Origin of the sequence: Brachybacterium ginsengisoli (assembly GCF_002407065.1) — a bacterium.
GTDB classification, from domain to species: domain Bacteria; phylum Actinomycetota; class Actinomycetes; order Actinomycetales; family Dermabacteraceae; genus Brachybacterium; species Brachybacterium ginsengisoli.
In genome coordinates, this window is sequence record NZ_CP023564.1 from 2,165,600 (window position 1) to 2,222,268 (window position 56,669).

Here is a 56,669-nt window from a genome sequence, read left to right on the forward strand (position 1 = left end):
TTGCCGCGCTGGTGCTGCGCCGTTCCGACCCGGGCGCGCTCTTCCGGCGCTGGGCCGAGCGGTCACGACGTCAGGTCGACGCGGCGACGCTGAGTCGGCTGCTGTCCCTGACCGCAGGTCGCGACTTCGTGCCCGACATCTTCAGCGTCCTGCCGGGCGGCGACCAGCCGGGCATCGCCGATGCGCGAGCTCATCTGCAGGGGCTGTCGGATGAGCTGCTGGCACGTGATCTCCTCCGCCTCGACCGAGCGCATCACGGCACGGACGACTGGATCCGAGCCCTGAGGGATGATCACGACCGTGCGCGGGAGGAGATCGCCGACGTCATCACCGACTTCTGGAGCGGGGCGATCGCCCCGCACTGGTCGGCCTTCCGGAGACTGGCACGGACTGATGTCGCACGCCACGCGATCGCTGCCGCCGAAGGAGGGCAGGGCGCAATGCTCGACGACCTGCATCCGGGCGTGACCTGGACCGGAGCGTCGCTCGACATCGCGGGGGCCTGCGACACGAGCTTCGGGCCCACTCCGGCGGAGGACGGCGTCGTCCTGACCCCATCGGCTTTCGCATGGCCCCACGTGCATGTCATGTCGAACGCACCGTTCCAACCCGCCATCGCCTACGGAGTGCGGGGCTTCGCGACTCTGTGGGGCGATCCGACCGAGGGGGCTCTCTCCCCCGCCGTGGAGCGGCTGCTCGGCGCGGGCCGAGCCAGAGTGGCCGCCGCGATCTCGACGCCGGCGACGACGACGGAGCTCGCTCATGCGCTCGGCGTCGCGCCGGCGACGGTGAGCGAGCATCTGAGCACGCTGACGGACGCCCGGCTGGGCGTCGCGCAGCGCGAAGGACGCTCGGTCGTCTACTCGTTGACCGATCTCGGACGCGAGGTGCTCTTCCCGGAGGCGTCCTGATCGCTGGATTCGGCGGTGGCCGAATCCGAGCTCGGTGCGGCCCGCCCGCCGAGACTGGGGCTCCACCCGAGGAGGCCCCATGTCCACGCGTTCCCATCAGCTCCGTCTCGCCCGCAGGCCCCATGGGCCGTCCGTGCCGCAGGACTTCGAGATCGTCGAGGTCCCGCTGGCCGCTCCCGGCGAGGGCGAGGTGGTCGTGGAGAACCTCTGGGTCTCCGTCGACCCCTACCATCGCCAGGTGTTCGACACCGTCGCCCTCGGCGCGCCGCTGGAGGGGCGAGCCCTGGGCCGTGTGCTCGACTCGCGGGATCCCGGGATCCACGTCGGCGACGTGGTCCTCCACCGCGACGGGCTGCGGACGCACGCGGTCACCGCCAAGGCACGGGTCATCCGCCCGGAGGCGGGGGTTCCGCTCGAGGCTCACCTCGGGATCCTGGGAGGCACCGGGCTGAGCGCCTGGGTCGGTCTCACGACGATCGGTGGCCTCGAAGCGGGCGAGTCGGTGCTGATCACCGCCGCTGGCGGCGGGGTGGGAACCGCCGCAGGGCACATCGCCAGAGCGCTGGGCGCCTCGACGATCATCGGAGTCACCGGCAGCCGCGCCAAGGCGGAACGGCTCCTCAGCGGCCCCTTCGACGAGGTGATCGTCTACCGCGACACCGTGCTGGCGGACGAGCTCGCCGGCCGCGACGTCCAGCTCGCCCTGGACGGTGTCGGCGGAGACCAGCTGGAGGCCGTCATCGGCGCGATGGCCGTGGGAGGGCGCATCTCCTGGGTCGGCGGCATCTCCGGCTACACCGTCTCCACTCCTCCGATCGCACCCCGGAACCTGTTCGACCTGGTGCACCGGGAGATCTCGCTGCACGGCTTCCTGGTCCGCCATCACCTGGACGAACGGGAGCGATACGAGGCGTTCATGACGCCGCTCGTCGCCGACAGGACCGTCCCCGTGGAGCAGACAGTCGTCGACGGCCTCGAAGCGGCGCCCTCAGCGCTGAGCGGGCTGCTCAGCGGTGCCAACTACGGCAAGCACCTCGTGCGCCTCGCCGAGTAGCGCAGAGCAGGCGACTCGATCCCCGGCGGCGAGGCCGCCATCCGCCGCCGAAGGATCATCCTCATCGGGAACGAAGGCCGGCGCGCGCCATCAGGCCGAAGCCTGACGGGGCGCGCCGAAGAGGTGGGAGCGTGTCAGCAGCTCGCTCGCCTCATGCCCGAGCAGATCTGCTCAGGCGGCGACCAGCGACCGCAGCACGTACTGCAGGATGCCGCCGTTGCGGAAGTACTCCGCCTCGCCGGGGGTGTCGATGCGGACGACCGCGTCGAAGGACACCTCGGTGCCGTCCTCCTTGGTCGCCACGACCGCGACGGTCTTCGGCGTGGTGCCCTCGTTGAGCGCCGTCACGCCGGTCACGGAGAAGGTCTCCGTGCCGTCCAGGCCCAGGGACTCGGCGTTCTGGCCCTCGGGGTACTGCAGCGGCAGCACGCCCATGCCGATCAGGTTCGAGCGGTGGATGCGCTCGAAGCTCTCGGCGATGACGACCTGGACGCCGAGGAGCTTGGTGCCCTTGGCGGCCCAGTCACGGGAGGACCCGGTGCCGTACTCCTTGCCGGCGAGGACCACCAGCGGGATGTCCTGCTCGGCGTAGGCCTGCGCGGCGTCGTAGATGAACTCCTGCTCACCGGTCAGGAAGTTCTTCGTGTACCCGCCCTCGACGCCGTCGAGCAGCTGGTTCTTGATCCGGATGTTCGCGAAGGTGCCGCGGATCATGATCTCGTGGTTGCCGCGGCGCGAGCCGTAGGAGTTGAAGTCCTTGCGCGAGACCCCGTTCTCCTGCAGGTAGCGACCGGCCGGGGAGTCCAGCTTGATCGCACCGGCGGGCGAGATGTGGTCGGTCGTGGTCGAGTCGCCGACCTTGACCAGCACGCGGGCGCCGGCGATGTCGCCGACCGGCTCCGGGGTCAGGCCCATGCCCTCGAAGTACGGGGGCTTGCGCACGTAGGTGGACTCGTCCTCCCACTCGAAGGTCGCGCCCTCGGGGGTCTCCAGGCTCCGCCAGCGCTCATCGCCGGTGAAGACGTCCTTGTAGTCCTCGGTGAACATCTCCTGGGAGATGGACTCCGCGATGACCTTCTCGACCTCGGTGGGGTTCGGCCAGATGTCGCGCAGGTAGACGTCGTTGCCGTCCTCGTCCTGCCCGAGGGCGTCGTTCTCGAAGTCGAAGTCCATGGTGCCCGCGAGCGCGTAGGCGATGACCAGCGGCGGGGAGGCCAGGTAGTTCATCTTGACGTCGGGGTTGATGCGGCCCTCGAAGTTGCGGTTGCCCGAGAGCACCGCGGTGACGGCGAGGTCCTTCTCCGCGATCGCGTCGGAGATCTCCGAGTCCAGCGGGCCGGAGTTGCCGATGCAGGTGGTGCAGCCGTAGCCGACCAGGTGGAAGCCGAGCGACTCCAGAGCCGGCCAGAGGCCCGCCTTGGTGTAGTAGTTCGTGACGACCTGCGAGCCGGGGGCCATGGAGGTCTTCACCCACGGCTTGGCGACGAGGCCCTTGTCCACCGCGTTCTGCGCGAGCAGACCGGCGGCCATCATCACCGACGGGTTCGAGGTGTTGGTGCAGGAGGTGATCGAGGCGATCGAGACGATGCCGTGGTCGATCGAGAAGTCCTTGCCTGCGACCTGGATCGGGTTCGAGGCGCGGCCCACGACATGCTGATGCACGGGCTCGGCGCCGCCGGACTCGTTGTCGGAGTCGGGGGTGGAGGGGTCCGACGCCGGGAACGAGCCGTCCCCGTTGCCGGGGACCTGCTCGCCGGTGGCGTAGGAGGGCAGCACCTCGCGGAAGGACTCCTTGGCCTCGGAGAGCACGATGCGGTCCTGGGGACGCTTCGGGCCGGCGATCGAGGGCACCACGGTGGAGAGGTCCAGCTCGAGGTACTCCGAGTACGCGGCCTCCTTGGACGGGTCGTGCCACAGGCCCTGGCGCTTGGCGTAGGACTCCACGAGGGCGAGCTGCTCCTCGGAGCGGCCGGTGAGGCGCATGTAGTCCACGGTCACCTCGTCGATCGGGAAGATCGCGCAGGTGGAGCCGAACTCGGGGCTCATGTTGCCGATGGTGGCGCGGTTCGCGAGCGGCACCTGGGTGACGCCCTCGCCGTAGAACTCGACGAACTTGCCGACCACGCCATGCGCACGGAGCATCTCGGTGATGGTGAGCACGACGTCGGTCGCGGTGGCCGCCGGCGGGATCTCGCCGGTGAGCTTGAAGCCGACCACGCGCGGGATGAGCATGGAGACCGGCTGGCCGAGCATCGCGGCCTCGGCCTCGATGCCGCCCACGCCCCAGCCCAGCACGCCCAGGCCGTTGACCATGGTGGTGTGCGAGTCGGTGCCGACGCAGGAGTCCGGGTATGCACGCAGCGCGCCATCGACCTCGCGGGTCATGACGGTGCGGGCCAGGTACTCGATGTTGACCTGGTGGACGATGCCGGTGCCCGGGGGGACGACCTTGAAGTCGTCGAAGGCGGTCTGGCCCCAGCGCAGGAACTGGTAGCGCTCGCGGTTGCGCTCGTACTCGAGCTCCATGTTCTTCTCGAGCGCGTCGAGGCGGCCGGCCACGTCGATCATCACCGAGTGGTCGATGACCATCTCGGCGGGGGCCAACGGGTTGATCTTCTCAGGATCGCCGCCGAGCTCCTGCATGGCCTCGCGCATGGTGGCGAGGTCGACCACGCAGGGCACGCCGGTGAAGTCCTGCATGATCACGCGGCCCGGGGTGAACTGGATCTCGACCGACGGATCGGCCGCGGGATCCCACTGCGCCAGGGCGCGCACGTGGTCGGCGGTGATGTTCGCACCGTCCTCGGTGCGCAGCAGGTTCTCCAGCAGGACCTTGAGGCTGTAGGGAAGCTTGTCGGCGCCCTCCACGGCGTCGAGCGCGTAGATCTCGTAGTCGGTCCCGCCGACGGAGAGATCCTGTTTCGCGGCGAATGAGTCGACAGTGCTCATCAGGCGAACTCCTTTGGTGTTGAGGTGACCCCTCCATCGTAGGCGCGTCCACCGCAGTCAGCAGGCGAACGCCCACCGCGCGACGGAAGTGGTCCGCACCGGTGGTCGGGAGGGTCGGTCGGGAGATCCCGACAGGTATCTTGAAGTCAAGATAAATAGTACCACGCGAGGCGCACGGATCCTGACAGGCTGTCAGGTGCCGGGCGGCGCGTCGCCGACGCGGTTGCCGACCAGAGGTCGGCCACCGACCGTCGGCAACCTCCGATCGGTGGCGATCAGCCCTCCGCGCGCTCCAGCACCGCGACGGACTCGATGTGGTGGGTATGGGGGAAGAGGTCGAAGGCCCGCAGGTCCACGACCTTCCATCCCTTCTTCTCGATCACGGCGAGGTCGCGGGCGAGGGTCGAGGGCTCGCAGGAGACGTACACGATCCGCTGGCGCACGGCCTTCGCCAGGAGCCCCATCAGCTCGGCGCCGGCGCCGCTGCGCGGCGGATCGAGCACGACGACGTCCACGCCGCCGCGCCGGGCCCGGACCCAGTCGGTCACATCCGCCGTCGCGGTGGAGACCTGCCCGAGGTCCTCCAGGTTCTCGGCGGCGAGGTGCGAGGCACGACGGTTGCCCTCGACGGAGACCACGGAGCCGTCACGGCCCACCTGCACCGCGGCCACGGCGGAGAACAGCCCCACCCCGCCGTAGAGATCCCAGGCGCTGCCGCCTCGGGGCGCGCGCAGGGTCGTCTCCACGACCTCGGTCAGCAGCTCGGCGGCGCGGCGGTGCGACTGCCAGAAGCCGGTCGCCCCGACCACGAACATCCGCTCCCCGACCCGCTCGTGCACGGTCCCTTCGCCCCGCAGGGCGACCAGCTCGCGCGCCGTGCGCACGGCGACATCCGCATCGCCCCAGGACTCGGGGATCTCCACGGAGTCAGGATCCAGATCGCGACCGATCAGCACCACCGAGGCGGGGCCGGCCGACGGGGCGACGGCGTCGATCGCCTCGGTGCCCTCCGGAGCGGTCCACTCCCCCAGGCGGAGGTCGCGGATGCTCTGGGCGGACAGCGGGTCCTCGCCCACCGGGCGCACCGCATGGGAGCGCCAGCCTCGCATGCCCACGTTCCCCTCCGCATCGACGGCGTAGCGGACCCGGGTGCGCCAGTGCAGACCTTCGGCGTCGTGGGGCGCGGGCTCGACCTGCACCTGCTCGATGGGGAAGCTGCTCACCCCGGCGCGGCGGAGGAGCTCCTGCATCACCTCGCTGGCGATCCGGCGCTGCGCGGGCAGGGCGATGTGCGCCCACTCCGCGCCGCCGACGCCGTCGACCCCGGCCTGCTCCCAGACCGACGGCACACGGTCCACGCCGGCCTCGAGCACGTCGAGCGCCTCGGCGCGCCAGAAGCGCGCCTCGGCCTTCTCCTGCGGGTCCTCGAGCAGCCGGGCGGTGACGGTCTCGCCGGGGGCGGCGCCGCGGACGAACACGACCCTCCCCTCATGACGGGCCACGAAGGTGCCGCCGGCGGCCGGCGGGCCGACGGTCAGGGTGAGGAGGCGATCGCCGAGGGCGGTCTCGCTCGGCACGCGTTCGGCATCCGTGCTCATCGGACACTCTCTTCCCGCCCGGGTCGGGGGTGACCCGGACCGTGGCTTCTCGTAGGGACGGCGGCGACAGGCGGCAGAGATCTGCTCACGAGGGCCGTCCCTCTCATTGTCTCATTCCGTGGACCATCCGCGGGCACGCGCTGCGCGCTCCGCGGGCGGAGGTCGTGGTCGTGCTCAGCCCCGCTCCCTCCGCGCGAGCAGACCGCGGTGCATCATCCAGACCAGATAGACGATGACCGCGAAGGCCGGGAGGCCCATGGCGATCTTCGCGGCGCCCAGCGCGGCGACCTGCCCTGTCAGGAGCAGCGGGAGCTGGACGGCGAGCTTGGCGGCGTAGAGGCCGACGAACAGCAGCGTGGCCCGCGTGTACACACGCCGGGCGTCGCGGTCCGAGGCCCAGTCCTTCACCCGCGGATCCAGCAGGCCCACCATCAGTCCCACCAGCGGGCGGCGCACCAGCAGCGAGACCAGCAGCACCACCAGGGAGACGGCATTGGTGACGATGCCGGGCCAGTAGAAGTCCGACCCCTCCCCCGAGCGGATCGCGAGCACCGCGCCGAGAGCCGCGCCGAAGAGTCCGCCGAGCACCGTGCTGACGCTCTGGCGCTGCACGATGCGCGCGATGAGGAGCACCACCACAACGGCCGTCGCGGCCACTGCGGCGACCATCACGGAGCGGGTGGTGACGAAGAGCACGACGAAGAGCAGAGTGGGTAGCACCGATTCGAGGATGCCGCGCGGCCCGCCGATCGCGTCGGCGACCGAGAACTCCTCCTCCTGGAGGACGGCACCGAGACCGCCGCGCCGGTTCCGGTCGTCGGTCGGGGCGTGCTGCGAGGCTCCGGGCGCGGCGGCGTCCGGGACGTCGGTGGCGTCCGGGACGTCGGCGGCGTCCTGCCCAGGGGTCGGATCCTCCGGGGCGGGGCTCATCCGATCTCGGTGATCTCGGGCCCGCGGGCCAGCGGGTCGAGCGGACCGGACCGGATCTGATCGAGCCCGGGTCGCTCACCGGGGAGGTGCAGCGGGATCAGCTCCTGCGGGGCCATCGCCCCGGTGCCGCGCACCACGACCAGTCGCGAGATGAGCGTCTCGAAGCTCTTCGACTGCTCGGGGTCGCTCAGCGCCTTGCCGGTCAGGATCGCCCGCAGGAACCAGCGCCGCCCGTCGATCCCGATGAACCGCGCCGGCCGATATCCGGTGCGGCCGTCGGCGCGCTTCACGGGCAGACGGGTGATCAGCTCGGTGCCGAACACGCCGGGACGCGTCTCCGCGGTGCCGCCCTGGGAGACGACGGAGTCGCGCAGGGAGCGCCGCACGTCCTCCCACAGCCCCCGGGTCTTCGGCGCCGCGAACGCCTGGACCTGGAGCGAGGAGCCGCCCAGCACGAGGTTCGCACCGGTGACCGCGCTGCTGCGCTGGTCGATCTCCATCCGCAGCTCCAGGCCGTCGATGGTGGGGACCTGGAGCCCGCCGAGATCGATGCGATCCTCCTCCGGCGCATCCGCCTCGTCGAAGGGGCCGTCCTCGAGGTGCTCCCCTCGGGGCGCCTCCTCCTCGACGTCCGGCTCGTCGTCCGACTCGGTCACGTCCTCGTCGGCACCGTCCTCATCGGTCGCGTCCTGCGTCTCCTCGACCTCCTGGTCGAGGAGCCCGTCGGAGTCCGCCGTGGCGTCGTCGTGCTCGTCGGTGGTCGAGGCTGCGTCCGCCTGCTCGGCGTCGCGCTGCTTCCTGCGGGAGAACAGTCCCATGGTCATCCCTCCGTGGTCTCGTGGGCACCGGTCGGGGCGTCGCCCGAGCCGAATCCGCCGCTGGAGCCGAAGCCTCCGGCTGCTCGCGCGGTCTCGTCCAGGGTGTCCACCTCGACGAGCTGCGGGGCGAGGAAAGGCACCACCACGAGCTGGGCGATGCGGTCCCCGACATGCAGGGCGAAGGGCTCCGACAGGTCGGTGTTGTGCAGGGCGACCTTGATCGGCCCCCGGTAGCCGGCATCCACGATACCGGGACCGTTGAGCACGGTGACCCCGTGGCGGGCGGCGAGGCCCGACCGCGGGCACACCATCCCCACCGTCCCCGGAGGGAGCGCGAGGGCGAGACCGGTGTCCACCAGCGCCCGGCCGCCGGCCGGGATCACGACGTCCTCGGCACTGGCGAGATCCAGGCCGGCGTCGTCGGGGTGGGCGCGATGCGGCGTGGGCACGGCGTCGCTGCGGAGGACCCGGAGCGTGGGAGCGTCGGGAGCGGAGGTCGCCGCCTCGCCCTCCGGCAGGGTGTCAGTGTGATCGACAGGCATGGCCCCAGAGTATGCCGCGCCGGGCGGTGCGGATCCAGGCGCCTCGGAGACGGCGGCCGCAGCACCGGCCGCGCCGACCCCCAGGCGGTGCGTGAGACGATGAGGGCATGTCCGCAGCAGCCGATCACACCGCAGACCACGCCGCCCAGGGCGCCTCCGCCGGAGCCGCCCCGAGCACTCCGCTCTTCCACGAGCGCCTGCTCCCCGGGCCGGGCGCCTGGATCGTGGCGGTGGTGGTGGGCGCCGCCCTCGGCCTGATCCTCGTGCCGCTGAACCTGGCGGCCGCGATCATCGTCGCGGCGGTCGCGATCATCGTGCTGCTCGTCGTGCTCGTGCAGTACTCGCCCGTGATCGAGGTCTCGGACGGACGCTTCCGGCTCTCCCGCGCACAGATCGAGGTGGAGCTGCTGGGAGAGCCCGTGGCCCTCGCCGGCGAGGAGTGGGCGCTGACCATCGGGCAGGACTTCGAGCCCCTGGCCCACCACTGCGTGCGCGGCTGGACGCGCACCGGTCTGCGGGTCGAGGTGCTGGATCCGGAGGATCCCACCACGGCCTGGGTCGCCTCGACCCGCCGTCCGGAGGATCTCGCCCTCGCCCTGCGCACCGCGAAGGCGCTGCAGCAGCGCGGGGACCAGGACCTCGCGGACTGACCGCAGGGTCGACGGGACGCGGGCTCGACGGAACCCCGGCTCGGCCGTACGCCGGCGCAGCACGACCCCTTGCACGCAGCACGACCCCCTTGCACAGAGCAGCAGCGGCACCGCACCCCCACCGGGTGCGATGCCGCTGCTGTCGTCCTGCCTCGTGCGCTCTGCTCGCGGGATCAGGCCGCCGCGCACTCCTTGCAGATGATGAGGGTGCCCTCGACGTGGTCGATCTGGCTGCGGTGCTTGACGAGGAAGCAGCTGGCGCAGGTGAACTCGTCCGCCTGTCGGGGCAGGACCCGGACCGACAGCTCCTCGCCGGAGAGATCCGCACCCGGGAGCTCGTAGGAGTCCGCGGCCTCGGCCTCGTCCTCGTCCACGGTCGGGGTGGCGGCCTCGTTCCGCCGACCCTTCAGCTCCTCGATGGAGTCGTCGTTCGAGTCGTCGTCGTTCTTGCGCGGGGCGTCGTAATCAGTGGCCATCTACGGTCCGTTCCTGGTTGTCGTCGGATGATCCGACCGGGGTTCTGGGGCATATCCGCGCCGGGGGCGACTCGCGGGCCGCATCACGGCGGCCCCGGTGTCAACGCTGAATGCGGCGGCATTATTGCAGAGGAGACTGCGACCTACAACAAAGCCTCCGCAATGGACGGCAACACGCGGACTTGACCGAGCCGAGGACCCGACGAAGCACAGCCGCGCACGATATGGTCACTGCCTAGACTTCTGCACGCAGGCGGCTACTGCACGCAGGCGACCAGGCTCCGACGGAGAGGACGACGATGCGCGAGCTCGAACTCGACGGGATCCATGATGACGGGGAACATGTGCTCCTGGTCGACTCCGATGGCGAGCGGTACACGCTGCGCATCGACAAGGCCCTGCGCGCCGCCGTGCGCTCGGACCGCCCGGCCCTGAACATGATCCAGGCGGCCGACGCCGCTCCCCTGCGACCGCGCGAGATCCAGGCGATGCTCCGCTCCGGCCGCAGCGCCGAGGACATCGCGGAGGCCTCCGACATCCCGCTCGAGCACGTGCGTCGCTACGAGGGCCCGGTGCTCGCCGAGCGCGAGTGGACCGCCCAGCGCGCCCGCACCTTCCCCGTCGGCCGAGGCGGCCCGTCCCTGCTCGACGTCGTCTCCGAGCGGCTCGCCGCGCGCGAGGCCACGGGGGACACCGCCTGGGACGCCTGGCGCCGCCAGGACGGCACCTGGACGCTGGAGATGACCTTCTCCGCCGGCGGCCGCACGCGCCAGGCGCACTGGGTCGCGGATCTCGACAACCGCTCCGTCTCCCCGGTGGACGACGAGGCCCGTTGGATCAGCGACGAGGACGCCCCGTCCGAGCCGACCCGCGGCCGCGGGCGCCTGCAGGCCGTGAGGAGCTCGGTCTACGACCTCGAGGCCGACGGCTCGCTGGAGGGCTCGCCGAGCACGTCGACGCGTGCCCGCACCTGGCCTCCGCGACGCCCCTCGGCCGACCAGCACCCCTCGATGATCGAGGACGAGGACCTCGAGGCCCTCAACGCCCGCCGGGGCCTGCGCTCCGTGCCGCGCCCGGAGGACTCCGCCACGGTCTGGTCCGGTCTCGAGGACGCGGAGGACGTTCCGGACGGCTCGATCCCCGCGGAGGAGGGCGACGCGTTCGTCGCCGGGCTCGACGAGCTCGATGAACTCGACGGAACGGATCCCGCCGCGGACCAGGTCGAGGGTGCGCCGGAGGGTTCCGGTCCAGACCTCGAGGCCGAGCTCGAGCACGCCGTCGGGGACGACGACCCCGGAGACGGCCTGTTCGAGGATCTCTACACGGCGACCGACGGCTCCGACTCCTCCGAGGATGCGAGCCTCGACAGCGATGCCTCCGACGAGCAGGTGCTCGACGCCGAGGACGAGGACTCCCCGGAGAGCGGCACCTCCGAGGGCGCGGCTTCCGAGCAGGCGCCGATCCAGTACCAGGACACGGTCGACCTGACCCCGCTCCCCGGCTTCGACGAGCCGTCCTCCGCACCGGAGGACGCCGCGGAGCAGGGCGAGCCCGAGCAGCCGAAGCCGACCAAGAAGTCGCGTCAGCGCAGCAAGCGCGCCTCGATGCCCAGCTGGGACGAGATCGTCTTCGGCTCGAAGCACGACTGACCCGCCGCACTCCTGGCGCCCGCCGCACGACGGAGCCCCGCCGCTCGCAGAGACTGCTGAGCGACGGGGCTCTCGTGCACCGGCGCGCCGGAGCGGCTCAGGTCTCGAGGCGCAGCAGCGGGATCCAGGCCTCGGCCGAGGTGAGGGATCCGTGGACCCCGACCATGTGACGCGCGGTCTCGGGGCGGCGGGAGAAATCATCGACGCTCCAGCGGCCGCGGGCGAGGACGAGCACGTCCGGGACTCGCGGTGCGACGCGTTCGGAGAACTCGGTGCCGACGGGCCCCAGCAGCCCCGCGGCGAGGATCTGCGGCCGGCGCAGCACCAGAGCGCGCTCGCCGAGCAGGTCGGTGAGCCCCTCGGCGAGCTCCTCGTCGGCCCCCTCCCCCGGCACGGTGTGCAGCGAGAGGGCTCGCGCCTCGCCGGCGACCTCCTCGACCCGCCGCAGCAGCGACGGATGCTCGGCCAGGTCGATCGTGTGCTCCGGGGAGGTGTCGACCATCCCGTGATCGGCCGTGACGTGGATCCGGGTGCCCCGAGGGAGCCGTCGCTGCAGCGTGCCCAGCAGGGCATCGACCTCGGCGAGCGCCGTCCGCCACTCCTCGGAGTCCACGCCGTGGCGATGCCCGGCGTGATCGACGTCGTCGACGTGGAGGTGGACCAGCCCGTCCGACCCGGCGCGATGGAGCGCGGTGCGGACCGCCTCCACCCGGTCGCCTCGGCCGTGCCCCAGGAATTCCCAGCCCCGGAAGGCGACCCCGCTGAGATGGGATCCCGCGTGCTTCGCGGGAGCCACCTGCACCGCCCGTCGGGTCCCGGTCTCCACGGGGGTGGGCAGCGGCATCCACTCGCGGGGGTCGGTGCCCGGAGCACCGGTGAGCTGGTTGAGGCTGTGCCCGGTGCGCGGATCGCGGGTGAGGTAGCCCAGCACGCCGTGCTCGAGCGGGGCCCTGCCCGTGTGCAGGGACACCATGGCGCTGGAGGTGGTGGCGGGCGTGACGGTGCGCACCCGCGCGACCTGGGACTCGAGCCGCCGCAGCGTGGGTGTCAGGGAGCGGTGCTCGGCCAGGAGGTCGGCACCGACCCCGTCCAGCAGCACCACCAGGTCGCGGCCCGGCTCGGGGTCCTGGAGCAGCGGCGGGATCACGTCCAGCAGAGCCGGGCGGGCTCCGTCGGCGAAGGGCGGGGGAAGCAGGTCCTCGGGCCAGTCGATCGGAGCGGCCGAGGCGTCGGCCCCGGCGCTCCGCGGCGGTCCGACGGGCGGGACGGGCGCGGTCATCGGCGGGGTCCGGCCGGACGGGCGGAGCGCACCGCTCACTCCCCCGCGGCGTCGATCGCGTCGACCAGGCGGTCGTGGAAGGCGAGCGCGGCATCGACGGCGCCGGCGCCGTCGGCCAGGGCCGAGACCCGCAGCGCGAGATCAGAGGGGGCGATGGTGCCGGTGTAGCCGTGGTCGAGCTGGCAGTTCGGGTCCTCGCACAGCGCCCGCTCGAGGTCCAGGCGCCGGCTCCCGTCCCAGCTCACTCCGAGGGTGACCTCCGCCTCGGTGCCGGGGCTGCCCTTCCCGTCGGTGTCGAAGACCTGGGAGAGGCCGGTGGAGGTGATCCGGCGCAGGCGGATCCTCTCTGTGGTGGAGACCACCTGGCTGGGGTTGAGCGCATCGGCGGGGTCGTCGTCGAGATGGGTGACCAGCAGGTGGGTGGCGGTCAGGACGACGACGGTCAGGTGGCGGCGCACCTCGGGGCCGTCGAAGGTGGTCTCGGGGCGCACCAGGTGGGCGACGGGACGCTCGGTGCGCAGGAGGCGCTCGAGGCTCTGGGCGGCCGTCTGCGGGAAGTAGCCGGCGGTCTCGAGATCCTCGAGGAGGTCAGCGGGAAGAGCGGTGGTCATTCCCGCAGTCTCCCATGTCCGTCGGCTCCGGGAGGTGGTCCTCAGGCGCCGGGCGGTCCGGAGAGTGTGCGGCGCGCGCTGTCCGTGCGGTTCGGGGCGGGAGCCAGCTGCGCCCGCGCGGACACCACGGTGAGGCCGTGCTGCGAGACCAGGACCGGATACAGCTCGAGAAAGGCGAGCTCGGGGACGTCCTCCGCGAGCAGCCCGATGCGGACCACCAGGTCGGCGAGCGCCTCCCGGTCCGCGGGAGGCAGCCCACGGGTCCCGCGCAGCTTGACGGCGGAGGCCGGTGCGTCGACCAGCTGTGCCGCGCCGCTCTCGCTGAAGGGCGGGATCGCATAGGCGATGTCGTCCAGGAGATCGGTGGCGTCGCCGGCGACCGAGAGGGAGACCACCGGGCCCAGCGACGGGTCCTCGACGCTGCGCACCACCATCGGCACCCCGGTCGGGGCCATGGCCTGGACCTCGAGAGGCGCGCTCGAGAAGGCCAGATCCCGGCGCATCGCCTCCACGGCGTGGCGCAGCTGCACCGCGTCGGGGATCTCCAGCCGCACGCCTCCGAGGTCGGCACGGTGGCGGAGCACCGGATCGGTGCTCTTCAGCGCGACCGGGTACCCGATCTGCGCGGCACGGGCGAGGGCGTCCTCGACGTCCGTGATCTGCTGCGAGGGGAGCAGGTCGATCCCATAGGCGGCCAGCAGCGCACGGGTGTCGTCGGTGCCCAGGGCGCCGTCCGCCGCGCCCACCCCTGCTCGCCAGCGCTCCACGACCGACAGGGCGGTGGCGCGGTCCACGTCCTCCCGATGGGCGGGCGCCTCGTCGTCGACCTGCGGGCGCAGCGCGGCGGCGAGCATCCCCGCCGCGGCACGGGCCACCGCGAAGGGGGTCGCATGCACCGGGGGCAGGGAGCCGTCGGCGCGCACCGCCTGGTGGACCACGTCGAAGCGCTCCGTCGAGGAGACCAGGCACACCAGCAGCACCACCTCGGAGTTGCGGGCCACGATCGCCATCTGCCGCAGCACCTCGACGGCGTCCCCGCTCAGCGGGTCGAGGATCCCGGCGATCACCAGGTCCACGTTCCCGGGGGCGGCCATCGAGGTGAAGGCGCGCTGGATGAGCCGCACATCCGGGGACAGCGGGACGCTGTGGTTGTCCGCCACCACCTCGAGCCCGGCCTGGTCGGCCGCGCCGCGGAGGCTGGCCCCCAGCGCCGCCGTGTTCGAGAGCAGGCCCACCCGGCGACCCAGAGGGATGCCCTGGCGACCGAGGGCGTCGACCACGTCCAGCAGGTGGTCCACACCCCGGGTCTGCACCACCCCGGCGGACTCGAGCACCTGGTCCAGCGCGCGGCGCGGGAGCGTCGAGGTGCGCACGTCGTGCCCGGGCGGCCGATGGGACTCGCTGCCCGGGGGCCGCAGCACCACCAGCGGCGTCGAACGGGTGAGCCGACGGGCGATGCGGGTGAACTTGCGCGGGTTGCCCATGGACTCCAGGGCGAGGCCGATGACCCCGACCTCGTCGTCGTCCTCCCAGTGCTGGAGGGTGTCGTTGAGGGAGACGTCGGCCCGGTTGCCGACCCCCACGAACTCCCGCAGACCGATGCCGCGGGCGTCGGTGCCGGCCAGCAGCATCGCCGAGAGCGCGCTGGACTGACCGGCCAGGGCGGCGTTGCCGGGGCGCGGCATCCGCGGGGAGAGGGAGAGGCTGATCGGGTCCTCGCCCGTGCGCAGGAAGCCGAGCGAGCCGGGGCCCAGCAGCCGCATGCCGTGCAGGCGGACCCGCGCCACGAGCTCGCGCTGCAGGGTGCGGCCCTCGTCGCTGTCCGAGAACCCCTCGGCGGGGATCACCACGCTGCGCACGCCGATCTCGGCGCACTCCTCGATGGCGTCCAGGCACGCCTCGGGGCGCAGCGCGATGACGGCCAGGTCCACGGTGCCGGGGACGTCCGCCACCCGCGCCCAGGTGCGGTGCCCGCGCAGCTCGAGCGCCTCGCGCGACACGAGGTGCACGGTGCCGGAGTAGCCGGAGTCCTCCAGGGCGGTGAGGAACCGGCCACCGGCGGAGTCCTCCCGGGAGGAGACCCCGATCAGCAGCACGGAGCGGGGATCGAGCAGGCGCGCCATCGACCGGGACTCGGCGCGGTGCTCCCGCTCCGCCATCACGGCGAGCGAGCGCGCGGTCGGGTCGATGCGGAAGGAGACCATCACGACGCCGTCGTCCAGCCGACGGGCCACGTCGAAGCCGGTCTCGGTGAAGACCTTGATCATCTTCGCGTTCTGCGGCAGCACCTCGGCGGTGAACTCGTTGATGTCGCGCTCGCGGGCGGCGGCGACGAGATGCTCGAGCAGGACGGAGGCCAGGCCCGTGCCCTGCCGCGAGTCGGAGACGTTGAACGCCACCTCCGCGGTGTGCGGGGAGACCCGGTCGTAGCGGCCCACCGCGATGATGTCCTCCCCCACCAGCACGATGAAGGCGACCCGGTCCACGTGGTCCACGCGGGTGAAGCGGGCGAGGTCCCGCGGGGAGATCTTCGGCATCGGAGCGAAGAAGCGCAGGTACCGCGACTGCTCGGACTGTCGCTGATGGAAGTCCTGGAGCGCGTCGGCATCCGTGGGTCGGATCGGGCGCAGGTGGGCGGCCGAGCCGTCGCGCAGCGCGATGTCCGCCTCCCAGTGCGCCGGGTAGGCGAGCTCGGCCTCGTCGCCGCCCCGGGTGCGGCGGCGCAGGGAGCGCAATCCATCTCGTCTGTCCGCCATGGCCAGATCCTAGCGTCGACGTCATGGAGTTGACGGGATTCACGTCCCGCCCCGACCCCGGGATCCCGGGATCGTGGCCGGTCATGCGCCATGATGTCCCTTATGGCCCGATCACGCAGCACCACCCCGCCCTCCGGCGACGAGGCCGTCGAGGAGACCATCGTCGACATCGACGTCACCAGTGAGATGGAGTCGTCGTTCCTGGAGTACGCGTACTCCGTGATCTACTCCCGGGCGCTCCCGGACGCCCGCGACGGGCTCAAGCCCGTCCAGCGGCGCATCCTCTACATGATGGCCGAGATGGGTCTGCGTCCCGAGAAGGGCCACGTGAAGAGCCAGCGTGTGGTCGGCGAGGTGATGGGCAAGCTCCACCCCCACGGCGACACCGCGATCTATGACGCCCTGGTGCGCATGGCGCAGAGCTTCAACATGCGCCTGCCGCTGGTGGACGGGCACGGCAACTTCGGCTCGCTGGACAACGGCCCGGCGGCGCCCCGATACACCGAGGCGCGCCTGGCCAAGGCCGCCCTGCTCATGACGGACTCGCTGGACGAGGACGTCGTGGACATGATCCCGAACTACGACAACCAGCTCCTGCAGCCGGAGGTGCTCCCGGCGCAGTACCCGAACCTCCTGGTCAACGGAGCCTCGGGGATCGCTGTGGGCATGGCGACGAACATGGCGCCCCACAACCTGGTCGAGACGATCGCCGCCGCCCGGCATCTGATCGCCCACCCGGAGGCCGAGCTCGAGGAGCTGATGCGCTTCGTGCCCGGCCCGGACCTGCCCACCGGTGGCCGGATCGTGGGCCTCGAGGGCATCCGCGACGCCTACCGCACCGGTCGCGGCTCCTTCAAGATGCGGGCCACCACCCGCATCGAGAACGTCACCTCGCGCCGCAAGGGCATCGTCGTCACCGAGCTGCCGTACCAGGTGGGTCCGGAGCGCCTCGCAGAGAAGCTGCGCGATGCCGTGCAGGCCAAGCGGGTCCAGGGCGTCACCGACTACCAGGACCTCACCGATCGCCACCACGGCCTGCGCCTGGTGCTGACGGTCAAGTCCGGCTTCGACCCGGAGGCCGTGCTCCAGCAGCTGTACAAGTACACGCCGCTCGAGGAGTCCTTCGGCATCAACAACGTGGCCCTGGTCGACGGCCAGCCGCGCACCCTGGGCCTGAAGCAGATGCTCGAGGTCTTCGTCGACCACCGCCTGAAGGTGGTGCGCCGCCGCACCGAGCACCGCCTCAGCCGTCGCAAGGCCCGCCTGCACCTGGTGGAGGGCCTCCTGCTGGCGATCCTGGACATCGACGAGGTCATCCAGATCGTGCGCCAGAGCGATGACGCCGAGACCGCCCGCACCCGCCTGATGACCGTCTTCGACCTCTCCGAGCTCCAGGCCGAGTACATCCTCGAGCTGCGCCTGCGCCGCCTGACGAAGTTCTCGCAGATCGACCTCGAGGCCGAGCGCGACGATCTGCGCCGCGAGATCGATCGCCTCGAGGAGATCCTGGGCTCCGAGAGCGTCCTGCGCGCCCTGGTCTCCGACGAGCTGGCCACGGTGGCCGCCGAGCACGGCGACTCGCGCCGCACGGTGCTCCTGGAGGCCTCGGAGAAGCCTGCCGTGACCGCCGGGGCGTCCCTCGAGGTCGCCGACGAGCCCTGCGGCGTGCTGCTCACGGGCACCGGGCTGATCGCCCGCGTCGCCGGCGAGGAGCCGCTGCAGCGCGAGGGGCAGCGCAGCTCGCACGACGTCATCGTCTCGGCCGTCCGCTCCAGCACCCGGTCGATGATCGGTGTCGTCACCGATCAGGGCCGGGTGCTGCGGCTGTCCGTCGTGGATCTGCCCTCGCTCGCCCCGACGGCCGGCGCCCCGTCGCTCGCCGGCGGCACCCGGATCACCGACCTCCTCGACCTCGAGCGGGAGGAGCGGGCGCTGGGCCTGATCCGCGTCGCCGAGGCGGATCTCGAGCGGGGCGGGGCCATCGCGCTGGGGACCCGGCAGGGCGTGGTCAAGCGCGTCCAGCTGGACTTCCCGCGCGCCGACGGCTTCGAGATCATCTCCCTCAAGGACGGAGACGCGGTGGTGGGCGTCGTCGATCTCGAGGAGGACGAGGACCTCGACCTGGTCTTCGTCACCTCGGACGCTCAGCTGCTCCACTTCCCCTCCTCGGGTGTGCGCCCGCAGGGCCGTGGAGCCGGAGGCGTCGCGGGCATCAAGCTCGCCGACGGCGCCTCGGTCCTCTCCTTCGGGGTGGTCGACGTGACGGCGCCGGCCGACGTGGTCACCGTCGCGGGAAGCTCCGCGACCCTCCCGCTGCTGCAGACGGGCTCGCTGAAGGTCACCTCCCTCACCGAGTTCCCCGCGAAGGGCCGTGCGACCGCCGGGATGCGCTGCCATCGGTTCCTGCGCGGCGAGGACTCGCTGATCGGCGCCTGGGTGGTGCCCCATCCGGCGCGCGCCTCCTCCGAGGCGGGTCAGCCGATCGATCTGCCCGAGCCCACCGGGCGCCGCGACGGCTCGGGCACGCCGGTGGCCGTGCCGATCGCCGCCGTCGGCTGATCCGTGCCCGGCGCACCGTCCCCGGAGGATCCGGCCACGCCGCGACCGGGCATCCCCCGGTCCCACTGGTCGCGGCGCGTCTCCCATGCCTCCCGGACGGAGTCCCGCCATGTCGGCGTGGGGGTCGGCGGCGCCCTCGTGGGTCTGGTCGTCGGCCTCCTCGCCCTGGACGGGACGGCTCCGCTCGCAGGTACCGGGTCGATCGGGCAGGTCGCCGCGGTCACGGTGCTCGGCTGCTCGGCGGTGACCGCGGCGCTCACCCTCTCGACCCTCACCCGGCGCTCCATGCCCTGGTTCGGCGGGCACCGCTGGTGGCGGCGCTCGATCGACGTGATCGGCCTGTCGCTCGTGTACGGGATCCTGGGCCTGTTCCTCACCGGCGCTCTCTTCGGCGTGTTCCAGCAGGCCTTCCGGGGCGTCGCGCTGGATCACCTCGCGGGCACCTTCTGGGTGGCGCTCGCGGGCGGCGCCGCCGCCTACATCACCTCCGCGGCGGCCACCGCCCTCACCGGCCGCTCGCTGGCGACGCTGCTGGCGGTCTTCGTCACGGTGGGCGTGCTCGCGAGCGCCCTGAACGCCGAGGACCCCTACTGGTGGGAGCGGTACTTCTCCGAGCTGGGCGAGGGCGAGGACCTCTCGGGCCTCACCTTCAACCTCACCCTGCTGCTGACCGGCATCGCCCTGGTGACCGTGGCCGAGTTCCTGGCCCATGACCTGGACCGCTGGGCCCGCAGTGTCGAGGAGCCGGCCTGGCTGATCACCGTGGTGCGCTCGCTGCTGACCGCGGTCGGTGTGCTCGTGGCGCTCGTGGCCGTGATCTCGCGTCCCGTGAGCATCTTTTGGCACGACATCGTCGCCCAGTCCCTCGTCGTCGTCTTCGGCCTCACCCTGCTGATCGTGCCCGTGCTGCTGCGCCGCCTGCCCGGCGCGCTGATCGCCGTGACGGCGGTGGCCTTCGCGCTGCTGCTGACGGTGACCGTGCTGTACCTGGTGGTGGGCTACCTGAACATGACCGCCTTCGAGATGGGGGCGGCGGCGATCGTGTACGGCTGGCTGCTGCTGTTCATCCGCACGGTCTCCGCAGCGGCCGAGGGCGCGGAGGAGACCGCTTCCGGCGCGGCCCCCGCAGCGACGGTCCGGGGTGGCGACGACACCACGGCAACCTGCTGACCTGCCGCGGCGCAAGCCCGGGCCCGTGCGACGATGAGGTCATGAACTCTGCGACCACCGCTGCCACCTCGTCCCTCCCGCTGCCCGACGGCGTCACCCTCGGCCAGGTCCACGGGGTCGACGCGATCCTCGTCGACACCCCGGCCGGCACGGCCGAGCTGCTCCTGGACGGCGCCCACCTGATCAGCTGGGTCCCCGCCGGAGAGGCCGACCTGCTGTGGCTCAGCCCCGACTCCGGCTTCGGCGCCGGCACGCCGGTGCGCGGCGGCATCCCGCTGGTCGGCCCCTGGTTCGGGCCCGGACGGAACGGCGACCACGAGGTCAAGCACGGCTGGCTGCGCACCCTCCGCTGGGACCTCGCCGGCGCGGAGTCGAAGGGTGGGGACGTGGCCATCACGCTGCGCACCTCGGAGGACGTCCAGGAGATGAGCGCGCTCGCCGAGTTCCGCTTCGGCGCCGAGCTCTCGGTGGACCTCACCCTCACCGCCGGCCCGGCGGCGCTCGAGCTGGAGGCCGCGCTCCACACCTACCTCGCCGTCGGAGATGTGCGCGAGATCGCGATCCAGGGCCTGGAGGGCGCCGACTACCTCGACAACACCCAAGGGCTCGTCGCCGACGTCCTCGAGGCGGAGCCGATGCGCCTGACCGCCTCCACGGACCGGATCGTCGACTCCTCCGCCGAGGTGACGGTTCTGGACGAGAAGGCCGGGCGCCGCCTGGTCTCGACGCCGCGCGGCACCTCGAGGACCGTCGTGTGGAACCCCTGGGACACCCTGGTGACCGGCATGGCCGACATCCCGGATGCCGCCTGGCCCGAGTTCGTGTGCGTCGAGCCCGCCGTCGCCAAGGACGGCTTCGTGGCGCTGCAGCCCGGCGAGTCGCATCGCCTCGGGATCACATACCGGATCGAGCGCTGAGCATGTCGCGCTGAGCTCCGCGAGATGGGCTCCGGCCCACCCCGGCGGGAGTCTGAACAGGACCCGGTCGCCCCTCGAGGGCGGCCGGGTCCTGTGCGTCCGGGCAGGCTCCGACGCACCGTCCCCTCGCCTGCGCACCGGGTGGATCGGACGCTCCGGGCGAGAGGCCCACGGCTCCGGGCTCTGCTCCGAACCTGCTCTGGATTAAATCAGTTGTTCAGGTCGGCCAAGGGTGGTGGACTGGCCGTATGGAGATGCACACGACCCCGATGACGACCCCGGCGAGCCCGGCCGTGTCGTCCGGCTGCTCGGCATACTCCCTCCGGTGCCACGGACTCATCGTGGCTCAGCGAACGGCCGGCGGGGGTCGCCGCGCCGTCGGCCGCACATCGCCCGCAGCCCGCTGACGGGGCAGACCGCCCCACCCCTCGTCGGCCGCTGCCGACACCCCTGAGATCCGCGCTCGGGGCTCGAGATCCTCGAGCCACGAGGGCCTGTCCCTCGCGCTCTGCGGACAGCTGCTGTCCGTCGCAGGCGCGAGCCTCGATCACACACCACTCCTCCAGGAGCACCGATGTCCCCGCATGCCCTCGTCACATCACCTGACGACCTCGTATCCCCCACCACGTCCACCGACCCGACCACGGAGAGAGCGACCGCAGTCATGACCACCCTCACCGCCCCCACTCCCCTCACCAGCATCGACTCCGAGGTGGACCGTCTCGACCGGCTCACCGACGAGATCGCCGTCGACACGCTGCTCACGAGCATCCTCACGCGCCGTCGCGCGCTGCGGCGGGCTCGCCGGCAGCTCGCGGCTGAGCAGGCGCGCCAGGAGTACGAGAGGTTCCTGGAGCGCACTCTGCTCGGCGCCGGCGTCTCGCACCTTCGATGAGCCCGGAGGCCTCTGCGCAGCAGGGGCACATCATGAACCGCGGCCCGTCCGGATCTGATCCGGACGGGCCGTGCTCTCGTTCGCAGCGGTCCAGGTCCAGTGGACGGGGTCCCGAGGCAGGCGTCCGACGAGCGGGCTCGCCCAGCAGGCTCAGCCCGCCCGGCGCAGATCGATCAGCACGAGCTCACGGGGATCGTTCACCCGCACCCCGGCGATGCTGTTGCCGAGCCCACGGCTGATCACCATCGTGGTGCCCTCGCGCTCATGGACTCCCTCGCTGAGCTCAGGCAGCCAGCCCTGGTGCGGCGCATACAGGCCGCCGATGCCCGGCACGCGCACCTGGCCGCCGTGGGCGTGCCCGGACAGGACCAGATCGATCCCGTGACCCGAATAGGAGTCGAACAGCTCGGGCCGATGGGCGAGCAGGATCGTGGTGACGGACTCCTCCGGGACGAGCGGGGCGAGCAGCGAGGCGGGGTCCCGCTCCGGCTGATCGGCGATGGCACGCACGCGGGGATCGTCGAGCCCGATGAGCGTGACGTCCACGCCGGCCACCTGCAACGTCGTCGACTCGTCCCGCAGCACCACCACTCCCCGCTCCTCGAGGCCGGCCAGCAGCTCGTCGAGGAGCGGTGAATCGGCATCGTGGTTGCCGAGCACCATGTACGTCGGGGCGATCGCCTGCAGGCGACCGGTCATCTCGAGCGCGGCCGTGAGATCGGCGGTACGGTAGTCGACCAGGTCTCCGGTGATCGCCACCAGGTCGGGCCGTGCGGACTCCACGGCGGAGACCACCCGGTCCTGGAAGGTGCCGAAGTCCGCGGCGTGCAGGTCGGAGACCTGGGCGATCCGGAGCCCGTCGGCAGCCGGAGGCAGGGAGGCGATGGGGACGTCGGCGGCGGTGACGTCCAGCCGGCGGTTGTCCCACAGCAGCCAGCCGGCACCGAGCAGCAGCACCAGGACGGCCACGAGGGCGGCCCGTGCCAGCCGGGTGGGGAGGGGACGCCGCCCTCCCGAGCGCCGGGCGGCGACGGACAGCGGCGCGGTCACCGCACGGGGAGGCCGTCGGCGGCCATCGCCCCCTTCGCCTCGGCGATCGTCATCTGCTGGAAGTGGAAGACGCTCGCGGCGAGCACCGCATCGGCGCCCGCATGGACCGCCGGGGCGAAGTGCTCGGGCGTGCCCGCTCCGCCGGAGGCGATCAGCGGCAGGGTCGTCGCCTCACGGGCCAGACCGATCAGCTCGAGGTCGAAGCCCGCCTCGGTGCCGTCCGCGTCCATCGAGTTCAGCAGGATCTCCCCCGCACCCCGCTCGGTCACCTCGCGGATCCACGCGATCGCGTCGATTCCGGTGCCGCGGCGGCCGCCGTGAGTGGTGACCTCGAAGCCCGAGCCGCTGCGGGCCGTGCCCTCGGGCGTCTCGTCGGAGACGCGGCGGGCGTCGATCGACAGCACCAGCACCTGGTTGCCGAAACGCCGGGAGATCTCCGAGATCACCTCGGGGCGGGCGATCGCGGCGGTGTTGACCCCGCACTTGTCGGCGCCCGCGCGCAGCAGCTGGTCGACGTCGTCGACCGAGCGCACGCCGCCGCCGACGGTGAGCGGGATGAAAATCTGCTCGGCGGTGCGGCGCACCACGTCGATCATCGTGTCCCGGCCGCCCGATGAGGCGGTGACGTCGAGGAAGGTCAGCTCGTCGGCGCCCTCGGCCCCGTAGCGGGCGGCCAGCTCGACCGGATCCCCGGCATCGCGGAGGTCCTTGAAGTTCACGCCCTTGACGACGCGCCCCGCATCGACGTCCAGGCAGGGGATCACACGGACGGCGACACTCATGCGTCGATCCTCTCCAGGTCGAGCTCTTCGGCTCCTTCGATGATGAACTGCTTGCGGGGTGCGACGTCGGAGCCCATCAGGAGCTCGAAGACGGCGCTGGCCGCCTCGGCATCCTCGATCCGCACCCGGCGGAGCATGCGCTGGCCGGGATCCATGGTGGTGTCCGCCAGCTGGTCGGCGTCCATCTCGCCCAGGCCCTTGTAGCGCTGGATCGGCTCCTTGTACCGCTTGCCGCGCCGCTCGAGGTTCTTCAGCAGCTTGGTCAGCTCTGCCTCGGAGTAGGTGTAGACCAGCTCGTTCTTCTTCTTGCCGCCGTGGATGATCTCGACCCGGTGCAGGGGCGGGACCGCCGCGTAGACGCGCCCAGCCTCGACCAGGGGCCGCATGTAGCGGTGGAAGAGGGTCAGCAGGAGCGTGCGGATGTGGGCGCCGTCGACGTCGGCGTCGGTCATCATGATGATCTTGCCGTAGCGGGCGGCGTCCAGGTCGAAGGTGCGCCCCGAGCCCGCCCCGATCACCTGGATGATCGCTGCGCACTCGGTGTTCTTGAGCATGTCCGTGACGGACGCCTTCTGGGTGTTGAGGATCTTGCCGCGGATCGGCAGCAGAGCCTGGTACTCCGAGGAGCGGGCGTTCTTGGCGGTGCCGAGCGCGCTGTCGCCCTCGACGATGAACAGCTCCGAGCGCTCGACGTCATGGGTGCGGCAGTCCGCGAGCTTGGTCGGCATCGTGGAGGACTCCAGCGCGTTCTTGCGGCGGGAGACCTCCTTGTGCATGCGGGCGGCGATGCGGGCGCGCATCTCCGAGACCACCTTGTCGATGACCAGGGCCGCCTGCTCCTTCTCGCCCTTCTTCGTGGAGCTGAGGAACTCGGTGAGCCGGTCCTCGACGACCTTGGCGACGATCTGACGGATCGCGGGGGTGCCGAGCACCTCCTTGGTCTGGCCCTCGAACTGGGGCTCGTCGATGCGCACGCTGACCACCGCGGTGAGTCCCGCGAGGGTGTCGTCCTTCTCGATCTTCTCGTTCTTGGCGTTGAACTTGACCCGGCGCGCCTGGTTCTCGACCTGCTTGCGCACGGTCTTGACCATCGCCTGCTCGAAGCCGGTGACGTGGGTGCCGCCCTTGGGGGTCGCGACGATGTTCACGAATGAGCGCAGGGTCGAGTCGAAGTCCGCGCCCCAGCGCAGCGCGATGTCCACCTCGCAGGAGCGCTCGACATCGGTCGAGACCATGTGGCCGTTCTTGTCCAGGACCGGGATCGTCTCGGTGTACTCCCCGGTGCCCTGCAGCCGGATCACGTCGGTGATCCGCTGGTCCTGGGCGAGGTACTCGACGAACTCGCTGATGCCGCCGTCGTACTTGAAGGTGCGGGTGGCCGGCTGGTCCGGGGATGCCTCCGGGCGCAGGTCGGTGACCGAGATCTGCAGCCCGGGCACCAGGAACGCGGTCTGGCGCGAGCGGCGCGTCAGATCGTCCAGCGAGAAGTGGGAGCCCTTGACGAAGATCTGCGGATCGGCCCAGTAGCGCACCCGGGTGCCGGTCACGCCGCGCTTCGCCTTGCCGACCACGCGCAACTCGGCGGGGCCGTCGGTCGGGGTGAAGGGTGAGTCCGGATCCGGACCGTCGGCGTCATCGAAGACCCCCGGGGTGCCGCGCTGGAAGCTCATCGCGTAGACCTTGCTGCCGCGATCGACCTCGACGTCGAGCCGGCCGGACAGCGCGTTGACGACGCTCGCGCCCACGCCGTGCAGACCGCCGGAGGCCGCATAGGAGCCGCCGCCGAACTTCCCGCCCGCGTGGAGCTTGGTGTAGACGACCTCGACGCCGGTCAGCCCCGTGCGGGGCTCGACATCCACCGGCACGCCTCGGCCGGTGTCACGGACCTCGACGGAATGGTCGGGGTGGAGGATGACCTCGATCGACTCGCCGTGCCCGCCGAGCGCCTCGTCCACCGCGTTGTCCAGGATCTCCCACAGGCAGTGCATGAGACCGCGGGAGTCGGTGGAGCCGATGTACATGCCGGGCCGCTTGCGCACGGCCTCGAGGCCCTCGAGGACCTGGAGGTTGCGGGCATCGTAGGCGGACTTCTTCGCTGCGCTGGTGGTGGACACCCCCCGGATTCTACGGGTCCGGACCCTCCGAGCCCGGCACCGGCACGTGCCGCCCCGCTCACAGCCCGCGTCCCGCCGCCGCGCGGCCGACGGACGCCGGTGCCGGACCGGCTCAGCGCGAGCGGCCCCGCTCACACGACGTTGCGCCGCCAGCGAACCAGGGCTGTGGACACTCCCCCGGCGGCGCCCCGCGGTGCTACAAATGTCCTCATGAACCTGACTCTCGAAGCTCCCCGGCTCACGGCACACGACCGGTGCGACCGCTGCGGCGCCCAGGCGTACGTCAAGGTGCTCCTCGAGGCCGGCGGCGAACTGATGTTCTGCGCCCACCACGCTCGCGCCCACCAGGATGCCTTCGAGGGCATCGCGGCCGAGATCATCGACGAGACCGAGCGTCTCCACCTCAAGCCCGAGCCGGTCGAGGACTGATCCGACCCGTCGGCGCGACCTGACCCGCGCCGTCCAGCTCACTCCGTCCCGAAGGGCGCCCACGATCTCGGTGGGCGCCCTTCGTCGTGCGCGGCGATGGCGCGGGCGGGGCAGGGTTGAAAGGCGTGGCCGGCGACGGCTGAAGCAGCTGGCGCAGGGCCGACCGGCAGGGCCGACCGGCAGGGCCGACCGGCCATGGTCGGCTGCGGGCGCCTGGGCTGGGACTGCGGCAGCATCGGCATGCTCCTCGCCACAGCGCCAGCAGTCGACCGGTGAGAGACCTCCGAGCGGCCGCGATTCGACGTGCCGCCCCCACGGTCAGGGGTTCAGCCGTTCACCAGAGCCGACGCGTCGATCGCGTACTCCACCCAGTACGAGCCGTTGCTCTCGCGCGGGTCCCGTGCACCGGTGGCCACGAAGCCGAGGCGCTCGTAGAGCCGTCGGGCCGAATCGTTGCCCGCGTCGACGTCGAGGCGCAGATCGGGGCGCCCGAGGTCCAACGAGAGCCGCGCGGCGGCGACGAGCAGTGGCCGCGAGATCCCCGTCCCCCGGACCTCGGGTCGCACCCACAGGGAGACGATGTGCGCACGGTCCTCGGGGATCTGATGCTCCGGCGTGTAGCCGGCGGGGAGCAGGGCGATCCCGCCGAGCACCTCGGTGCCGCGCCGGGCCTGCAGATGGATGCGCGGGCCGGCGATCTCCTCGCGCCACTGCTCGGCGGCGCGGGCACGAGCCTCTGCCGGGTCCGCCCAGAACGCCTCCGGGTCGGCGGCGAGCATGTCCAGGCGCAGGTCGCGGTGCGCCGCCCAGTCCCGAGGCTCGACCCGGTGGATGAGCAGTTCCACACCCTCGGTCGTCATCATGTCCTGCCTGCTCCCCTGGAGGCCCCTGTCGTGCCAGTCGCCCGCCGGCCCGACGAGCACGGTCCCGGACGGACCGCGGGCCCGGACTCCGTGGAGTCCGGGCCCGCAGACCATCATCGTCGTGCGATGAGGGTCATGACCTCAGTCGAGGTAGTCGCGCAGCACCTGCGAACGCGAGGGGTGACGCAGCTTCGACATGGTCTTGGACTCGATCTGGCGGATCCGCTCGCGGGTCACGCCGTAGACCTTGCCGATCTCGTCGAGGGTCTTGGGCTGGCCGTCCTCGAGGCCGAAGCGCATCGAGACCACACCTGCCTCGCGCTCGGAGAGGGTGTCCAGCACCGAGTGCAGCTGCTCCTGCAGCAGGGTGAAGCTGACCGCGTCTGCGGGGACGACGGCCTCGGAGTCCTCGATGAGGTCGCCGAACTCGCTGTCGCCATCCTCGCCCAGCGGGGTGTGCAGGGAGATCGGCTCGCGGCCGTACTTCTGAACCTCGACGACCTTCTCGGGCGTCATGTCCAGCTCCTTGGCCAGCTCCTCCGGAGTGGGCTCACGGCCCAGGTCCTGGAGCATCTGCCGCTGGACGCGGGCGAGCTTGTTGATGACCTCGACCATGTGCACCGGGATACGGATGGTGCGGGCCTGGTCCGCCATGGCGCGGGTGATGGCCTGGCGGATCCACCAGGTGGCGTAGGTGGAGAATTTGTAGCCCTTGGCGTAGTCGAACTTCTCGACCGCGCGGATCAGGCCCAGGTTGCCCTCCTGGATGAGGTCCAGGAACAGCATGCCGCGGCCGGTGTAGCGCTTGGCCAGGGAGACCACGAGGCGCAGGTTGGCCTCGAGCAGGTGGTCCTTGGCGGCGCGGCCGTCGTCGGCGATCATGGTCAGCTCGCGACCGGCCTTGGTGAGGCGGTCGTTCTTGTCGCGGAGTGTCTCGTCGCCCTTGAGCTTCTGCTCGGCGTAGAGACCGGCCTCGATGCGCTCGGCGAGCTCGACCTCCTGCGCGGCGTTCAGCAGCGCGACCTTGCCGATCTGCTTGAGGTAGTCCTTGACCGGGTCGGCCGTGGCGCCGGCGGTGACGACCTGCTGCGCAGGGGCGTCGTCGACGGAGGCGTTGTAGACGAACCCGCCGGAGGCCTCGACCTTCGCATCGGTCGTGGAGTCGCGCTTCTTGGCGTCGTTCTCCTCGGTCTCTTCCTCCGCCTCGGGCTCGACCTCGGGCTCGGCGGCCTTGGCCGCGGCCTTCTTGGCAGCGGTCTTGCGGGGAGCGGCCTTGGCGGCGGGGGCCTTCTTGGCCGCTGCCTTCTTGGCGGGAGCCTTCTTGGCTGCGGTCGTCACGGTCCCCGAGGCGTCGGCGGAGTCGGTCTCGACGGCCTCGGCCTCGATGCTCTCCGTCGCCGTCGAGGCCGACGGGGTCGAGCTCTTCGCCGTGGGCGAGGTCTCAGCAGTACTGGAGGAGGTCACAGAGTTCCTTCTTCCGGCGGCGGCCCGGTGAGGGCGGTCCGCCACACTCGGGCGATCGGTCTTCTCGGCGCGGCTCACGGTCTGCATCGCGCGGCGTGAGACCGGTGTGTACCGGAATCACGGCGCACGAACGCACGGTGCCGTCAAGCCTGTCGAGTATAACGCCCGTGGCGGGCCTTTATTCCCACCCGTCCAGCAGTCCGTCCGACTGCCCGTCCGGGAGCCGGTTCAGGAGCGTCCTGCGGGAGGATTCGTCGGGACCAGAGGATCGTCCTTGACGGCGAGCACGGGGCAGGGAGCGCCGAGCACCACGCGGCGCGCGGAGGCGCCGAGGTTCATCTTGCCGATGGGCGGCTTGCGGCGCAGCCCGATCACCACCAGGCTCGCGTCCACCTCCTCGACGAGGGAGAGCAGGAACTCGCCGATGTCGCGCTCGGGGCTGCTGTGGACGGTCACGTCCCCGCAGAGAATTCCGAGCTCCTCGAGCTCCGCCCGCACGGCGGCCTCAGAGGCGGCGGTGACCCCCTGCTCCGCATCGTGGTACTGGTGGGAGGCGATGGCCAGCCCCTCCTGGGTGCGTGCCGCGTAGCGGAGGGCCGCACGCAGCGCGGCCCGTCCCTGTCCGGACGGGGAGTACCCCACGACGATGGTCATGCGACGTCTCCTCACTGTACGACCGGGTTCCGGTCTCCTCGACGCCGACGGCGGCGTGCGGTGCTCTGCGCGGTCAGCTTAGACGTCGAGCAGGTCGCCGATCCACTTCTCGAGACCCGGGTGGGCGAGCAGGAAGGCGTCATGCCCGATGGGCGAGGAGGCGATGTGCCAGTCCGCCCCGTCGATGTGCTCCGCCATCTCCTGGACCAGTGCGGGAGGGAACAGGCGATCGGAGTCGATGGCGACGATGAGGCTGCGGGCGGTGACCCGTCGCAGCGCGGCGGCCACACCCCCGCGACCACGCCCCACGTCGTGCGTGCTCATGCTCTCGGCGAGCGTGACGTAGGAGTTCGCGTCGAAGCGACGCGCGAGCTTGCCCGCGTGGTGATCGAGATAGCTGGTCACCTGGTGGCGCCCGCGCCCGTCGAAGGGATCCTCCTGTCCCTGCGGACGGTTCCCGAAGCGGTCCTCCAGCTCGGAGGCGGTGCGGTAGGTGGTGTGGGCGATCCGTCGGGCGATGCCGAGTCCCGTCCGGGGTCCGGCGCCGGACCCGTAGTAGTCCCCGTCGCGGAACTCCGGATCCAGGCGGATGGAGGCGATCTGGGCGTTGTTCCACGCGATCTGGTCGGCCGTCGCGCGGGCGGAGGAGGCGATCACCGCGAGCCGCTCGACCTCGTCGGGGTGGGACACGCCCCACTCGATCGCGCGCATCCCGCCCATGGATCCGCCGATCACCAGTGCCCAGCGATCGATGCCGAGCTGGTCCCGCAGACGACGCTCCGCGGCGACCTGGTCCCGGGTGGTCAGCAGCGGGAAGCGGGATCCGTAGGGCCTGCCGTCGGGAGCCGTGGAGCTCGGTCCCGTGCTGCCCTGACAGCCGCCCAGGACGTTCGGCGCGATGACGTGGAACCGGTCGGTGTCGACCGGACGGCCGGGCCCCACCATCTCCTCCCACCAGCCGGCGCTCGGGTGCGACGGACCGGCCGGTCCGCGCACATGGGAGTCCCCGGTCAGCGCATGCAGCACGAGCACCGCGTTCGAGCGGTCCTCGTCAAGCGTCCCCCAGCTCTCATAGGCGAGCGAGACGTCCTCGAGCACGGCGCCGCTCTCCAGCTGCAGCTCGCCCAGCGGCGCGAAGCGCCGCTCCCCCGCGCCGAACCGCGGGTGCCAGGCTCCGCCGGAGCGATCGTGCTCGACGGGGTGCGTCCCGGCGCCGGGGTCGGGTGCTCCGTCGTGGACGGAGCCGGCCGCGTCGACGTCGCGCGACTCTCCGAGAATGGTCATCGGTGCTGCTCCTTCAAGGCCCCGGCTCGCGGGACGAGGTCCTCGGGTCAGGCGCTGGGCCACCAGGCCGGGAAGATCGGGGTGTCGGTCATCCGTGAGAGCAAGGGTGCCAGAGTGGACTCCGGTTCCTGCTCCCGGAGCTCGTCGACGAGATCGCCGGCGGTGGCGAACCGATGGTTCCACCACGACAGCAGCACCAGCAGGGTGGTCAGCGCCCGCCAGGCCGAACGAGCAGTGCTCCGCCGGGCGGGCTCGTGCGCCGAGACCGCGGAAGCGGCGACGATGCGCATCTGCTCCAACCCGACGTACCAGTCCCCACCTGCGCAGACGTCGGAGTGAGGGCGCCACGACGCATCCCCGACGAGCTGCTGGAGAAGGCTCTCCCGATCGATCGCCCGGGCGCTGCCTCGTTCGACGCAACGCGCCAGGAGCTCCCAGTGGAGCCGGTCCACGGCGAGCGCCGACAGCAGTGCGGCGAGCTGTTCATATTTCGTCATCCTGTCCTCAGGGGTCATCGTCCCGGTGTCGACGAGGAGCGCCGCGAGGGCCGCGCGCGCTGTCGCGAACAGGGCGCCGGAATCCGCGGTGGAGCTCAGATCGACGGACGGCAGCGTGAGACCCTCGCCGATCCGCGACAGCTCTCGAGTGTGGGAGCACGCGCTCGGGATCCGCTGGCCGTGGAGGACGGCGGAGGCCGCGGCCCGGGTCTCCGCGAACTCCCGCAGCGGACCGCAGTCGGTGAGCCGCACCCCTGCGGAGCTCCGAGGGCCACCGTCGCGGTGCAGGATCCAGCTCGTCCCCGCCGCCGCACCGCGAACGCTCACCAGGACAGGGTCCTCGTCATCCCTCGCCCGCGCGGCGTCCAGCACGAGCGCGCCGGCTCGTCGCAGGATGTCACGGACCACCGGGGCGAGCAGGTCCTGGTGCCCGTCCCCGAGCACGATCAGCGCCTGCACCGCTCCGGCGCCTCGTTCGCGCACCAGCGCGAGGTGCCGCCCCAGGTTCTCCGCGCCGCCCTCGCCCAGCAGGTGATGCAGCGGCGAACGCGTGATCAGAGCCGGCCGCACACCCTCCCCGCCCATGCTGAGCAGCAGGCAGTCCACAGGACGTTCATGGAGGCACAGGAAGGCTTCTGCGAGGAGTTCTGCGGGATCGTCCGCTCCGAGGAGGCGTCGTCCATGATCGGCGGGGGTGGTGTCGGTGCTCATGGGTCGACCCTGGCGGAGCACCGGGTTCCCTGGGGACGCTCGGCCCGGGATGGGGACGGTGAGGGTCTGGGGAGGAACCGTCGCTGCACCGTCCGTCCCTGCACCGTCCGTCCCTGCACAGTTCGTCACTGCGCTCCTGGTCTCCGGGGGATCCCGGCCCCTCCGTCACCCAGGTGGACGTGGGAGGATCGTGCTGCCCGTCAGAAAGGACGCTCTCCGATGACCTCCGCCGACACCTCGCCCGCCGACGCCGCCCTGCAGGATCTCGATGGGCGGCTCGTGACCCGGGTCGCGGAGATCGTCCGCGAGGAGCTCACGGAGCGTCGTCGACAGCTCGCCATGATCTCCCCGGAGACCGCCGAGCTGGCGGACCGTCTGCTGGACTACCTCGAGGGCGGCAAGCTGCTGCGCCCTCGCTTCTGCTACTGGGGCGGCCTCGCCGCCCTGCAGCGCGATCCCTCCGACGCGGAGGTCGACGCGCTGGCCCGGTACGGCACCGCGATCGAGCTCGTCCAGGCGGCGGCTCTCCTGCATGACGACGTCATCGACCACTCCCCCATGCGGCGCGGCAGGCCGGCCCTGCACGTCCAGGCGGAGTGTCAGCACCGGGAGGGCGGCCTCGCCGGATCCTCGGAGGACTACGGGACCGCCGTCGCGATCGTGCTCGGCGACCTGGCGCTGAGCTGGTCGGAGCAGGTCGCCGCGGGGGTGCAGGGTGACCCCGGCGCCGTCGCCGCCGCCCGGAGGGAGTTCGACGCGCTGCGCACCGAGGTCATGTCCGGCCAGTTCCTGGACATCCTGCACCAGGCGGGCGGCTTCGCCTCGGCCGAGGACGCGGAGCAGGCGGCCCTCGCCGTGATCCGCTGGAAGACCGTCCCGTACACGGTGCTGCGACCGGTGCGGATCGGCGCCGCGCTGCTGGGGGCGCCGGAGGAGGACCTGGAGACGCTCTCGGAATGGGCGATCGAGGTCGGCACCGCATTCCAGCTGCGGGACGACCTGCTCAGCGTGGTCGGCGATCAGAACGAGACGGGCAAGCCGATCGGCGGGGACATCATCGAGGGCAAGCGGACCGTGCTCCTGGCGCGCACCGAGGTGGCCGCCGATCCCGCTGGACGTGCTCTGCTCGCCGACGCCGTCGGCCGCTCGGACGCCTCTGCGCAGCAGATCTCCGCCGTGCACGAGCTCATGGTCTCCACCGGAGCGGTCGCGTCCGTGGTGGCGGAGGTCGAGCAGAGGGCGCTCCGCGCCGGCGAGCTGCTCGATGACGCGAGGATGCTGGGGAGGACCGGCAGCGCCGGGCTCTCCGCGCTCGCCGCGCAGGCGACCGACGTCGAGGCGTTCACCGCCTGAGGGATCGTCCGTCCGGCGATGCAGGAGACGCCGGGCCGACGCGCCGCGCGGTCACTGCGGGCGCCGGGGTCCGTTCGGACCGCTCAGAGGGCGAGGGCGAGGGCACGACGACGCACCTCGCCGCGCTGTCCGCTGCGGAGGTGGTCGATCGGCCGTCCCGGGAGGGTCTCATCCTCGGTGAAGAGCCACGCGAGGAGCTCCTCGTCCTCGAAGCCGCCGTCGCGCAGGATCGTGATCGTGCCCGCGAGGTGCGGGATGAGGTCGTCCTCGGCGATCAGCTCAGCGGGGACCTGTCGCACCACGGGGCTGCCGCGCCGCAGCGAGATCAGCTGCCCCTCCTCGATGAGGCGCCGGACGCGGGACACCTCCACGTCGAGACGCTCGGCGACGTCGGGGAGGGTGAGCCAGTCGGAGATGAGGTCATCGAGGTCGTTCACAGGACCAGGGTGCCACGCCGTGCCCGCGGTGCGCACCTCCGACGCGGAGCCCGACCCGTCTGCTTTCTCCGATGTGACCGATTCGGGACGTGTCGCCGCCCCGCTCCGTGTGTCGGTGCGCGATCTGCGTCGAGGCCCGCTCTACATTGGCCAGGTGAGCGCGGCGACGTCGACTTCCCCCGGCATCAGCCAGCTCCTCGACGGTCGGTACCGGGTCGAGGAGCCGATCGCGCGCGGCGGAATGGCGACGGTGCACCGCGGCCACGACGAGCGGCTGGACCGCGTGGTGGCGCTGAAGATCATGCACCCCCACCTCGCGATGGACGAGGACTTCCGCCGACGCTTCGGCCGGGAGGCCCGGGCCGCGGCACGGCTCGCGCACCGCAACGTCGTGGGCGTGTTCGACCAGGGCGAGGACGAGGACCGCATCTATCTCGCGATGGAGCTCGTCGAGGGCGAGACCCTGCGAGCCCGCCTCGTCGCCCAGGAGCGCCTCACCCTCCGCGACAGCCTCGACGTGACCACGCAGGTGCTGCAGGCCCTCGTCGCCGCCCATGAGGCCGGCATCGTCCACCGGGACATCAAGCCCGAGAACATCCTGCTGAGCCATGAGGACCTGGTGAAGGTCGCGGACTTCGGCCTGGCCCGCGCCACCGGCTCGAACAACTCCTCGGCCAGCGCAGCGCTGCTGGGGACCGTCGCCTACATCAGCCCGGAGGTGGTCACGCGCGGCCACTCCGATGAGCGCAGCGACCTCTACTCCCTCGGGATCGTCCTCTTCGAGATGCTCACCGGGCTGCAGCCGTTCCGGGGCGAACAGCCCGTGCACATCGCCTTCCAGCACGTGCACGAGGACATCCCCGCCCCCTCCTCGCTCGTCTCCGGCATCCCGCGCGAGCTCGACTCCCTGGTCACCTGGGCCGCCGCGCGCGAGGTCGAGCAGCGTCCTGCCACCGCGAAGGATCTGCTGCGCGCGGTCCGGGAGCTCGCCGCGACGCTGCCCACCGCCGTCCTGGACTCGCGGCCCCACGGGCGCGAGGACGCAGACACCTCGGACGTCCCCCGGGTCACGACCTCCCTCGAGGAGGTCGCCTCGGCGCTCGATCACAGCCCCCGGGCGTTCCCCGCCGAGCTGCTCGCCCCGGGCGAGGACCTCGAGGACCCGTCCTCGCACGATGCCGACGAGGAGGAGCTCGCGCAGACGGCCGACGACGAGCCGAGCACCCCTGATTCCGCCGACACCGACGAGGACGGCAGCGGAGAGGACGGCGGCGGAGAGGACGGCGGCGGAGAGGACGAGGGCGGCCGACGACTCCTGGTGATGCGCTCGCCGCGGGCTCGACGGGGTCGCCATCTCCCCGCCGGCACCCGTCGGCCCTCGCGCATCATGGCGGCGCTCGCCGCGCTGTGCCTGGTCGCCGGTCTCACCGCCGGTGCCTGGGCGGGCGGGGACTGGTACTTCAACACCGGGCCCGGCGCCGACCGGACCATCCCCCTGGTGACGGGGACGCCGCTCGCGGATGCCGAGGCCGCGCTCACCTCCTCGGGGCTGACCGTCACCACCGACGAGCGCTTCGACGCCACGGTCCCCGCCGGGCACGTCATCTCCGCCGATCCCTCGACGGGAACCACCGTCAAGAAGGGCAGCGCCGTCACGGTCGTCGTGTCCAAGGGCGAGGAGACCTTCCCGGTCCCCGAGCTGGCAGGACTCGAGCTCGACAGCGCCAGGACGGAGGTCGAGGATCTGGGCCTGGAGCTCGTCGAGGACGATCCCGAGTACTCCGAGACCGTGCCCGAGGGCCAGGTCATCTCCCAGTCCGCGAGCGCGGATGCGCTGCCCGCCGGCGGCGAGGTCCACGTGGTCGTCTCCCAGGGCCGCCAGCCGATCGCCGTGCCCGATCAGACCGGGCGCGGCGGCAGCTCCGCACGCTCGGCCCTCGAGGGGGCCGGGTTCCGGGTCACCAGCGCCCAGGCGCACTCGAGCAGCGTCCCCCGCGGTGCGGTGATCTCGCAGTCCCCCGCCTCCGGCTCCCTCTTCCGAGGCGACACGGTCCACCTCGTGACCTCGCTCGGTCCGGAGATGGTGGAGGTCCCGGACGTCTTCCGCTCCCCCGAGGCCGAGGCGAAGTCGGCCCTCGAGGGCGCCGGCTTCACGGTGCAGGTCGTCCACGACAAGGGCGATCCGGTGTTCGGCCTGGTCTATGAGCAGTCCGCCGCCGCGGGCTCCGAGCTGGAGAAGGGCTCGACGGTCACGATCAAGGTGTTCTGAGCGACGGACGACGACGCCGGCGCCCCCTGGACCAGGGGGCGCCGGCGTCGTCGTGCCGGGGCTCAGCGACGGGAGAGCATCTCCGCCACCAGGAAGGCCAGCTCGAGGGACTGCTGGTGGTTCAGACGCGGATCCACGAGCGTCTCGTAGCGCCGGGTGAGGCCCTCCTCGTCGATCTCCCCGCTGCCACCGAGGACCTCGGTGACATCATCGCCGGTGAGCTCCATGTGCAGACCCGCCGGGACGGTCCCGAGACCCTGGTGGACCTCGAAGAATCCGACCACCTCGTCGAGGATGTCCTCGAAGCGCCGGGTCTTGTAGCCGTTGGAGGACGTGATGGTGTTGCCGTGCATCGGATCGGTCACCCACGCCACCTGTGCACCGGAGTCGCGCACACCCTCGACCAGGGCCGGCAGACGGTCGCGGATCTTCCCGGCGCCCATGCGGGTGATGAAGGTCAGGCGGCCGGGCTCGCGCTCCGGGTCCAGGCGGTCGATGAGGCGCAGCGCATCGTCCACCGAGGCGTCGGGGCCGAGCTTGACCCCGATCGGGTTGCGCAGGCGCGCCATGAAGTCGACATGGGCGCCGTCGAGCTGACGGGTGCGCTCGCCGACCCACAGGAAGTGCCCGGAGCAGCCGTAGATCTCGCCCGTGCGGGAGTCGATGCGAGAGAGCGCCTCCTCGTAGTCGAGCAGGAGCGCCTCGTGCGAGGCGTAGAACTCCACGACCTTGAGGGACTCGAAGTCCGCACCGATGGCATCCATGAAGCGCACGGCCTTGTCGATCTGACCGGCCAGCTCCTCGTAGCGGTCGTACCCGGCACCCGAGGTGAAGCCCCGGTTCCAGGAATGCACCTCGCGCAGGTCGGCGAAGCCTCCGCCGGTGAAGGCGCGCAGCAGGTTCAGCGTCGAGGCGCTGGTGGTGTAGGTCCTCCACAGCCGGGCCGGGTCGGGGATACGGGACTCGGGCGTGAAGTCGAACTCGTTGACCGCGTCTCCGCGGTAGGTGGGCAGGGTCTGCCCGTCGCGGGTCTCCTCGTCGGCGGAGCGGGGCTTGGCGAACTGTCCCGCCATGCGACCCATCTTCACCACCGGCAGCGAGGCGCCGTAGGTGAGGACGGCCGACATCTGCAGGATCGTGCGGATCTTGTTGCGGATCCGGTCCGCGGTGGAATCGGCGAAGGTCTCTGCGCAGTCCCCTCCGGCGAGGAGGAAGGCCTCGCCGCGGGCGGCGGCGGCGACCCGATCGCGCAGCACGTCGACCTCACCGGCGAAGACCAGCGGCGGGGCGGCGCGGAGATCGTCGAAGACCTTCGCGCGGGCGGTCTCGTCGGGCCACACCGGCTGCTGCACCCGCGGATACTCGCGCCACGCGCCGAGGGCTGCCAGGCCGTCGTCGGCCGAGGACAGAGTGAAGGCGTGCGCACGTGCAGGGGCATCGGAGCTGAATTGAGTCACCCGCCCAGGGTAGCCAGTGGATCCCGGCGCGGAGATCCGGTCCCAGGGGGCGGTCGGTCACATCGGGCCCGGGTCCTCACCCGCGGGACGACGGATCCGTCCGGGCCCGCGCTCCGGCCGCCTCTGCGCGGAGGCGCTGCTTGACCTCGCTCGCGTACTCATCGACCCGCTCCTGGCCGGAGAGGGCGTGGATGTCGTCCATCACCGCATCGGTGACAGCACGGAGGACCTTCGCCTCCTCGGCGCCCTCGCACGCGCGCAGCACCTCCCGGAGGTCCACCGGAGGGCCGACGAGCGCATGGATGCGCGGATGACGGCGCGGGAACCAGCGCCGACCGCGCTGCGCCTCATGCGCTCCGAGCATCGCCACCGGCACGATCGGCGCCCCGGTCGCCAGGGCGAATCGGGCGACGCCCGTCTTCCCGCGGTACAGGCGACCGTCCGGGCTGCGGGTTCCCTCCGGATAGATGCCCAGCACCTGCCCGCGCTCCAGGACCGCCAGCCCGGCGGTGATCGCGGAGCGGGAGGCGCTGCCGCCCGAGCGATCCACCGGCATCACATTGATGCCCCGCATGACGGCGGCGACGAGGCGGTTCAGCGGCGACCTGCCCTCGAAGATGTCCGACTTCCCCAGGAAGTGCACGCTGCGACGCACCTGGCCGGGCAGGAACACCGTGTCGGAGTAGGCCTGGTGGTTGGAGGCCAGGATCACCGGTCCGTGCTCGGGAATGTTCTCGGTCCCGCTGATCGTGGGGTTCCACAGCACGCGCGCGACTCCCATGACGAGGGGCTTGGCGATCACGTACAGCACGGGGACACTCCTGGGTCGTCGCCCGATCGGGACCGGACGGGGATGAACCTGGCGGGCGCGGATGCGACGATGGGCACATGGCGTTCAGCGAACTGTCCCGGCCCTGGCGTGCGCCCGGACACTCTAACCCGCGCGGGGGCCTGCTCCTGTGCCACGGATTCACCGGCTCACCGCAGTCGATGAGGCCCTGGGCGGAGGACCACGCCACCCGCGGCTGGGACGTCGACCTGCCGCTCCTGCCCGGCCACGCCAGCACCGAGCGCGAGCTGGCCGGGACCAGCTGGCAGGACTGGTACGGCACGGTGCGCGAGGCAGCCCTCGCCCTGGCCGAGGAGCACGGCCCGATCGCCGTCGGCGGGCTGTCGATGGGCGGCGCGCTGGCCCTCGCGCTCGCCGAGGACCCCCGTCTGCGCGGGAGCCTCGCCGCGGTGGTCGTCGTGAATCCCGGGATGACCCTTCCCGCCGTGGCCGGCGTGGCGGGCCTGATCGCGCCCGTGGTGCGCACGCTGCCCGGCATCGGCTCCGACATCGCCCGGGCCGGGAGCCACGAGGAGGCCTACGATCGCCTCCCCGTCCGGGCGGTCGCGCAGCTGCGTCGCCTCTTCACCCGCACCCGACGCGATCTGGGCGCCGTGGAGGTGCCGGTCCTGGTCGCCACCTCCCGCGTCGATCACACCGTCCCGCCCACCGACAGCGACATCGTCGCCGCCGGTGTGCACGGCCCCGTCGAGCGGCTCCCCCTGCTCCGCAGCCATCACCTGGCGACGCTGGACCATGACGCGGAGCTGCTGTTCGAGACCTCGGCGCGCTTCCTCGACCAGCACGTCCCCGCCCCGGGAGCCCGCTGATGACCGCCGACCGCGGCTCCTCCCCCGAGCCCCGCGACGTCGACGCCGAGTTCGCCCGGATGCTCGAGGGCGAGGGCCTGGCTCTGCAGCCCGGACAGGCGCCCCGGGAGCCGGCGGCGCCGCAGCGTCCCGAGCCCTCGGGCCATGGCCTCTCCCCGGACACGGACGACGACATTCCCTGGATCTTCAGCGCGGAGTCCCCGACGGAGCCGCCGAGCCCCGAGTCGGTCGCCCGCTCGCGCGCGGCGCACCCCTCGGCCGGCCCTCCTGGCCAGGATCGTCCCGAGGTGCCGCGGGAGCTGGACGACGACGAGGTGATCTATGGCGACTTCGAGCAGCCCGATCCCGATCTGCCGACCCCGTCGGACGGGGCCATGTGGTCCTGGACCGCCCTCCTGGGCGGCTTCGTGCTCATGCTCGTCGTGGCCTTCACCCCGTCGCTGCCGGGTCCCCTGGGCTGGCTCGGCGGGCTCGCGGCGCTGGGCGGGCTGATCGCCCTGCTGCTGCGCATCCCACGGGAGCGTCATGGAGACGGCGACGACGGGGCCGAGGTCTGACGGCTGTCCCGCGGCCGCGGACCCCTCGACGATCAGCGAGCGAGATCCGCGGCTCCGACGATGCCCGCGCGGTTGCCCATCTCGGCCAGCACGAAGGGCGCGATCGTGCGGTGCGTCCGAGCGGTGAGGTTCGCGGAGTAGGCCTCGCGCGCCGGCTCCAGCAGCAGGTCCCCCGCCGCGGCCACGCCGCCACCCACGACGATGACCTCCGGGTCGAGCAGCGAGGAGACCGAGGCCGCTCCCGCACCGAGCCAGGTGCCGATCTCCGCGATCAGCTCGACGGAGCCGGGGTCGCCCTGCTGGGCGAGGCGCGTGATCAGCGGGCCGTCGATCTGTCGACGGTCGCCGCCGACGGCCTCCAGCAGCGGGCTCATCAGCGGGTCGCCGGTCCCGGCCCGTCGCTTGGCGGTGCGCACCAGGGCGGTCCCCGCGGTGTACTGCTCGAGGCAGCCGCGGCGGCCGCAGCCGCACCACTGGCCGTCCGGCACCGCGGTGACGTGCGCGATCTCGCCGGCGAACCCGCCGCTGCCGCGGACCAGGCGCCCGTCCAGCACGATGGCGCCGCCCAGTCCGGTGCCCACGGTGATCATGAGCATGTTCGCCGCCTCGGTGGCGGCGCCGAAGCGGTACTCGGCCCATCCCGCGGCGTTCGCGTCGTTCTCGACGACGACCGGCAGGCCGGTCAGTCGCTCGATCTCCTCGGCGAGCGGGTGCTGGCGCCAGGCCAGGTTGGCCGCGAAGTTCACGGTGCGCCGATCCGCACCCACGAAGCCGGCAGCACCGACCCCGACACCCACGACCTCGTGGTCCGCACGCAGCTCGGCGACCGCGTCGGCGACGGCCGCCTCGATGAGCGCCGTGTCGGTCGCGGGCGTGCTGCGGGTCGTCGTGGCGACGATCTCCCCCGATTCGTCCACCACCCCGGCCGCGATCTTGGTCCCGCCGATGTCCACTCCGATGGAGAGCATGCCGATGTCGTCCCTTCCTGGTCCCGCGTCCTGGTCCCGCGATGCCGTGCCGGCACGCGCGGGAACGGTCTCCCGCCTGCCTGTCGTGACCATCGTAGGCGTCCTCTGCCGTAGGATCGGACCACCCCACCAGCGCTTCCGGGCAGGCGTCCGCTGTGTCTGCCCAGCGCCCCTGGCCGGATCGAAGGAGATTCGATGAAGCAGTTCACCACGCCTCTCCAGCACGAGAGCCGTCCCGACGAGAACACGACCGACCTCCTGCTGGGCAGGCTCCGTGCGAACCCCTCTGTCCCGATCTTCGAGCTCGCCGCCGGGGACGGCACCTACACGCCCCTGAGCACCGCCGACTTCGTCGACGAGGTCAAGCAGGTCGCGAAGGGGGTCATGGCCGCCGGGGTCGAGCCCGGCGACGTCGTCGCGATCCTCTCCCGCACCCGCTACGAGTGGGCGCTGCTGGACTGGGCGGTCTGGTGGGTCGGCGGGGTGAGCGTGCCGATCTACGAGACCTCCTCCCCGAGCCAGATCCAGTGGATCGCCTCCGACGCCGGCGCACGGTTCGTGGTCGTCGAGTCGACCCGCCACAAGGAGGACGTGGAGTCCGTGCGCGGCGAGCTCCCCCTGCTCGAGCGGATCGGGGTCCTCGACGACGGCATCCTGGACGACCTCAAGGCCGCCGGTGCGGACATCAGCGACGAGGACCTCGAGGCCCGTCGCACCACGCGCTCGCTGAACGACGTCGCCACCATCATCTACACCTCCGGCACCACCGGGCGGCCCAAGGGGGCGGAGCTCACCCACGCCAACTTCGTCGACACCACCCGCAGCGCGCTGAACCTGCTCGGGAAGGAGGTGCTCCCGCCCGGATCGCGCCTGCTCATGTTCCTGCCCCTCGCGCACGTCTTCGCGCGGCTGATCACGGTGCTCGCCGCCAGCTGGCCGGTCACCACCGCGTTCACGGCGGACACGAAGAACCTGCTCCCCGACCTCGCCGCCTTCCGTCCCACCTTCCTGCTGGCAGTGCCCCGGGTGTTCGAGAAGGTGTACAACAGCGCCGAGGCGAAGGCGATCGCCGGGGGCAGGGGCAGGATCTTTTCCGCCGCCGCGGACACCGCGATCGCCTACTCGACCGCGCTGGCATCGGGGAAGGTCCCCTTCGCCCTGAAGGCGAAGCACGCGGTCTTCGACAAGCTGGTCTACGGGAAGCTCCGCGATGCCATGGGCGGTCGTGTGCAGTGGGCCGTCTCCGGCGGCGCCCCGCTCGGCGCTCGCCTCTCGCACTTCTTCCGCGGCATCGGGGTCACGATCCTCGAGGGATACGGCCTCACCGAGACCACCGCGCCGATCAGCGTGAACGTCCCCTGGGACGTCCGCCCCGGGACCGTCGGCCCGCCGCTTCCGGGCAGCACCGTCGCGATCGACGAGACCGGAGAGATCCTGGTCAAGGGCATCATGGTCTTCGCCGGCTATCGCAACAACCCCGAGGCCACCGCCGAGTCCCTGCAGGACGGCTGGTTCCGCACGGGCGATCTGGGGGCTCTCGACGAGCACGGCAACCTCACCATCACCGGGCGCTCCAAGGAGGTCATCGTGACCGCCGGGGGCAAGAACATCTCCCCCGCCCAGCTCGAGGACCAGCTGCGCTCCCACCCGCTGGTCAGCCAGTGCGTGGTCATCGGGGACCAGAAGCCCTTCGTGGCGGCGATCCTCACCCTCGACGAGGAGATGCTGTCCACCTGGCTGGCGAACAACGGCCTGCCGGAGATGACCGTGGCCGAGGCCGCGGCCGACGACCGGGTGCGTGCCGAGCTGCAGACGGTGGTGGACCGGGCGAACAGCTCCGTCTCGCGCGCCGAGTCCATCCGTGCCTTCGAGGTCATCGACTCGGACTTCACCGAGGAGAACGGCTATCTCACCCCGTCGCTCAAGCTCAAGCGCAACGTGGTGGTCAAGGATCTCGCGCCGGTGATCGAGAAGATCTACTCGGGGTCGAGGCCCGCGAGCTGATCAGCGGAGAAGGACCTCCCCCGGCCCCGACGCCCGGGCGGCCGCGCACCGCGCGAGCTCCCGGACGTCGGGGCCGCGTCGTACCCTTCGGAGCATGTCCGCACGCCGCCAGCTGAGCTTCGACGATCGCGGCACCCCGCTCGCGGAGGCGACGCTCGTGGTCGTGGACCTCGAGACCACCGGGACGGATCCCCGCAGCGATGCGATCACCGAGATCGGAGCCGTCAAGGTCCGCGGCGGCGAGGTGCTCGGGGAGTTCCGCACCTTCGTGGATCCCCAGCGCCCCATCCCGGCCTACATCGCCTCACTCACCGGCATCACCGACGCCTCGGTGGCCGGGGCGCCCTCGATCGGCACGGTGCTGCCGATGTTCCTGGACTTCGTCGGGGATGCGGCCCTGGTGGCGCACAACGCCCGCTTCGACATCGGCTTCCTCAGCGCGCAGGCGGCGGCGTGCGAGATCACCTGGCCCAAGCCCCAGGTGCTGGACACCCTCGCCCTGGCGCGCACCGTCTTCCGACGGGACGAGGTCCGCGACCACAAGCTCTCCACCCTGGCCCGGCACGTGGGGGCCGGCATCACCCCGGACCACCGGGCGCTCTCCGACGCCCGCGCGACCGTCGACGTGCTGCACGCGATCATCGAGCGGCTCGGAGCGGCCGGAGCCTCGACCCTCGAGGATCTCGGCACGGCGCACCGCCGGGCCACCACCGCTCAGCTGCGCAAGAAGCACCTCGCCGCCGACGTCCCGCCGGTACCCGGCGTGTACCAGTTCCTCGACCAGCACGGCGCGGTGCTGTACGTGGGGACCTCCCGCAACCTCCGCACCCGGGTGCGCACCTACTTCACGGCCGCCGAGACCCGCCGCAAGGTGCTGGACATGCTCCCTCGTGCGGAGTCGATCCGCGTCATCGAGTGCGCCACCCCCACCGAGGCCGGGATCCGCGAGCTGCGGATCATCGCCCGCGAGAAGCCTCCCTCGAACCGCCACGGCCTCCACCCGGAGAAGGCGCACTGGCTGCGACTGGGACCTGGCGGACAGGGTCTGCGCGCCGCGCGGCTCGCGAGGCCGGAGGACGACGGCTCCGCCCAGATCGGGCCGCTGACCTCGCGGCACGACGTCGAGCCGCTGCGCGGTCTGCTGACCGATGCGATCCTCGGCCGCGGCACGGCGCTCGGGGGCGGGGCGGAGCCCGATCTCGGCTCCGGCGGACACCGGGACCGGATCCGCCGCGCGATGCTCGAGGACCCGACCGAGGTCCTGGACCACGCGGCCGCGCGCCTGCGCGCCCACGTCGACGCCGGACGCTACGAGGACGCCGAGAGGCTGCGCCGCCTCGTGCACGGCTATCTCACGGCGGCGCGGCGCGCCTCACGACTGCGAGCCCTCGCCGCCGTGCCTCTGCTCGTGGCGGCCCGTCCCAGCACCGAGGCGGTGATCGGCGGGCGCGGGTGGGAGCTGCTCGCTCTCCGCCACGGCCGCTTCTCCGGCACGACCCTCGTCCCCTCCGGCAAGGACCCCCTGCCCTTCGCGCGATCCCTCGAGATGACCGGGACCGGGGAGGCCGAGCTCGCGGCCCCGATGTGCCAGGGCTACCACCAGGAGGCGGAGATCCTGCTGGCCTGGCTCGAGGGCGAGGGAGTGCGCACCGTGCTGGTCGAGGGTGCCTGGCAGGTCCCCGCCCGTGCCCGCTTCGACCAGGAGCATCTCGCCCGGCGCTTCTCCCGGACCGCCAGGGGCCCCGAGGCATAGGCTCACAGGGAGCCCCGCCGTTCCCGGCACCCCGTCGAAGGAGAACCCATGATCACCGCCATCGTCTCGATCGTCGTCGAGCCCAGCCGGATCCCCGAGGTCGCCCAGGAGATCGTGGACATCGAGGGGATCGAGCAGGTCTACTCCGTCACCGGCGACGTGGACCTGATCGCGGTGGCGCGGGTGCGGGCGCACGAGGATCTCGCGCAGGTGATCGCCGGATCGCTGAGCAGGGTCGACGGCGTGCTCGACACCACCACCAACATCGCCTTCAAGACCTACTCGAAGCGCGACCTCGACGCCGCCTTCGACCTCGGCATCGACGGCTGACCCGGTCGGTCGTGCGCGTCAGCCCTGACGCGTGGCGACCGCCTGGGAGGCCGTGGCCCAGCGCTCCACGAGCTCAGCCGGCCGGCCGGAGTCCAGCGCCGACCCGACCTCCTCGTAGGCGGCCGTGAAGCGCTCGGCGAAGCCGTCGGCAGCCGGCTCGCCGATGCCGTCGAAGGCGACCACGCCGGCGGCGGCGTTCAGCAGCACGGCATCCCGCACCGGCCCCATGCGACCCGTGCGCACGCCTGCGTAGAGGTCGCGGGCCACCTGGGCGTTCTCCTCGGCGGTGCCGCCGCGCAGCGAGTCGTGCCCGCTGCGCTCCATCCCCAGCAGCTCCACGGGATCCAGCACGTGCTCACGGATCTCGCCGCCGCGGACCTCCCAGACGTCGGAGGGTGCGGTGACCGTGAGCTCGTCCAGGCCGTCCTGGCCGCGGAACACCAGGGCGCTCGTCCCCCGCGCGGCGAAGACGCCGGCGACCGTGGGGGCGATCACCGGGTCCGCGACCCCGACGGCGCTGGCGCGCGGCCGGGCCGGATTGGTGATCGGTCCCAGGATGTTCATCACGGTCGGGATGCCCAGACCGCGCCGCGCCTCCGCGGCGAACTTCATCGACGGATGGAAGACCTGGGCGAAGAGGAATGTCATGCCGATGCTGCCCACCAGCTCCTCGACGTCCGGGACCGGGAGGTCCAGCCGCACGCCGAGAGCCTCGAGCACGTCCGCCGAGCCCGACTTCGAGGTGGAGGCCCGGTTCCCGTGCTTGACGACGGTCCTGCCCGTCGACGCGATCACCATCGACGCCATGGTCGAGATGTTCACCGTCTGCGCCAGGTCCCCGCCGGTGCCGACGATGTCGACCGCGTCCCGCGGGGCGTCGACCGTCCGGGCGTGCGAGATCATCGAATCGGCCAGCGCCTCGAGCTCGGTGCTCGTGACCCCCTTGGCCTGCAGGGCCACGAGGAAGCCCGCGAGCTGCACCGGGCTCGACGCCCCGGACATGACCTCGTCCATCGCCCACGCCGCGGACTCCGCATCCAGCGCCTCGCCGCGCACCAGTCGCGCGGTGATCCGGGACCAGGTCCGAGTGTTCTCGCTCATGCCTCGATCATCGCATCACGGACCCCGTGATCGTCGACCTGCTCACGGAACGGATCACGGAAGTGTCACGGCCCCGCACGACCATGTCACCTGGGAGTCTCCGGAGCGTGTCCCGGTTCGTGACACGTCGTCAGGAGGGATATGCTGATCTGGTCCGCCCGGGGCGCAGGCCCCGCGTTGTGCTCGGTCGTCGTGTACCGGCACACCGATTCTGACCGCACGACATAATGGTGACGTGACTACTGCGACCCTGACTGAGCGCCCCTCTCCCGCTGCCGCCCCAGCGGTCGGCCGCCCGAACCCGACGCAGATCGGCACCCTGGTCTGGCTCGCGAGCGAGCTGATGTTCTTCGGTGGCCTGTTCGCGATGTTCTTCACCCTGCGCTCGATGGCGCCGGACACCTTCGCCGACGGCGAGTCTCACTTCACGCACGGCTTCGCCCTGCTGAACACGTCGATCCTGGTCTTCAGCTCGGTCACCTGCCAGATCGGCGTCTTCGTCGCCGAGGGCCGGTTCCCGTGGGGAGCCCCCTTCCCGCCGCGCAAGCGCCGCGAGGGATCGATCTTCAACGTCGCCGGCTGGGGAATGATCGAGTGGTACACGGTCACCTTCATCCTCGGCGCCGTCTTCGTCTCGGGCCAGGCCTACGAGTACACGGAGCTGTTCCACCACGGCGTGACGATGTCGTCCTCGCCGTTCAGCTCGGTCTTCTACCTCTCCACCGGCTTCCACGGCCTCCATGTCATCGGCGGCCTCATCGCCTTCCTGATGGTGCTGATGCGGGCCTACGTCGCGGAGGAGTTCACCTCGCACGAGCAGGTCTCGGCGATCTGCATCTCCTACTACTGGCACTTCGTCGACGTGGTCTGGATCGTGCTGTTCTTCATCGTGTACATGCTCGATCCGATCATGTCCCTCGGCGATCCGAGCCACGTGATCCCGGTGACGTTCAACTGGAGCATCTTCTGATCCCCGCACGGGGCCCCGCGCGATCGCCCGGCTCCTCCCCAGCATCCCTCTCCCCCGCCCGCCCCCTCCACGAATCGAGGTCCGAACCGTGAAGGCTCTCGCCGCACGTCGTCATCACCCGATGGCGCTACTCGTGATCCTGCTGCTCGCGCTCGTCGCGACCGGCGGGCTGTACGCGGCCCTGCAGCCGCAGACGGCACAGGCCGAGGCCTACACGCAGGACGATGTGGACGCCGGTGAGGCGCTCTTCCTCGCCAACTGCGCGACCTGCCACGGCCGGAACGCCGAGGGCCTCACCGACGCCGACGGCAGCACCATCGGACCGTCGCTGATCGGCGTCGGCGCCGCCGCCGTCGACTTCCAGGTGGGCACCGGCCGCATGCCGATGCAGCACTCCGGCGCGCAGGCGGCCCGCAAGCCCCCGCAGATGGACGAGGAGCAGACCCGCCAGCTCGCGGCGTACGTCGCCTCCCTGGGCCCCGGCCCGTCGGTCCCCGCCGAGGAGTGGCTCGCCACCGATGAGGGCGACGCCACCAAGGGCGGAGAGATCTTCCGCATCAACTGCGCCATGTGCCACAACGCCGCCGGTGCCGGCGGCGCGCTGACCCGCGGCAAGTACGCCCCGCCGGTCGTGGGCGTCGAGCCGCAGCACGTCTACGAGGCGATGGAGACCGGGCCGCAGAACATGCCCGTCTTCAACGACAACAACCTCTCCCCCTCCGACAAGCGTGACGTCATCACGTACCTCGAGACCCTCGAGGAGACCGGCTCCCCCGGCGGCGTCTCCCTGGGCTCCCTGGGTCCGGTGACCGAGGGCCTGTACGCGTGGACGATCATCCTGTCCCTGCTGCTGGGCTGTGCAGTCTGGCTGGGGGCGAAGGCCAAGTGAATGCGAGCATGAACACCAACCTCGACGGCAGCTCCCCCGCCCGCGGCGTCAGCGCGGTCGCCCCCAAGGAGGGCGGCGGCTTCCCGAACCCCGGTCTGCCCCCTCACGTCCATCGCCAGGCGGACATCTCCAAGGCCGCCGAGAAGCGCGCCGAGCGAGTCGTCGCCTCGATGTTCCTCCTCAGCGTCATCGGCTCCGTGATCTTCATCGCGGCCTACTTCGTGGTGACCCCGACGGGCCGCAACATCTTCGCCGAGCCGGAGTCGACCAGCGCCCTGTGGTGGTCCAACCTCATCACCGGCCTCGGCCTGGCGATCGCGGTCTTCTTCATCGGTGCCGCGGCGGTGCACTGGGCCAAGACGCTCATGCCCGACGAGGAGATGGTCGAGGAGCGGCACGACATCCGCAGCTCCGACGAGACCCGCGACGCCGCGGTCGGCATCATCACCGACGGCCTGGAGGAGTCGGGCATCGCCCGTCGTCCCCTGATCGTCACCGCGATGGTGGCCTCCTTCGTGGCGCTGCCGATCGCGGTCCTCGCTCCGCTGTCGACCCTCGGCCCGCTGCCGGGCAACAAGCTCCACCACACCTTCTGGGGCCACAACCCCGGCCAGCGCCTCGCCCGGGATCACGACGGCACGCCGATCAAGCTCTCCGACGTCGCGATGAACTCGATCTTCCACGTCATGCCCGAGGGCCTGACCCACGAGACGCCTCACCACCTCGAGGAGCGCGCCAAGGCCGCTGCGGTGATCGTGCGCATCGACCCCTCGCTCTCCAAGAACGAGGAGAGCGCCGCGATGGGCGTCCAGGGCGTCCTGGCCTTCTCGAAGATCTGCACCCACGTGGGCTGCCCGGTGGCGCTCTACGAGCAGCAGACGCACCACATGCTCTGCCCGTGCCACCAGTCCACCTTCGACGTCACCGACGGTGCCAAGGTGATCTTCGGCCCGGCGCACCGTCCGCTCCCCCAGCTGCCGATCGAGGTGGACGACGAGGGCTACCTCATCGCCCCCGGCGACTTCACCGAGCCGATCGGGCCCAGCTTCTGGAACATCCACAAGGACAAGCCCATGTCCGACACGCCCAAGGACAAGTGATCTCGTGACGACCACGACTCCCAGCACCCGAGCGGCTGCTGCCGACGGGGAGAGCTCCCGCGTCTACAAGCTCGGCGCAGTGGGCGGCGACTGGCTCGACCAGCGCCTCGCCGGCGGCGGCTTCGTCAAGTTCATCGCCCGCAAGATCTTCCCGGACCACTGGTCCTTCATGTTCGGCGAGGTCGCGCTCTACAGCTTCGTGATCCTGCTGATCTCGGGCACCTTCCTGACGATGTTCTTCGACCCCTCCATGGAGGAGGTCGTCTACAACGGCCCGTACGAGGCGATGCAGGGCATCACGATGTCCCGTGCGTTCGAGTCGACGCTGGAGATCTCCTTCGAGCTCCGCGGCGGTCTGCTGTTCCGTCAGATGCACCACTGGTCCGCGCTCGTGTTCATGGTCGCGATCTTCGTGCACATGTTCCGCGTGTTCTTCACCGGTGCGTTCCGCAAGCCCCGCGAGCTCAACTGGGTCGTCGGCTTCACGCTGATGGTCCTGGGCATGGCGGCCGGCTTCTCCGGCTACTCCCTCCCGGACGACGTCCTCTCCGGCAATGGCCTGCGCGTGATCGACGGCCTGATGAAGGCGCTGCCGATCGTCGGCACCTACCTGTCGATGCTGCTGTTCGGCGGCGAGTTCCCCGGCACGGACATCATCCCGCGCCTGTTCACGATCCACATCCTGCTCATCCCCGCGATGATCCTGGGCCTGATCGGCATCCACCTGGTGCTGCTGGTGCTGCACAAGCACACGCAGTACCCCGGCCCGGGCCGCACCGAGCGCAACGTCGTCGGCTTCCCGGTCTTCCCGGTGTACGCCGCCAAGGCCGGTGGCTTCTTCTTCCTGGTCTTCGGCATCATCACGCTGATCTCCGCCACCACGTCGATCAACGCGGTGTGGGTCTACGGCCCGTACGACCCCTCCCCCGTCTCGGCCGGTTCGCAGCCGGACTGGTACATGCTCTGGACCGACGGCGGCCTCCGCCTCATCCCGGGCTGGGAGTTCACGGTCTTCGGCTATGTCATCTCGCTGAACATGCTGATTCCCTTCGCCGTCTACGGCGGCCTGCTCGCCACCCTCGCGCTGTACCCGTTCCTCGAGGCATGGGTGACCGGCGACGACCGGGAGCACCACCTCAACGACCTCCCGTACAACGCCCCGGTGCGCACGGGTCTCGGCGTCGCCTGGATCACGGTCTACCTGATCCTCGCCCTCGCCGCGACGAACGACCTCATAGCGATCGCGCTGCAGCTCTCGATCAACGACCTCACATGGGCGTTCCGGATCGGCATCTTCGTGGCTCCGGTCCTGACCTTCTTCATCACGAAGAGGCTGTGTCTGTCGATGCAGCGCCACAGGCGGGACGAGGCCCTGCACGGTCACGAGACCTCGCGAGTGGTCCGCACCGCCACCGGTGAGATGCTCGAGATCCACGCCCCGCTCAGCGATCACGACCGCTGGGTGCTGGTGCAGCACGACGACTACCGTCCGCTCACCGCCGGCAAGGGCGTCTCCGCCCTGCGCGCCAAGGCGACCAGCTTCTTCTTCAAGGACCGCATCGAGCCGGTCACGCCCGCCGAGCTGCGCGCAGCGCTCGAGCACGCCGGGCACGAGAAGCACATCATCGACGAGGCCACCGGTGGGGACTACCGCACCCCGGCCGAGAAGATGGTGCACTGAGCGGAGCTCCGCCCCCGCAGCACCACGACGACGGGCCCCGAGGATTCATCTCCTCGGGGCCCGTCCTCCACGTCGTGCAGGAGCTCTTCGCAGGACGCTCGAGAGGATCCGGACGGCCGCAGGCCACTCCCCTGGCCCCGACCGCTGAGCGTCGCTCCTCGTGGCCCCAGCGGGCCCGTCTCGGCCCCTTCGCGCGTCGGCTGATCCTATGGCGTGTCGCGGTATCCGCGGCCTCCTGTGCGGTCTCAGCACTCTCCGTGGCCCTGCCTGGCCCGCGGCGGTGCTGGTGTGTCCTCCGCGGTGCTGTGCGGTCTCTGCGCAAGCTCGGGTCCGCTGTCGGCGCCACGACCCTTCACAGCCGCCTGCCGCCTCGCTCCGGGACCGCACAGGAGCACGGGCCTCACAGCAGGTGGGGGTTGTCCCGTCCGGAACGCGGCGACGGAGAACGCCCGGCGGCGAGGTCCACGAGGTAACGAGCCGTCACGGCTCCGAGCCGCCTGTCCTGCCGGCGCAGCGCGCGCAGGGAGCGCAGAGGCGCCCTCGCGGGGTCCAACCCCTTCCCCTCGAGGACGCCGAGGGCCCACGAGCGCGCCTGCTGCTCGGCATCATCTCCGGCGTAGAGACGGCTCAGCTGCTTCTGTGCGTGCCGCACCGGATCGGTGCTGCTCCGGATGACCATGTCTCTCCCCTGCTCGTTCGCTCCCCGCCGCGCCACGATGAGGCGACTCCTGTCCCCAGGGTGCCTGACGCGGTCCGGCCGCGCCAGCGCCACTCCTCCGGCATGCATCAGCCGTGCAACAGCCGTGCAACAGATACAGCCTCTTGAGACTGTATGGCCCGATACGGCACGAGCAGCGTGTACGGGTGATGGTGGAGACCGCCCAGCCTCTCGCCGCCGCGTCGGCGCGGCGGGCGCTCTTCCTCCCGCCCATCAGCCATCCACGCTCAGCCGTGCATCCTCGCGCCGAGCGGGATCTGAGCAGTGCACGGTCAGCTCGCCTCGGCCCTCGCCGCAACGCGGCGGACGCCCCTCCTCGCCGCGAGCACCGCGTCATGAGGAACGGACGCCCCCTCCCCCGGCTGCGCCGTGGAGGAGACACCGGGCTCGCGACCGGCGGTGCAACAGCGTCCGCTCCCGGCCAGAGGCGCTCAGCGCGGAGGAGCATGCAGAAGGCCCCGCATCACGAGGTGATACGGGGCCTTCTGGGAATCGATGCTCCGGGTCAGGAGCAGCGGTGCCGGTCGATCAGTGGGCGTGCTGGCCGGTGGAATACTCCAGGACCCAGGAGAGCACGCCGTAGATGGCGAAGATGACGCCGAAGGCGAAGATCCACCATCCGGCGGCGACACCGAGGAAGCACAGCGCCGCGCCGACGGCCGCCCACAGCGGCGCCCAGCTGTACGGCGAGAAGCTGCCCTGGACGCCCGCCTCCGCGGCGACCTCTCCGTCCAGGTCGTCCATGGCTTCGATCTCGTGCTTGCGCGCGGTCAGGGACAGCACCATGGCGATCATGAGGCCGAGGGCCGCGAGCGCCAGCATCGCCGGGAAGCCGACGGTCTCGACGCCGAGCGGCTCATAGCGACCGGTGATGAAGCCGTACGCGATGGCGACGATCAGGAAGAAGACTCCCAGGATCCAGAAGATCTTTGCAGTTGCTCTCATGTCAGTTCGTCCTCGGGTTCAGGGCGGGCTCCTCCGCGAGCATGTGGTCCTGCAGCGCGACCTCCGGGTGGTGGAGATCGAAGGCGGGACGCTCGGAACGGACTCGGGGCAGCGAGTGGAAGTTGTGCCGCGGCGGCGGGCACGAGGTCGCCCACTCGAGCGAGGCGCCGTAGCCCCACGGGTCGTCGACCTCGACCTTCTTGCCCTTGAGGTGCGTGAGCACCACGTTGAGCAGGAAGGGCAGGGTGGAGGCGCCCATGATGAACGCACCGACGGTGGAGATCTGGTTCATCCAGTCGAAGCCGTCCTCCGCCAGGTAGTTCACGTAGCGACGGGGGGCGCCGTAGACGCCCAGCCAGTGCTGGATGAGGAAGGTCATGTGGAAGCCGATGGTCAGCAGCCAGAAGTGGACCTTGCCGATGCCCTCGCTGAGCTTGTAGCCGAACATCTTGGGCCACCAGAAGTAGAAGCCCGCGAACATCTCGAAGACGACGGTGCCGGCCATCACGTAATGGAAGTGCGCGACCACGAAGTACGTGTCGGAGATGTGGAAGTCCAGCACCGGCGAGGACAGGATCACGCCCGTCAGACCGCCGAAGATGAAGGTGGTCAGGAAGCCGAGGGTGAACAGCATCGGCGTCTCGAAGGTCAGCGACCCCCGCCACATCGTGCCGACCCAGTTGAAGAACTTCACGCCCGTCGGCACAGCGATGAGCATCGTCATGAAGGCGAAGAAGTCCAGCATCACGGCGCCGGTCGTGTACATGTGGTGTGCCCACACGGTCACGGAGAGGGCGGCGATCGAGATCGTCGCGCCGACCAGGGTCTTGTAGCCGAAGATCGGCTTGCGCGAGAACACCGGGAGGATCTCGGTGGCGATGCCGAAGAACGGCAGGGCCAGCACGTACACCTCGGGGTGGCCGAAGAACCAGAACAGGTGCTGCCACAGGACCGGTCCGCCGTTGGCGGGGTCGAAGATATTCGCCTCGAAGCGGCGATCAGCACCGAGCGCCAGCAGCGCGGAGGCCAGCGGCGGGAACGCCATCAGCACCAGCACGGCGGTGATCAGGGTGTTCCAGGTGAAGATCGGCATCCGGAACATGGTCATGCCCGGCATCCGCATGCAGAGGATGGTGGTGATGAAGTTGACCGAGCCGAGGATCGTGCCGAAGCCCTGCAGGGCCAAGCCGAAGACCCACAGATCACCGCCCAGGCCGGGCGAGAACGTGGTGTCCGACAGCGGCGCGTACGCGAACCAGCCGAAGGAAGCCGCGCCCTGCGGGGTCAGGAACCCGGAGACCACGATGAGCGAGCCGAACAGGGTCAGCCAGAAGGCGAACATGTTCAGACGCGGGAAGGCCATGTCGACCGCGCCGATCTGCAGCGGCACGAGGTAGTTCGCGAAGCCGTTGAACAGAGGGGTGCCGAACATCAGCAGCATGATCGTGCCGTGCATGGTGAACAGCTGGTTGTACTGGTCCTTGGAGACCACGACCTGCAGTCCGGCCTCCCACAGCTCGGAGCGGATCCCGAGCGCGAGCAGGCCGCCGAAGGCGAAGAACCCGAACGCCATGGCCATGTACATCATGCCGATCAGCTTGTGATCGGTGGTGGTCAGGAGGTTGAAGAACTTCCGGCCGAGGCTCGTCGGCCGCTCCTCCTGGAACCGCGTGGACACCGACGTGCCCGGTGCTGCGGTGGTCTCGGTGCTCACTCGTTGTCTCCCTCGGTCCCGGCGGCGGGCTCATCCTCGGTGTAGCGAGGACCGGCGTCGTCCTGCTTCTCGCGCATGCTCCAGCCCTTGTCGTTGCGGTTCAGATCCACGCTGAGCTGGCCCTCGTTGCCCTGGGTGCGGAGCTCCTCCATGTGCGCGTCGAACTCCTCCTGGGAGACGACGACCACGTTGAAGAGCATGTCCGAGTGGTACTCGCCGCACAGCTCGGCGCACTTGCCGGCGTAGGTGCCCTCGCGGGTGGGGGTCACCTGGAAGCTGGTGGTGTGGCCCGGCATCATGTCCTTCTTGTACAGGAAGTCCACGACCCAGAAGGAATGGATGACGTCGCGCGAGTCGAGGCGGAACTCGACGGTCTGGCCGACGGGCAGGTACAGGGTGGGCAGCGAATCGGCCGCGCCCTCCTCGCCGGTGGCGAAGGACTGCACGCCTGCGGGCTCGTGCACGTCGTCGTCGACGTAGTTGATGTCCCAGCTCCACTGCTTGGCCACCACGTTGACGGTGTAGTCCGGCTCGGCCACGTGCATCTCGATCTCACGGGCGTCGCGCTGGGTGAAGTAGAAGAAGGTCAGGACCATCACCACGGGGACGAGCGTGAACATCAGCTCGAGCGGCACGTGGTAGCGCAGCTGCACCGGGAAGCCGGAGTCGTGCTTGCGGCGGCGGTAGGCGATCGCGCACCAGATGGTCAGGCCCCAGATGATGAGGCCGACGACGACCAGCACCGCCCAGGAGCCGACCCAGAGGTTGGTGATCCGCTCGGTCTGATTGGTGACCTCCTGGCCATCACCGGGGCCGGGCATGAACCCGCGCTGCTGCGCCTGGGTGCAGCCGGCGAGGACCAAGGTGGCCAGGGCGAGGCCTGCTGCCGCTGCGCGTCGTCCGCGTCGCGCGCGCTGGGGGACCTGGGGGATCACAGGGGATGACCTTCCGCTCGTCGTCTCCTGACCTCGTGACCGGGTCGAGCCCTCGGGCTCGACCGGCTCCGCGGTGTGGAGCTGGTACTGATGTGGGCGGGACATGCCCACAGTGCCGTGTCCTCCCCTGGGGGTGGACCGAGACAGGCCGGGGGCCCGCCCTTTGACGGCACGTCGTCATCATACGGCTTTCCGGAGGCGCTGAGGCCACCCCGACTCGCCGCGACCCCCGACGCCCCGCCCTCCGTGATGCCACCGTGACCTCGGCGTCGCCGTTGTCACAGCGAAAAGGGCCCGGCTCGGTGACGTGATCGTCACCGGGCCGGGCCCGGACCTCGACCCGTCGCTCCGTGCGCAGCACCGAACCCGGGTCGATGAGGGTCAGCTGAAGGAGTCGCCGCAGGCGCAGGAGCTGCCGGCGTTCGGGTTGTCGATCGTGAAGCCCTGCTTCTCGATGGTGTCGGCGAAGTCGATCACCGCGCCCGTGAGGTACGGGCTGCTCATCTTGTCGACGACGACCTCGACGCCGTCGAAGTCGGCGACCAGGTCGTTGTCCATGATCCGCTCGTCGAAGTAGAGCTGGTAGATCAGGCCGGAGCAGCCGCCGGGCTGCACCGCGATGCGCAGGCGCAGGTCGTCGCGTCCCTCCTGCTCCAGCAGGGTCGTCACCTTCTGTGCGGCACCGGGGGTGAGGTTGACGCCATGCGCGGCGGCGGGGCGCTCGGTGGTGGGCGTGGTCATGAGGTCCTCCTCGAAACTCGTGTCCGGCCAGGATACGCCCCGCAGGGCGGGAACGGTGGGCGCCGGTCACGGCGATCCACCTCACTCGCGGGCACCGGGGACGTCCCGCGCGGGAGGGTCACACCACGCCGCGGAAGAACGCCACCAGGATGAGCCCGATGTACCCGAGCAGGACGCCGAGCACGGCGCCGGTGGCCGCGTCGCGGCTCCTGCCCGAGAACACCATCGTGACGGCGAGGCCCAGCACGGCCGCGACCACGAGCAGGCCCCACCAGAGCAGGAAGTACCCCGCGAGGAAGCCGACCACGATCCCGAGGAAGAGCATCGGGATCATCAGCGGCGAGATCTCCGCGCTGCCGCCGCGCGGGTCCTCCTGCGGGCTCCCCGGGCGCCGGGAGGGGCCGCTCATGCCCGGTCCCGAGCCAGCGCCCCGGCGCCGCGCAGCAGCAGCGCCTCGGCGAGGCAGACCCTCGCGAACTCGCCCAGGTGCAGCGACTCGTCGATGCCGTGGGCCCGGGACTCCGGGTCCTCGACGCCGGTGACGAGCACCTCGGCCTGCGGGAACACCTCGAGGAGATCGGCGATGAACGGGATCGAGCCGCCCAGGCCGGTGTCCACCGCCTCGGTGCCCCAGGCTCGCGCGAAGGATTCCCGTGCCAGGTCCATGGCCGGAGCGCCCTCGCGGGCGAGAAACGGCTTGCCCTGCTCGCCGTGATGGACGGTGACCGTCGCGGTCGAGGGCGCATGGCGCTCCAGATGGGCGACCAGCGCCTGCATCGCCGAGTCGGGATCCTCCCCCGGCGGGATGCGCAGGGAGACCTTGGCCCTGGAGACGGGCACCAGGGTGTTCGACGCATCGCGGACGCTGGGCGCGTCGATGCCGATCACCGAGAGCGCCGGGCGGGTCCAGAGCCGGGCGGTCAGGGGACCGCTGCCGGAGAGCTCCGCCCCGTCGACCACGCCGGCGTCACGGCGGTAGTCGGCCTCGTCCATCTCCACGGCGGGGTCCTCGGCGCGCGCGAGGCCCTCGACGGCGACCTCTCCGTTCTCGTCGTGCAGGGTGGCCAGCAGGCGGGACATCTGGGTCAGAGCATCGAGCACCGGCCCGCCGAACAGCCCCGAGTGGACGGCATGGTCGAGCGCCCGCACCTCGACGACCAGGTCCACCAGGCCGCGGAGGCTCGTGGTCAGCGCCGGCGTGCCGACGGCCCAGTTCGCCGAGTCCGCGACGATGATCAGGTCCGCCGCGAGCCGGTCCCGGAAGGCCTCGATGAAGGGACGGAAGGTGGGCGAGCCCGCCTCCTCCTCACCCTCGACGAAGACCGTCACCCCGATGCCGTCGGCGGCCAGCTCCTCGCCCACCAGGCGCAGTGCCGTGACGTGGGCCATCACGCCGGCCTTGTCATCGGCCGCGCCGCGCCCGTAGAGGCGGCCGTCCCGCTCCACCGGCTCGAACGGGGCGCTCGACCAATCCTC

At 71.2% G+C, this 56,669-nt stretch carries 49 protein-coding genes (2 of these 49 running past the window's edge); 20 read left to right on the forward strand and 29 right to left on the reverse strand.

Annotated elements, in window-relative coordinates:
* Both CFK41_RS09655 and CFK41_RS09660 read left to right on the forward strand, forming a co-directional pair.
* Positions 1-911 carry the 3' portion of a helix-turn-helix domain-containing protein gene (locus CFK41_RS09655; protein WP_227873294.1) on the forward strand. It extends 70 nt beyond the left edge of the window, so only the last 911 of its 981 coding nucleotides appear in the window; its start codon lies beyond the left edge, outside the window; it ends in the stop codon at positions 909-911.
* A gap of 79 nt (positions 912-990) precedes the next feature.
* A complete protein-coding gene (locus CFK41_RS09660; protein ID WP_096799467.1) occupies positions 991-1,965 on the forward strand; it encodes an MDR family NADP-dependent oxidoreductase in 975 nt (324 codons plus the stop codon).
* 171 nt (positions 1,966-2,136) lie between these two features.
* Here the strand turns inward: CFK41_RS09660 and acnA are convergent, their stop codons facing one another.
* From acnA to dut, 5 genes are all read right to left on the reverse strand, one after another.
* Positions 2,137-4,914, reverse strand: a complete 2,778-nt coding sequence (acnA, locus tag CFK41_RS09665; RefSeq protein WP_096799468.1) for an aconitate hydratase AcnA — start codon at positions 4,912-4,914, stop codon at positions 2,137-2,139.
* Positions 4,915-5,189: 275 nt separating this feature from the next.
* Positions 5,190-6,512 (reverse strand): class I SAM-dependent RNA methyltransferase, encoded by a 1,323-nt coding sequence (locus CFK41_RS09670; RefSeq protein ID WP_096799469.1) that lies wholly within the window; start codon positions 6,510-6,512, stop codon positions 5,190-5,192.
* Positions 6,513-6,686: 174 nt separating this feature from the next.
* Positions 6,687-7,442 (reverse strand): DUF3159 domain-containing protein, encoded by a 756-nt coding sequence (locus CFK41_RS09675; protein WP_096799470.1) that lies wholly within the window; start codon positions 7,440-7,442, stop codon positions 6,687-6,689.
* A complete protein-coding gene (locus tag CFK41_RS09680) occupies positions 7,439-8,266 on the reverse strand; it encodes a DUF3710 domain-containing protein (protein WP_227873028.1) in 828 nt (275 codons plus the stop codon). The genes CFK41_RS09675 and CFK41_RS09680 overlap by 4 nt, the downstream gene beginning before the upstream one ends.
* Positions 8,263-8,802 carry a dUTP diphosphatase gene (gene dut / locus CFK41_RS09685; RefSeq protein ID WP_096799472.1) on the reverse strand — a complete coding sequence of 180 codons (540 nt, stop codon included), beginning with the start codon at positions 8,800-8,802 and terminating at the stop codon, positions 8,263-8,265. Before dut ends, CFK41_RS09680 begins: the two co-directional genes overlap by 4 nt.
* Before the next feature lie 107 nt (positions 8,803-8,909).
* Here dut and CFK41_RS09690 point away from each other — a divergent pair, with 107 nt between their 5' ends.
* Positions 8,910-9,452 carry a DUF3093 domain-containing protein gene (locus CFK41_RS09690; protein WP_096799473.1) on the forward strand — a complete coding sequence of 181 codons (543 nt, stop codon included), beginning with the start codon at positions 8,910-8,912 and terminating at the stop codon, positions 9,450-9,452.
* A 173-nt stretch (positions 9,453-9,625) separates the two neighbouring features.
* Here CFK41_RS09690 and CFK41_RS09695 read toward each other — a convergent pair whose 3' ends face one another.
* Positions 9,626-9,928, reverse strand: a complete 303-nt coding sequence (locus tag CFK41_RS09695) for a DUF4193 domain-containing protein (RefSeq protein ID WP_012805050.1) — start codon at positions 9,926-9,928, stop codon at positions 9,626-9,628.
* 299 nt (positions 9,929-10,227) lie between these two features.
* Between CFK41_RS09695 and sepH the strand changes: the two genes are divergently transcribed.
* Positions 10,228-11,577, forward strand: coding sequence for a septation protein SepH (sepH, locus tag CFK41_RS09700; protein WP_096799474.1), 1,350 nt, complete (start codon positions 10,228-10,230; stop codon positions 11,575-11,577).
* Between the two features lie 97 nt (positions 11,578-11,674).
* Here sepH and CFK41_RS09705 read toward each other — a convergent pair whose 3' ends face one another.
* Genes CFK41_RS09705 through CFK41_RS09715 form a run of 3 tightly spaced genes read right to left on the reverse strand, consistent with a single transcriptional unit; the run spans position 11,675 to position 16,223 of the window.
* On the reverse strand, positions 11,675-12,856 hold the full coding sequence (locus CFK41_RS09705) for an alkaline phosphatase family protein (protein ID WP_096799475.1): 1,182 nt from the start codon (positions 12,854-12,856) through the stop codon (positions 11,675-11,677).
* Between the two features lie 35 nt (positions 12,857-12,891).
* Positions 12,892-13,467: a DUF5998 family protein gene (locus CFK41_RS09710; protein WP_096799476.1), complete on the reverse strand. Its 576-nt coding sequence runs from the start codon at positions 13,465-13,467 to the stop codon at positions 12,892-12,894.
* A gap of 41 nt (positions 13,468-13,508) precedes the next feature.
* Positions 13,509-16,223: a bifunctional acetate--CoA ligase family protein/GNAT family N-acetyltransferase gene (locus tag CFK41_RS09715; RefSeq protein WP_096799477.1), complete on the reverse strand. Its 2,715-nt coding sequence runs from the start codon at positions 16,221-16,223 to the stop codon at positions 13,509-13,511.
* Positions 16,224-16,325: 102 nt separating this feature from the next.
* Between CFK41_RS09715 and CFK41_RS09720 the strand changes: the two genes are divergently transcribed.
* The 4 genes from CFK41_RS09720 (at position 16,326) to CFK41_RS09735 (ending at position 21,764) form a co-directional block, all read left to right on the forward strand.
* A complete protein-coding gene (locus CFK41_RS09720) occupies positions 16,326-18,782 on the forward strand; it encodes a DNA gyrase/topoisomerase IV subunit A (protein ID WP_151904725.1) in 2,457 nt (818 codons plus the stop codon).
* A gap of 3 nt (positions 18,783-18,785) precedes the next feature.
* A complete protein-coding gene (locus tag CFK41_RS09725; protein ID WP_227873029.1) occupies positions 18,786-19,952 on the forward strand; it encodes a hypothetical protein in 1,167 nt (388 codons plus the stop codon).
* A 41-nt stretch (positions 19,953-19,993) separates the two neighbouring features.
* A complete protein-coding gene (locus CFK41_RS09730) occupies positions 19,994-20,869 on the forward strand; it encodes a D-hexose-6-phosphate mutarotase (protein ID WP_096799479.1) in 876 nt (291 codons plus the stop codon).
* Between the two features lie 664 nt (positions 20,870-21,533).
* Positions 21,534-21,764: a hypothetical protein gene (locus tag CFK41_RS09735; RefSeq protein ID WP_096799480.1), complete on the forward strand. Its 231-nt coding sequence runs from the start codon at positions 21,534-21,536 to the stop codon at positions 21,762-21,764.
* 150 nt (positions 21,765-21,914) lie between these two features.
* On the opposite strand, the gene CFK41_RS09740 is transcribed toward CFK41_RS09735, so the two are convergent.
* The 3 genes from CFK41_RS09740 to CFK41_RS09750 are packed head-to-tail and all read right to left on the reverse strand — an operon-like array spanning position 21,915 to position 25,710.
* The gene (locus tag CFK41_RS09740; protein ID WP_096799481.1) at positions 21,915-22,814 is read right to left on the reverse strand and encodes a metallophosphoesterase; all 900 of its coding nucleotides are present in this window, start codon (positions 22,812-22,814) and stop codon (positions 21,915-21,917) included.
* A complete protein-coding gene (gene hisF, locus CFK41_RS09745; RefSeq protein ID WP_096799482.1) occupies positions 22,811-23,596 on the reverse strand; it encodes an imidazole glycerol phosphate synthase subunit HisF in 786 nt (261 codons plus the stop codon). The genes CFK41_RS09740 and hisF overlap by 4 nt, the downstream gene beginning before the upstream one ends.
* Positions 23,593-25,710 (reverse strand): DNA gyrase/topoisomerase IV subunit B, encoded by a 2,118-nt coding sequence (locus CFK41_RS09750; RefSeq protein WP_096799483.1) that lies wholly within the window; start codon positions 25,708-25,710, stop codon positions 23,593-23,595. Before CFK41_RS09750 ends, hisF begins: the two co-directional genes overlap by 4 nt.
* A gap of 210 nt (positions 25,711-25,920) precedes the next feature.
* Between CFK41_RS09750 and CFK41_RS09755 the strand changes: the two genes are divergently transcribed.
* The gene (locus CFK41_RS09755) at positions 25,921-26,139 is read left to right on the forward strand and encodes a DUF7455 domain-containing protein (RefSeq protein WP_096799484.1); all 219 of its coding nucleotides are present in this window, start codon (positions 25,921-25,923) and stop codon (positions 26,137-26,139) included.
* Between the two features lie 326 nt (positions 26,140-26,465).
* Here CFK41_RS09755 and CFK41_RS09760 read toward each other — a convergent pair whose 3' ends face one another.
* The 5 genes from CFK41_RS09760 to CFK41_RS09780 all read right to left on the reverse strand — a co-directional run bounded on the left by CFK41_RS09760 (position 26,466) and on the right by CFK41_RS09780 (position 31,612).
* A complete protein-coding gene (locus CFK41_RS09760; protein WP_096799485.1) occupies positions 26,466-27,002 on the reverse strand; it encodes a GNAT family N-acetyltransferase in 537 nt (178 codons plus the stop codon).
* A gap of 141 nt (positions 27,003-27,143) precedes the next feature.
* Positions 27,144-28,553: an RNA polymerase sigma factor gene (locus CFK41_RS09765; RefSeq protein ID WP_096799486.1), complete on the reverse strand. Its 1,410-nt coding sequence runs from the start codon at positions 28,551-28,553 to the stop codon at positions 27,144-27,146.
* Positions 28,554-28,694: 141 nt separating this feature from the next.
* On the reverse strand, positions 28,695-29,120 hold the full coding sequence (locus CFK41_RS09770; protein ID WP_096799487.1) for a universal stress protein: 426 nt from the start codon (positions 29,118-29,120) through the stop codon (positions 28,695-28,697).
* Between the two features lie 78 nt (positions 29,121-29,198).
* A complete protein-coding gene (metX, locus tag CFK41_RS09775; protein ID WP_096799488.1) occupies positions 29,199-30,404 on the reverse strand; it encodes a homoserine O-acetyltransferase MetX in 1,206 nt (401 codons plus the stop codon).
* A 47-nt stretch (positions 30,405-30,451) separates the two neighbouring features.
* Entirely contained in the window at positions 30,452-31,612 is a 1,161-nt protein-coding gene (locus tag CFK41_RS09780; protein ID WP_096799489.1) for a hypothetical protein, read from the reverse strand.
* Positions 31,613-31,831: 219 nt separating this feature from the next.
* Between CFK41_RS09780 and CFK41_RS09785 the strand changes: the two genes are divergently transcribed.
* Positions 31,832-32,965, forward strand: coding sequence for a polyprenyl synthetase family protein (locus CFK41_RS09785; RefSeq protein ID WP_096799490.1), 1,134 nt, complete (start codon positions 31,832-31,834; stop codon positions 32,963-32,965).
* 83 nt (positions 32,966-33,048) lie between these two features.
* Here CFK41_RS09785 and CFK41_RS09790 read toward each other — a convergent pair whose 3' ends face one another.
* Positions 33,049-33,402, reverse strand: a complete 354-nt coding sequence (locus tag CFK41_RS09790) for an Rv2175c family DNA-binding protein (protein ID WP_096799491.1) — start codon at positions 33,400-33,402, stop codon at positions 33,049-33,051.
* A gap of 154 nt (positions 33,403-33,556) precedes the next feature.
* On the opposite strand from CFK41_RS09790, the gene pknB reads away from it, so the two are divergent.
* The gene (pknB, locus tag CFK41_RS09795; RefSeq protein ID WP_096801028.1) at positions 33,557-35,671 is read left to right on the forward strand and encodes a Stk1 family PASTA domain-containing Ser/Thr kinase; all 2,115 of its coding nucleotides are present in this window, start codon (positions 33,557-33,559) and stop codon (positions 35,669-35,671) included.
* A 62-nt stretch (positions 35,672-35,733) separates the two neighbouring features.
* On the opposite strand, the gene CFK41_RS09800 is transcribed toward pknB, so the two are convergent.
* Positions 35,734-37,128 carry a class II 3-deoxy-7-phosphoheptulonate synthase gene (locus tag CFK41_RS09800; RefSeq protein ID WP_174705968.1) on the reverse strand — a complete coding sequence of 465 codons (1,395 nt, stop codon included), beginning with the start codon at positions 37,126-37,128 and terminating at the stop codon, positions 35,734-35,736.
* Positions 37,129-37,204: 76 nt separating this feature from the next.
* On the reverse strand, positions 37,205-37,939 hold the full coding sequence (locus CFK41_RS09805; protein WP_096799493.1) for a lysophospholipid acyltransferase family protein: 735 nt from the start codon (positions 37,937-37,939) through the stop codon (positions 37,205-37,207).
* Between the two features lie 77 nt (positions 37,940-38,016).
* Here CFK41_RS09805 and CFK41_RS09810 point away from each other — a divergent pair, with 77 nt between their 5' ends.
* Together CFK41_RS09810 and CFK41_RS09815 are read left to right on the forward strand one after the other, a co-directional pair.
* On the forward strand, positions 38,017-38,787 hold the full coding sequence (locus CFK41_RS09810) for an alpha/beta hydrolase (RefSeq protein ID WP_096799494.1): 771 nt from the start codon (positions 38,017-38,019) through the stop codon (positions 38,785-38,787).
* Positions 38,787-39,344, forward strand: a complete 558-nt coding sequence (locus CFK41_RS09815; protein ID WP_096799495.1) for a chromosomal replication initiator protein DnaA — start codon at positions 38,787-38,789, stop codon at positions 39,342-39,344. Before CFK41_RS09810 ends, CFK41_RS09815 begins: the two co-directional genes overlap by 1 nt.
* Positions 39,345-39,376: 32 nt before the next feature.
* Here the strand turns inward: CFK41_RS09815 and CFK41_RS09820 are convergent, their stop codons facing one another.
* Positions 39,377-40,312, reverse strand: a complete 936-nt coding sequence (locus CFK41_RS09820; protein WP_096799496.1) for an ROK family glucokinase — start codon at positions 40,310-40,312, stop codon at positions 39,377-39,379.
* A 195-nt stretch (positions 40,313-40,507) separates the two neighbouring features.
* Here CFK41_RS09820 and CFK41_RS09825 point away from each other — a divergent pair, with 195 nt between their 5' ends.
* The 3 genes from CFK41_RS09825 (at position 40,508) to CFK41_RS09835 (ending at position 44,399) form a co-directional block, all read left to right on the forward strand.
* Complete coding sequence (locus CFK41_RS09825; RefSeq protein ID WP_096799497.1) at positions 40,508-42,316, forward strand: AMP-dependent synthetase/ligase; 1,809 nt, start codon at positions 40,508-40,510, stop codon at positions 42,314-42,316.
* A 94-nt stretch (positions 42,317-42,410) separates the two neighbouring features.
* Positions 42,411-44,069 carry a DEDD exonuclease domain-containing protein gene (locus tag CFK41_RS09830; protein ID WP_096799498.1) on the forward strand — a complete coding sequence of 553 codons (1,659 nt, stop codon included), beginning with the start codon at positions 42,411-42,413 and terminating at the stop codon, positions 44,067-44,069.
* Positions 44,070-44,117: 48 nt separating this feature from the next.
* Positions 44,118-44,399, forward strand: a complete 282-nt coding sequence (locus CFK41_RS09835) for an Lrp/AsnC family transcriptional regulator (protein WP_096799499.1) — start codon at positions 44,118-44,120, stop codon at positions 44,397-44,399.
* A gap of 18 nt (positions 44,400-44,417) precedes the next feature.
* On the opposite strand, the gene trpD is transcribed toward CFK41_RS09835, so the two are convergent.
* Positions 44,418-45,500 carry an anthranilate phosphoribosyltransferase gene (gene trpD / locus CFK41_RS09840; RefSeq protein WP_096799500.1) on the reverse strand — a complete coding sequence of 361 codons (1,083 nt, stop codon included), beginning with the start codon at positions 45,498-45,500 and terminating at the stop codon, positions 44,418-44,420.
* A gap of 235 nt (positions 45,501-45,735) precedes the next feature.
* On the opposite strand from trpD, the gene ctaE reads away from it, so the two are divergent.
* The 4 genes from ctaE (at position 45,736) to qcrB (ending at position 50,140) form a co-directional block, all read left to right on the forward strand.
* A complete protein-coding gene (ctaE, locus tag CFK41_RS09845; RefSeq protein ID WP_096799501.1) occupies positions 45,736-46,470 on the forward strand; it encodes an aa3-type cytochrome oxidase subunit III in 735 nt (244 codons plus the stop codon).
* An 88-nt stretch (positions 46,471-46,558) separates the two neighbouring features.
* Complete coding sequence (qcrC, locus tag CFK41_RS09850) at positions 46,559-47,359, forward strand: cytochrome bc1 complex diheme cytochrome c subunit (protein ID WP_096799502.1); 801 nt, start codon at positions 46,559-46,561, stop codon at positions 47,357-47,359.
* Between the two features lie 8 nt (positions 47,360-47,367).
* Complete coding sequence (qcrA, locus tag CFK41_RS09855; protein WP_096799503.1) at positions 47,368-48,459, forward strand: cytochrome bc1 complex Rieske iron-sulfur subunit; 1,092 nt, start codon at positions 47,368-47,370, stop codon at positions 48,457-48,459.
* A gap of 4 nt (positions 48,460-48,463) precedes the next feature.
* Positions 48,464-50,140 (forward strand): cytochrome bc1 complex cytochrome b subunit, encoded by a 1,677-nt coding sequence (gene qcrB, locus CFK41_RS09860; protein WP_096799504.1) that lies wholly within the window; start codon positions 48,464-48,466, stop codon positions 50,138-50,140.
* Positions 50,141-50,540: 400 nt separating this feature from the next.
* On the opposite strand, the gene CFK41_RS09865 is transcribed toward qcrB, so the two are convergent.
* The 7 genes from CFK41_RS09865 to CFK41_RS09895 all read right to left on the reverse strand — a co-directional run.
* On the reverse strand, positions 50,541-50,819 hold the full coding sequence (locus tag CFK41_RS09865) for a hypothetical protein (RefSeq protein ID WP_096801029.1): 279 nt from the start codon (positions 50,817-50,819) through the stop codon (positions 50,541-50,543).
* 567 nt (positions 50,820-51,386) lie between these two features.
* A complete protein-coding gene (gene ctaF, locus CFK41_RS09870; protein WP_096799505.1) occupies positions 51,387-51,803 on the reverse strand; it encodes an aa3-type cytochrome oxidase subunit IV in 417 nt (138 codons plus the stop codon).
* A gap of 1 nt (position 51,804) precedes the next feature.
* Positions 51,805-53,517 (reverse strand): aa3-type cytochrome oxidase subunit I, encoded by a 1,713-nt coding sequence (gene ctaD, locus CFK41_RS09875; protein WP_096799506.1) that lies wholly within the window; start codon positions 53,515-53,517, stop codon positions 51,805-51,807.
* Positions 53,514-54,452 (reverse strand): aa3-type cytochrome oxidase subunit II, encoded by a 939-nt coding sequence (ctaC, locus tag CFK41_RS09880; protein ID WP_096799507.1) that lies wholly within the window; start codon positions 54,450-54,452, stop codon positions 53,514-53,516. Before ctaC ends, ctaD begins: the two co-directional genes overlap by 4 nt.
* A gap of 381 nt (positions 54,453-54,833) precedes the next feature.
* Complete coding sequence (gene erpA, locus CFK41_RS09885) at positions 54,834-55,193, reverse strand: iron-sulfur cluster insertion protein ErpA (RefSeq protein WP_096799508.1); 360 nt, start codon at positions 55,191-55,193, stop codon at positions 54,834-54,836.
* 118 nt (positions 55,194-55,311) lie between these two features.
* A complete protein-coding gene (locus tag CFK41_RS09890) occupies positions 55,312-55,602 on the reverse strand; it encodes a hypothetical protein (protein WP_096799509.1) in 291 nt (96 codons plus the stop codon).
* Positions 55,599-56,669, reverse strand: the 3' portion of a protein-coding gene (locus CFK41_RS09895) for a dipeptidase (protein WP_096801030.1). The gene runs 342 nt beyond the window's last position; the window shows 1,071 of its 1,413 coding nt (coding positions 343-1,413); its start codon lies beyond the right edge, outside the window; the stop codon is at positions 55,599-55,601. The genes CFK41_RS09890 and CFK41_RS09895 overlap by 4 nt, the downstream gene beginning before the upstream one ends.

Excerpts from the sequence above, each read along its gene's own strand:
- CFK41_RS09780 (WP_096799489.1), bottom strand. The coding sequence starts at position 31,612 with ATGAGCACCGACACCACCCCCGCCGATCATGGACGACGCCTCCTCGGA.
- CFK41_RS09765 (WP_096799486.1), bottom strand. The coding sequence starts at position 28,553 with ATGCAGACCGTGAGCCGCGCCGAGAAGACCGATCGCCCGAGTGTGGCG.
- CFK41_RS09815 (WP_096799495.1), top strand. The coding sequence starts at position 38,787 with ATGACCGCCGACCGCGGCTCCTCCCCCGAGCCCCGCGACGTCGACGCC.
- hisF (WP_096799482.1), bottom strand. The coding sequence starts at position 23,596 with ATGAGTGTCGCCGTCCGTGTGATCCCCTGCCTGGACGTCGATGCGGGG.
- CFK41_RS09890 (WP_096799509.1), bottom strand. The coding sequence starts at position 55,602 with ATGAGCGGCCCCTCCCGGCGCCCGGGGAGCCCGCAGGAGGACCCGCGC.
- erpA (WP_096799508.1), bottom strand. The coding sequence starts at position 55,193 with ATGACCACGCCCACCACCGAGCGCCCCGCCGCCGCGCATGGCGTCAAC.
- CFK41_RS09865 (WP_096801029.1), bottom strand. The coding sequence starts at position 50,819 with ATGGTCATCCGGAGCAGCACCGATCCGGTGCGGCACGCACAGAAGCAG.
- CFK41_RS09830 (WP_096799498.1), top strand. The coding sequence starts at position 42,411 with ATGTCCGCACGCCGCCAGCTGAGCTTCGACGATCGCGGCACCCCGCTC.
- qcrA (WP_096799503.1), top strand. The coding sequence starts at position 47,368 with ATGAACACCAACCTCGACGGCAGCTCCCCCGCCCGCGGCGTCAGCGCG.
- CFK41_RS09695 (WP_012805050.1), bottom strand. The coding sequence starts at position 9,928 with ATGGCCACTGATTACGACGCCCCGCGCAAGAACGACGACGACTCGAAC.
- CFK41_RS09820 (WP_096799496.1), bottom strand. The coding sequence starts at position 40,312 with ATGCTCTCCATCGGAGTGGACATCGGCGGGACCAAGATCGCGGCCGGG.
- CFK41_RS09730 (WP_096799479.1), top strand. The coding sequence starts at position 19,994 with ATGAACTCTGCGACCACCGCTGCCACCTCGTCCCTCCCGCTGCCCGAC.
- CFK41_RS09835 (WP_096799499.1), top strand. The coding sequence starts at position 44,118 with ATGATCACCGCCATCGTCTCGATCGTCGTCGAGCCCAGCCGGATCCCC.
- CFK41_RS09680 (WP_227873028.1), bottom strand. The coding sequence starts at position 8,266 with ATGACCATGGGACTGTTCTCCCGCAGGAAGCAGCGCGACGCCGAGCAG.
- CFK41_RS09825 (WP_096799497.1), top strand. The coding sequence starts at position 40,508 with ATGAAGCAGTTCACCACGCCTCTCCAGCACGAGAGCCGTCCCGACGAG.
- CFK41_RS09785 (WP_096799490.1), top strand. The coding sequence starts at position 31,832 with ATGACCTCCGCCGACACCTCGCCCGCCGACGCCGCCCTGCAGGATCTC.
- CFK41_RS09810 (WP_096799494.1), top strand. The coding sequence starts at position 38,017 with ATGGCGTTCAGCGAACTGTCCCGGCCCTGGCGTGCGCCCGGACACTCT.
- CFK41_RS09715 (WP_096799477.1), bottom strand. The coding sequence starts at position 16,223 with ATGGCGGACAGACGAGATGGATTGCGCTCCCTGCGCCGCCGCACCCGG.
- CFK41_RS09660 (WP_096799467.1), top strand. The coding sequence starts at position 991 with ATGTCCACGCGTTCCCATCAGCTCCGTCTCGCCCGCAGGCCCCATGGG.
- CFK41_RS09755 (WP_096799484.1), top strand. The coding sequence starts at position 25,921 with ATGAACCTGACTCTCGAAGCTCCCCGGCTCACGGCACACGACCGGTGC.
- sepH (WP_096799474.1), top strand. The coding sequence starts at position 10,228 with ATGCGCGAGCTCGAACTCGACGGGATCCATGATGACGGGGAACATGTG.
- CFK41_RS09690 (WP_096799473.1), top strand. The coding sequence starts at position 8,910 with ATGTCCGCAGCAGCCGATCACACCGCAGACCACGCCGCCCAGGGCGCC.
- trpD (WP_096799500.1), bottom strand. The coding sequence starts at position 45,500 with ATGAGCGAGAACACTCGGACCTGGTCCCGGATCACCGCGCGACTGGTG.
- CFK41_RS09770 (WP_096799487.1), bottom strand. The coding sequence starts at position 29,120 with ATGACCATCGTCGTGGGGTACTCCCCGTCCGGACAGGGACGGGCCGCG.
- metX (WP_096799488.1), bottom strand. The coding sequence starts at position 30,404 with ATGACCATTCTCGGAGAGTCGCGCGACGTCGACGCGGCCGGCTCCGTC.
- acnA (WP_096799468.1), bottom strand. The coding sequence starts at position 4,914 with ATGAGCACTGTCGACTCATTCGCCGCGAAACAGGATCTCTCCGTCGGC.
- CFK41_RS09735 (WP_096799480.1), top strand. The coding sequence starts at position 21,534 with ATGACCACCCTCACCGCCCCCACTCCCCTCACCAGCATCGACTCCGAG.
- CFK41_RS09720 (WP_151904725.1), top strand. The coding sequence starts at position 16,326 with ATGGCCCGATCACGCAGCACCACCCCGCCCTCCGGCGACGAGGCCGTC.
- CFK41_RS09760 (WP_096799485.1), bottom strand. The coding sequence starts at position 27,002 with ATGATGACGACCGAGGGTGTGGAACTGCTCATCCACCGGGTCGAGCCT.
- CFK41_RS09670 (WP_096799469.1), bottom strand. The coding sequence starts at position 6,512 with ATGAGCACGGATGCCGAACGCGTGCCGAGCGAGACCGCCCTCGGCGAT.
- ctaF (WP_096799505.1), bottom strand. The coding sequence starts at position 51,803 with ATGAGAGCAACTGCAAAGATCTTCTGGATCCTGGGAGTCTTCTTCCTG.
- CFK41_RS09675 (WP_096799470.1), bottom strand. The coding sequence starts at position 7,442 with ATGAGCCCCGCCCCGGAGGATCCGACCCCTGGGCAGGACGCCGCCGAC.
- dut (WP_096799472.1), bottom strand. The coding sequence starts at position 8,802 with ATGCCTGTCGATCACACTGACACCCTGCCGGAGGGCGAGGCGGCGACC.
- CFK41_RS09705 (WP_096799475.1), bottom strand. The coding sequence starts at position 12,856 with ATGACCGCGCCCGTCCCGCCCGTCGGACCGCCGCGGAGCGCCGGGGCC.
- CFK41_RS09710 (WP_096799476.1), bottom strand. The coding sequence starts at position 13,467 with ATGACCACCGCTCTTCCCGCTGACCTCCTCGAGGATCTCGAGACCGCC.